47 protein-coding genes and 2 pseudogenes (2 of these 49 cut by a window edge) are annotated in these 57,671 nt (G+C 51.0%); 13 read left to right on the top strand and 36 right to left on the bottom strand.

Annotation, left to right across the window (positions count from 1 at the left end):
• Together metE and ACINK7_RS17350 are read left to right on the top strand one after the other, a co-directional pair.
• A protein-coding gene (metE, locus tag ACINK7_RS17345; protein ID WP_404357176.1) for a 5-methyltetrahydropteroyltriglutamate--homocysteine S-methyltransferase crosses the window boundary here: on the top strand, positions 1-1,576 show its 3' portion. Its footprint begins 716 nt before the window's first position; 1,576 of the gene's 2,292 nt are visible here — the last part of the coding sequence; its start codon lies off the left edge, out of view; its stop codon occupies positions 1,574-1,576.
• A 169-nt stretch (positions 1,577-1,745) separates the two neighbouring features.
• Positions 1,746-2,546 (top strand): methylenetetrahydrofolate reductase, encoded by an 801-nt coding sequence (locus tag ACINK7_RS17350; protein ID WP_404357178.1) that lies wholly within the window; start codon positions 1,746-1,748, stop codon positions 2,544-2,546.
• Between the two features lie 217 nt (positions 2,547-2,763).
• On the opposite strand, the gene hemP is transcribed toward ACINK7_RS17350, so the two are convergent.
• The 3 genes from hemP to ACINK7_RS17365 all read right to left on the bottom strand — a co-directional run bounded on the left by hemP (position 2,764) and on the right by ACINK7_RS17365 (position 7,667).
• On the bottom strand, positions 2,764-2,943 hold the full coding sequence (hemP, locus tag ACINK7_RS17355; RefSeq protein WP_141899416.1) for a hemin uptake protein HemP: 180 nt from the start codon (positions 2,941-2,943) through the stop codon (positions 2,764-2,766).
• A 106-nt stretch (positions 2,944-3,049) separates the two neighbouring features.
• Positions 3,050-5,455 carry a PepSY domain-containing protein gene (locus ACINK7_RS17360; protein WP_404357180.1) on the bottom strand — a complete coding sequence of 802 codons (2,406 nt, stop codon included), beginning with the start codon at positions 5,453-5,455 and terminating at the stop codon, positions 3,050-3,052.
• A gap of 4 nt (positions 5,456-5,459) precedes the next feature.
• A complete protein-coding gene (locus ACINK7_RS17365; RefSeq protein WP_404357182.1) occupies positions 5,460-7,667 on the bottom strand; it encodes a TonB-dependent receptor domain-containing protein in 2,208 nt (735 codons plus the stop codon).
• A 263-nt stretch (positions 7,668-7,930) separates the two neighbouring features.
• Here ACINK7_RS17365 and tnpC point away from each other — a divergent pair, with 263 nt between their 5' ends.
• Entirely contained in the window at positions 7,931-9,379 is a 1,449-nt protein-coding gene (gene tnpC / locus ACINK7_RS17370) for an IS66 family transposase (protein WP_404357184.1), read from the top strand.
• A 304-nt stretch (positions 9,380-9,683) separates the two neighbouring features.
• On the opposite strand, the gene ACINK7_RS17375 is transcribed toward tnpC, so the two are convergent.
• Positions 9,684-10,559, bottom strand: coding sequence for a LysR substrate-binding domain-containing protein (locus ACINK7_RS17375; RefSeq protein WP_404357186.1), 876 nt, complete (start codon positions 10,557-10,559; stop codon positions 9,684-9,686).
• 104 nt (positions 10,560-10,663) lie between these two features.
• On the opposite strand from ACINK7_RS17375, the gene ACINK7_RS17380 reads away from it, so the two are divergent.
• Both ACINK7_RS17380 and katG read left to right on the top strand, forming a co-directional pair.
• Entirely contained in the window at positions 10,664-10,843 is a 180-nt protein-coding gene (locus tag ACINK7_RS17380) for a hypothetical protein (protein ID WP_404357187.1), read from the top strand.
• A 92-nt stretch (positions 10,844-10,935) separates the two neighbouring features.
• A complete protein-coding gene (gene katG, locus ACINK7_RS17385; RefSeq protein ID WP_404357188.1) occupies positions 10,936-13,158 on the top strand; it encodes a catalase/peroxidase HPI in 2,223 nt (740 codons plus the stop codon).
• A 499-nt stretch (positions 13,159-13,657) separates the two neighbouring features.
• On the opposite strand, the gene ACINK7_RS17390 is transcribed toward katG, so the two are convergent.
• The 6 genes from ACINK7_RS17390 to ACINK7_RS17415 form a co-directional block, all read right to left on the bottom strand.
• Positions 13,658-14,869 carry a HEPN-associated N-terminal domain-containing protein gene (locus tag ACINK7_RS17390; protein WP_404357190.1) on the bottom strand — a complete coding sequence of 404 codons (1,212 nt, stop codon included), beginning with the start codon at positions 14,867-14,869 and terminating at the stop codon, positions 13,658-13,660.
• Between the two features lie 257 nt (positions 14,870-15,126).
• A complete protein-coding gene (locus ACINK7_RS17395; protein WP_404357192.1) occupies positions 15,127-15,615 on the bottom strand; it encodes a DUF2199 domain-containing protein in 489 nt (162 codons plus the stop codon).
• Positions 15,616-15,718: 103 nt separating this feature from the next.
• On the bottom strand, positions 15,719-17,005 hold the full coding sequence (locus ACINK7_RS17400; RefSeq protein ID WP_404357193.1) for a hypothetical protein: 1,287 nt from the start codon (positions 17,003-17,005) through the stop codon (positions 15,719-15,721).
• 519 nt (positions 17,006-17,524) lie between these two features.
• Positions 17,525-18,262, bottom strand: a complete 738-nt coding sequence (locus ACINK7_RS17405) for a hypothetical protein (protein WP_404357195.1) — start codon at positions 18,260-18,262, stop codon at positions 17,525-17,527.
• The gene (locus tag ACINK7_RS17410; RefSeq protein WP_404357197.1) at positions 18,263-20,599 is read right to left on the bottom strand and encodes a class I SAM-dependent DNA methyltransferase; all 2,337 of its coding nucleotides are present in this window, start codon (positions 20,597-20,599) and stop codon (positions 18,263-18,265) included.
• Between the two features lie 717 nt (positions 20,600-21,316).
• Complete coding sequence (locus tag ACINK7_RS17415; RefSeq protein WP_404357199.1) at positions 21,317-21,784, bottom strand: hypothetical protein; 468 nt, start codon at positions 21,782-21,784, stop codon at positions 21,317-21,319.
• A 684-nt stretch (positions 21,785-22,468) separates the two neighbouring features.
• Here ACINK7_RS17415 and ACINK7_RS17420 point away from each other — a divergent pair.
• Positions 22,469-22,951, top strand: coding sequence for a cupin domain-containing protein (locus ACINK7_RS17420; RefSeq protein WP_404357201.1), 483 nt, complete (start codon positions 22,469-22,471; stop codon positions 22,949-22,951).
• Positions 22,952-23,525: 574 nt separating this feature from the next.
• Here the strand turns inward: ACINK7_RS17420 and ACINK7_RS17425 are convergent.
• The 6 genes from ACINK7_RS17425 to ACINK7_RS17450 all read right to left on the bottom strand — a co-directional run bounded on the left by ACINK7_RS17425 (position 23,526) and on the right by ACINK7_RS17450 (position 30,580).
• Entirely contained in the window at positions 23,526-24,737 is a 1,212-nt protein-coding gene (locus tag ACINK7_RS17425) for an IS91 family transposase (RefSeq protein ID WP_404357203.1), read from the bottom strand.
• Positions 24,738-24,758: 21 nt separating this feature from the next.
• Positions 24,759-25,622 (bottom strand): tyrosine-type recombinase/integrase, encoded by an 864-nt coding sequence (locus tag ACINK7_RS17430; RefSeq protein ID WP_404357205.1) that lies wholly within the window; start codon positions 25,620-25,622, stop codon positions 24,759-24,761.
• A 977-nt stretch (positions 25,623-26,599) separates the two neighbouring features.
• On the bottom strand, positions 26,600-27,001 hold the full coding sequence (locus ACINK7_RS17435; protein WP_404357207.1) for a DUF6876 family protein: 402 nt from the start codon (positions 26,999-27,001) through the stop codon (positions 26,600-26,602).
• A 425-nt stretch (positions 27,002-27,426) separates the two neighbouring features.
• Positions 27,427-29,046, bottom strand: coding sequence for an ATP-binding protein (locus ACINK7_RS17440; RefSeq protein WP_404357209.1), 1,620 nt, complete (start codon positions 29,044-29,046; stop codon positions 27,427-27,429).
• Positions 29,047-29,153: 107 nt separating this feature from the next.
• Complete coding sequence (locus tag ACINK7_RS17445) at positions 29,154-29,639, bottom strand: hypothetical protein (protein ID WP_404357211.1); 486 nt, start codon at positions 29,637-29,639, stop codon at positions 29,154-29,156.
• Between the two features lie 86 nt (positions 29,640-29,725).
• Entirely contained in the window at positions 29,726-30,580 is an 855-nt protein-coding gene (locus ACINK7_RS17450) for a DUF932 domain-containing protein (protein ID WP_404357213.1), read from the bottom strand.
• Positions 30,581-31,194: 614 nt separating this feature from the next.
• Here ACINK7_RS17450 and ACINK7_RS17455 point away from each other — a divergent pair.
• On the top strand, positions 31,195-32,478 hold the full coding sequence (locus ACINK7_RS17455; protein WP_404357215.1) for an ISKra4 family transposase: 1,284 nt from the start codon (positions 31,195-31,197) through the stop codon (positions 32,476-32,478).
• Positions 32,479-32,514: 36 nt separating this feature from the next.
• Here ACINK7_RS17455 and ACINK7_RS17460 read toward each other — a convergent pair whose 3' ends face one another.
• From ACINK7_RS17460 to ACINK7_RS17470, 3 genes are all read right to left on the bottom strand, one after another.
• Entirely contained in the window at positions 32,515-33,636 is a 1,122-nt protein-coding gene (locus tag ACINK7_RS17460; RefSeq protein WP_404357216.1) for an endonuclease/exonuclease/phosphatase family protein, read from the bottom strand.
• Positions 33,637-33,843: 207 nt separating this feature from the next.
• Positions 33,844-34,500, bottom strand: a complete 657-nt coding sequence (locus ACINK7_RS17465) for a response regulator (RefSeq protein WP_404357218.1) — start codon at positions 34,498-34,500, stop codon at positions 33,844-33,846.
• On the bottom strand, positions 34,497-35,819 hold the full coding sequence (locus ACINK7_RS17470) for a histidine kinase (RefSeq protein ID WP_404357220.1): 1,323 nt from the start codon (positions 35,817-35,819) through the stop codon (positions 34,497-34,499). The genes ACINK7_RS17465 and ACINK7_RS17470 overlap by 4 nt, the downstream gene beginning before the upstream one ends.
• Before the next feature lie 213 nt (positions 35,820-36,032).
• Here ACINK7_RS17470 and istA point away from each other — a divergent pair.
• Positions 36,033-37,578, top strand: a pseudogene (gene istA, locus ACINK7_RS17475) (IS21 family transposase).
• Positions 37,579-37,667: 89 nt separating this feature from the next.
• A complete protein-coding gene (istB, locus tag ACINK7_RS17480) occupies positions 37,668-38,423 on the top strand; it encodes an IS21-like element helper ATPase IstB (protein WP_404357222.1) in 756 nt (251 codons plus the stop codon).
• Positions 38,424-38,622: 199 nt separating this feature from the next.
• Here the strand turns inward: istB and ACINK7_RS17485 are convergent, their stop codons facing one another.
• The gene (locus tag ACINK7_RS17485) at positions 38,623-38,769 is read right to left on the bottom strand and encodes a hypothetical protein (protein WP_404357224.1); all 147 of its coding nucleotides are present in this window, start codon (positions 38,767-38,769) and stop codon (positions 38,623-38,625) included.
• Between ACINK7_RS17485 and ACINK7_RS17490 the strand changes: the two genes are divergently transcribed.
• The 3 genes and pseudogenes from ACINK7_RS17490 to ACINK7_RS17500 all read left to right on the top strand — a co-directional run.
• Complete coding sequence (locus ACINK7_RS17490; protein ID WP_404357226.1) at positions 38,768-39,214, top strand: regulator; 447 nt, start codon at positions 38,768-38,770, stop codon at positions 39,212-39,214. The genes ACINK7_RS17485 and ACINK7_RS17490 overlap by 2 nt on opposite strands.
• On the top strand, positions 39,211-39,510 hold the full coding sequence (locus ACINK7_RS17495; RefSeq protein ID WP_404357228.1) for a hypothetical protein: 300 nt from the start codon (positions 39,211-39,213) through the stop codon (positions 39,508-39,510). Before ACINK7_RS17490 ends, ACINK7_RS17495 begins: the two co-directional genes overlap by 4 nt.
• Positions 39,511-39,525: 15 nt before the next feature.
• A pseudogene (locus ACINK7_RS17500) lies at positions 39,526-39,723 on the top strand (DUF2380 domain-containing protein); the annotation flags it as partial.
• A gap of 545 nt (positions 39,724-40,268) precedes the next feature.
• On the opposite strand, the gene ACINK7_RS17505 reads toward ACINK7_RS17500, so the two are convergent.
• The 13 genes from ACINK7_RS17505 to ACINK7_RS17565 form a co-directional block, all read right to left on the bottom strand.
• A complete protein-coding gene (locus tag ACINK7_RS17505; protein WP_404357230.1) occupies positions 40,269-42,656 on the bottom strand; it encodes an SNF2-related protein in 2,388 nt (795 codons plus the stop codon).
• 132 nt (positions 42,657-42,788) lie between these two features.
• A complete protein-coding gene (gene radC, locus ACINK7_RS17510; protein WP_404357232.1) occupies positions 42,789-43,262 on the bottom strand; it encodes a DNA repair protein RadC in 474 nt (157 codons plus the stop codon).
• A gap of 324 nt (positions 43,263-43,586) precedes the next feature.
• Positions 43,587-44,735, bottom strand: a complete 1,149-nt coding sequence (locus tag ACINK7_RS17515; protein WP_404357234.1) for a DUF6094 domain-containing protein — start codon at positions 44,733-44,735, stop codon at positions 43,587-43,589.
• A 94-nt stretch (positions 44,736-44,829) separates the two neighbouring features.
• Positions 44,830-45,444 (bottom strand): hypothetical protein, encoded by a 615-nt coding sequence (locus tag ACINK7_RS17520; protein WP_404357236.1) that lies wholly within the window; start codon positions 45,442-45,444, stop codon positions 44,830-44,832.
• 95 nt (positions 45,445-45,539) lie between these two features.
• Positions 45,540-46,109, bottom strand: coding sequence for a DUF3275 family protein (locus ACINK7_RS17525; RefSeq protein WP_404357238.1), 570 nt, complete (start codon positions 46,107-46,109; stop codon positions 45,540-45,542).
• A gap of 1,610 nt (positions 46,110-47,719) precedes the next feature.
• Positions 47,720-47,944 carry a hypothetical protein gene (locus ACINK7_RS17530; protein ID WP_404357240.1) on the bottom strand — a complete coding sequence of 75 codons (225 nt, stop codon included), beginning with the start codon at positions 47,942-47,944 and terminating at the stop codon, positions 47,720-47,722.
• A gap of 63 nt (positions 47,945-48,007) precedes the next feature.
• Entirely contained in the window at positions 48,008-48,499 is a 492-nt protein-coding gene (locus ACINK7_RS17535) for an STY4534 family ICE replication protein (RefSeq protein WP_404357241.1), read from the bottom strand.
• Positions 48,500-48,785: 286 nt separating this feature from the next.
• Positions 48,786-48,968 carry a hypothetical protein gene (locus tag ACINK7_RS17540; protein ID WP_404357243.1) on the bottom strand — a complete coding sequence of 61 codons (183 nt, stop codon included), beginning with the start codon at positions 48,966-48,968 and terminating at the stop codon, positions 48,786-48,788.
• 81 nt (positions 48,969-49,049) lie between these two features.
• Positions 49,050-51,176: a DNA topoisomerase 3 gene (locus ACINK7_RS17545; RefSeq protein ID WP_404357244.1), complete on the bottom strand. Its 2,127-nt coding sequence runs from the start codon at positions 51,174-51,176 to the stop codon at positions 49,050-49,052.
• A 54-nt stretch (positions 51,177-51,230) separates the two neighbouring features.
• Entirely contained in the window at positions 51,231-51,950 is a 720-nt protein-coding gene (locus ACINK7_RS17550) for a PH domain-containing protein (protein WP_404357246.1), read from the bottom strand.
• A 115-nt stretch (positions 51,951-52,065) separates the two neighbouring features.
• Entirely contained in the window at positions 52,066-52,455 is a 390-nt protein-coding gene (locus ACINK7_RS17555; RefSeq protein WP_404357247.1) for a single-stranded DNA-binding protein, read from the bottom strand.
• 131 nt (positions 52,456-52,586) lie between these two features.
• Positions 52,587-53,036 (bottom strand): hypothetical protein, encoded by a 450-nt coding sequence (locus ACINK7_RS17560; protein ID WP_404357249.1) that lies wholly within the window; start codon positions 53,034-53,036, stop codon positions 52,587-52,589.
• Between the two features lie 45 nt (positions 53,037-53,081).
• On the bottom strand, positions 53,082-53,948 hold the full coding sequence (locus ACINK7_RS17565) for a PFL_4669 family integrating conjugative element protein (protein ID WP_404357251.1): 867 nt from the start codon (positions 53,946-53,948) through the stop codon (positions 53,082-53,084).
• 117 nt (positions 53,949-54,065) lie between these two features.
• Here ACINK7_RS17565 and ACINK7_RS17570 point away from each other — a divergent pair, with 117 nt between their 5' ends.
• Positions 54,066-54,188 (top strand): hypothetical protein, encoded by a 123-nt coding sequence (locus ACINK7_RS17570; protein ID WP_404357253.1) that lies wholly within the window; start codon positions 54,066-54,068, stop codon positions 54,186-54,188.
• 745 nt (positions 54,189-54,933) lie between these two features.
• Here ACINK7_RS17570 and ACINK7_RS17575 read toward each other — a convergent pair.
• The 3 genes in view from ACINK7_RS17575 to ACINK7_RS17585 are tightly spaced (at most 27 nt apart) and all read right to left on the bottom strand, a layout consistent with a single transcriptional unit that may run on beyond the window.
• Positions 54,934-56,244: an STY4528 family pathogenicity island replication protein gene (locus ACINK7_RS17575; protein ID WP_404357255.1), complete on the bottom strand. Its 1,311-nt coding sequence runs from the start codon at positions 56,242-56,244 to the stop codon at positions 54,934-54,936.
• Positions 56,245-56,271: 27 nt separating this feature from the next.
• Complete coding sequence (locus ACINK7_RS17580) at positions 56,272-56,835, bottom strand: DUF2857 domain-containing protein (RefSeq protein ID WP_404357257.1); 564 nt, start codon at positions 56,833-56,835, stop codon at positions 56,272-56,274.
• Positions 56,836-56,848: 13 nt separating this feature from the next.
• Positions 56,849-57,671 carry the 3' portion of a ParB family protein gene (locus ACINK7_RS17585; RefSeq protein ID WP_404357259.1) on the bottom strand. Its footprint extends 791 nt past the window's final position, so 823 of the gene's 1,614 nt are visible here — the last part of the coding sequence; the start codon falls outside the window, past its right edge; the stop codon is at positions 56,849-56,851.

A 57,671-nucleotide genomic window follows, 5' to 3' on the forward strand; every position in this document is an offset into this window, starting at 1 on the left:
CAAGCTGTTGCTGGTGACCTATTTCGGCCAACTGGTGGAAAACCGCAATCTCACCGTCAACTTGCCGGTGGCCGGTTTGCACGTCGATGCCGTCAACGGCCGCGATGATGTCGAAGCGTTGCTCGAGCAATGGCCCGCGGACAAAGTATTATCGCTCGGCGTCATCAATGGCCGCAACATCTGGAAAACCGACCTCAACGCGGTGCTGGATAGTCTGGAACCGATTGCTCAACAACTGGGCGAACGCCTGTGGCTGGCACCGTCGTGCTCGCTGCTGCATGTGCCGGTCGATCTGGACAACGAGCAGAAACTCGACGCCGAAATCAAATCCTGGCTGGCCTTTGCCAAACAGAAGCTCGGCGAATTGCGCGTGCTGGGTAAGGCGCTGAACCAAGGGCGTGATGCAGTCAAAGCCGAACTGGAGGACAACCGCGCCGCCATCGAAGCCCGCCACAATTCGGCGCGGGTCAACAATCCGTCGGTCAAGGCGGCGCTGGCCGACATCACCTCGCAACTGGCCCGGCGCAAAAGCCCGTATGCGCAACGCGCACTCAAGCAGGCCGCGCTACTAAAACTGCCCAAGTTTCCCACTACGACCATCGGTTCTTTCCCGCAGACGTCGGAAATCCGCCTGGCCCGCAGCCAGTTCAAGTCCGGCAAACTGGACCAAGCCGGCTATCAAGCCGCGATGCGCGGCGAAATTGCGCGTTGCGTGCGTGAACAGGAAGCGCTCGGTTTGGACGTTTTCGTGCATGGCGAAGCCGAACGCAACGACATGGTGGAATACTTCGGCGAACAACTAGCCGGCTACGCCTTCAGCCAATCCGGTTGGGTGCAGTCTTACGGCTCGCGTTGCGTCAAACCGCCCATCCTGTTCGGCGACATCAGCCGCCCGCGCCCGATGACCGTCGAATGGATCGGCTACGCCCAATCCCTGACCGACAAACCGATGAAAGGCATGTTGACCGGTCCTGTGACCATTTTGAACTGGTCATTCGTGCGCGACGACCAGTCGCGTTCGGTCACCTGCAAGCAACTGGCCCTGGCCATCCGCGCGGAAGTGCTGGATTTGGAAAAAGCCGGTATCGGCGTGATTCAAATCGACGAAGCCGCCCTACGCGAAGGTTTGCCGTTACGCCGATCGCAATGGCAGGCGTATCTGGAGTGGGCGGTGGAAGCGTTCCGTATCGCGACGGGCGGCGTGGCCGACGAGACGCAGATACACACTCACATGTGTTACTCCGAGTTCAACGACATCATCGCCGCCATCGCCGACATGGACGCAGACGCCATTACCATCGAGACTTCGCGTTCCGACATGGAGTTACTGGATGCCTTCGAGCATTTCAACTACCCGAACGGCATCGGTCCCGGCGTCTACGACATCCATTCGCCCAATATTCCGAGCGAGCAGCATATCGTGGCGCTGATGCGCAAGGCCGCCGAACGCATTCCGGCCGAACAATTGTGGGTCAACCCGGACTGCGGCCTGAAAACCCGCCAGTGGCATGAGGTGATACCGGCGCTGACCCGGATGGTGGCCGCCGCCAAAACCTTGCGTGCCACGCTAGGCTGATCGGCGCCTTTTGATGTATCGAACGCCCCGGTGCCTTCTTAGGTACTGCCGAAATTTGAAGTGCGAAAGGGAATATTTTGTTGGGTTACGCCGCACTAACCCAACATTTTGTCTTTTACGACAGTTTCCTGATGCCGGGGTCAACTAATAGCAGAGCATGCGATAACCCATGAACATTTCCTTTGAGATCGTCCCCAGAAGCTTGGAGGCCTTTGAAAAACAATATGCGTTTGTGCAGAGCTTGGATAGCGGTATCAATATCATCAACGTGCCGGATATTCAGCGTTTCGATATTCGCAGTTGGGAACTGGCGACGCACATCGACCGGCGCAAATATCGCTTCATTCCGCACTTTCGGGCTATCGATTTTAAAATCGAAAGCGGCGAGTTGTATCGCATCATCGAACAATACCGACTCGACGACATTTTGCTGGTCACCGGCGACCCGCCGGAAGGTTTGAAACGCAGCTATTACAATACCGACGTGATCGATCTGATTCGAGCGGTGCGCCGGCGTTTTCCGGCGTTGAACATCTATGCCGGATTCGATCCGCATCGGCAAGGCTTGCAACACGAATGCCATTATATTCAGCGCAAGGCCGATGCCGGCGCCAACGGCTTTTTTTCGCAACCGTTTTACGACCATCGCCTGGTGGAACTGTTTGCCGAACACATGGACGGACTGGAAACCTACATCGGCATCAGCCCGGTGGTGACGCCGGCCTCGCAAAACTATTGGGAAGTGAAAAATCACGTCAAGTTTCCGAAGCATTTCCGACCCGATTACGACTGGAACGTCGAATTCGCCAACCGGCTGATCGACTCGGCGGCGGAAAACGATTGGCATGTGTATTTCATGCCGATCAAAGTGGATTTGCATAAATATTTCGAGCGCATCGGCTTGGCTAAAGCTTGCCAACGCAGCCATTCTCAATGCCATCGGCAGGAACGGTTTGAACTATTCGCATGACGCGGTCTTCGGGGATGCATGACTCATGGCGGAGCATATTCTGTTTCTTACCGGAAAACTGGCCGAAAAGCAGTTGCGTGATTGCCAAAATAGCGGCGAACGGCCGATCATTCATCGTTTATATGAAAGCAAGTGCTTTCCGCGAGCCCGTATTCTTCAGCCTTCTGGAAGAACTTAATTTTGGGCTAATGAAAAGCCGCCGGTATTGCTCAAGCCATCATTTCGTCAAAATCAATTTATCGTTACTCGTAATGCGCAAACGATATTCGCTACCGCGGTGAACGATAGTGATTTCATTGCATTGACCCAATAGCTCGCGGCTATCGATCTGAGTTCGTTTTGAAACCGACTCAATTGCCGACACAGGTTTGTTTGGATGTTGTCCTTTGTCGTTCATACGTTAGATATTTGTCCGTTTGAGGTTGCATTCATTCTTGAACAGGCAAGTTGCTTCGAATACCGCGCGCGCTCCATTTTCCCGATCATATCTCGAGCAGCTTCGGTCAATAAACATCGCAGCGAAAACGCCTCGTTTCCAGCAGGTTTGCAAAGCCTTTTTGCCCTATGATGTCGATCAAGGCGTTTTCGACTCCGCCCGCCATGCCGCCGGCACTGCCGCACACGAACACAGCCGCACCGTCTTCGAGCCAGGCGCGCAGAGTTTCCGCATTGTCGATCAAGCGCTGCTGCACATATATGCGAGCCTCTTGATCTCGCGAGAATGCCGTATCGAGGCGCGCCAAATGGCCTTCATGCAGCCAAGCCAGGATTTCATCTCGATAGTAGAAGTCATGGTCGGCATTGCGTTCGCCGAAAATCAGCCAGTTGCGGTGCCTGCCTTGCCGCAGGCGTTCTTGTAAAAGCCCGCGCAAACCGGCCAACCCCGTGCCGTTGCCGACAAAAATCGACGGAGCATCCTCATCGCCTCCATGAAAAGATGGATTGCCGCGAATACGTAGCGCTATGTCGTCACCGATTTGGATTTCCGATGTCAGCCAACCTGAAGCTTTGCCGAAGCCGCCATCGGCATGGCGCACTTGTCTGACCAATAGATGCAGGCCGCCGCTTTCGGGAATCGAGGCAATCGAATACTGACGTCTGCAGGCCGCGTTGGTCGTGTCGTTTGCAGAAACACCTACGGCGATTTCGGCCAGATCGCCGGCCTGCCAGCGGCAATTTTCAGCCACCGCGAATTCCAGATGAAAAGTCGGCAAACCGCAACTGCCGGGGTTGAGTAGCGTGCGTTTCAGCAGGCGTGCACTTTGGAACCCCGCATCCCGTGCATTGATTTCGAATGCGGCGCCGCACAAATCGTACAGACCTTTTTGCCACGCCATCAATGCGCCCGTATCGTTATTATCCATCTCGACCGAGGCGAATAACGGCCGCGCGCCGCAAGCGGACAACCAATGCTCCAATTCGCGGCCGAAGCCGCAAAAATAGGGGTATTGCCGGTCGCCCAACGCCAGTAAGGCATAGCTCAGTGCCGATAAATCTACGGTCTTGGTCATCATGTTGGTGACAAAGGTTCGCGCGTTGACCGGCGCTTCGCCGTCGCCGAATGTGGCGGCGACAAATAATACCCGCTCGCGGCCTGTTAAATCGACCGCCGAGATAGCGCCCAACGGCCTGACCGAAACGGCAATGTCGCTTTTTTGCATGGCCGCGGCACTCTGCCAAGCCAGCTGTTCGGCAGTGCCGCTTTGACTCGCATAGGCAATCAGCCATGAGCCATCGTTTGCATCGCCACAAACGACTTCTTTTGCCAAACCAACGCGCCGTTTGTTGCGTCGCCGATCCAAATACAACATCCATCCGGTCACCGCAAATAACGGCATCGCGAGACTCGCGGTCATCATCGCGACTTGCCCGGCCAGTCCGAAATAACTGCCCGAATGCAAGGTAAAGATACTCGCGATCAGTTGCGCGCCGAAAGGCCGCTCGGCGTAACGGTCATGCAAGAGAATCGAAGCGTTAACCGGATCGATTTCGAGCCGGTTGAATGCGCGCTCATGTGGCGGCGACGGGTCGAGATACAGGATCGAGTAAACTTTCGACTTAGGATGCCGCGGCAAACGCAAGGTCGCCCGACTGTAGTCGCCAACGCGGTTTTGAAACAACGCCCAAACCGATTCGATCTCGGCCTCGGGCGGCAAGACAGGGCTTACTTGCCGGTTGGCGGAATTCTGCCGAGGTGAGCCGCCTCGTTGCATCAACGGCGCGCCGGTGATTTCGTGCAGAACATTTCGGTACCAATCATACGACCAATACAGGCCGGTCAGCGCGGCGAGCAAATAAAACGCCAACACCCACGTTCCGATTGCCGCATGCATTTCCCACAGAAATCCTCGTCCCTTGCGTTTGAAACTAAACGCAAGCCAAGACCGCCAATTGAATACTCGGCGCGGCCAGCGCAGATAGAGCCCGCTCAGCGCCAACAGAATCAGCGCCAGGACCGATACACCGGTAATCTGCTTGCCGAGGTCGCGGTTATCGAATAAGTCGTCGAACATCAGCCAACGATGCAAACGCATCGCTGCGTGGAAAAACGCTTCGCCGCGCACCTTACCCAGCAGTTCTCCACTGTAGGGGTCGACATGTCGGTTTTCGCCGCGGCGGTCGTTTGGATTCGATCCGGCGATATTGATTGTCGCGGCCTCTTCCGCATCCGAAGACAAGGTGACGGCATCGATACGGCGATCGGGCAGAGCCGCTTGAACCTTCCGCAACAAAGCGGCAGGATCTAAACGCTGACCGTCCGGTGTTACGCTCATGACGCCGGGATTCATCCAGCGCAGTATGTCATGCTCGAACGACAACAGACCTCCGGTTAGGCCGATCAACGCCAGGACGATGCCGGCGCTGATCCCGAAAAACCAATGCAATTGAAACAAAATAGTACGGAACATCGCGTCAGAACTCGTAATTCATAGACAGCCACAGGCTGCGGTCGGGTAGATAGACGCCGTTTGTCGCAGCGTTGGTTTGCGTGTAGTGAAACGCTCGATAGGTTTCGCCGTTCCATTCGTAAGGCGTCGATGTGGTAAAGTCCTTGCCGAGCAGGTTATAGATGCGGCCGTTGATCTTCAGGCTGTCGTTGACGCGCCAAGTCGCGGCGAGATGCAACAGTTCGTAGCCTTTGAGTTCATTGCCGACCGCCCGCAAGATCGCAAAGTTTTGCCCCGCAGTCGGCAGCGTGCCGGTGAAGCGGTCGCGAGACGAATAATATTCGCCTTCGAGGCGCACGTTGATGACTGGCGTGACATCCCAACGTAATGTCGCGCTAGCCATATGGTCGGGGGCGTTGGTCAAGAGCTGCCCCGCGCCTTCGCCGGACGTGACTTGGGTGTCGGTATAGGTGTAATTGCCGCTGATCTCCCACTCCGGCAGGAAGCGGTAACTCAACGTGGCCTCGACGCCGCGGGTTTCGGCCTTGTCGATATTGACGAGCTGCGAAAAGTCGGTTTGACGGCTGAAATTACCGACCGTCATACAGCCCGGTACGTTACCGACGGTGGGATTCAAACAGTTCGGAATCGCATCGCCGGTCGCGATGCGGTCCTCGAATTTGTTCAAGAACAGCGTGACGCCGGCGGACAAATCGCCGCCATCGTCGTACTGAGCACTCAGCTCGAAGCTGGTGCTGGTCTCCGGTTTCAAATCGGGCGAGCCAATCGTCACCGTTTCGCCTTGCGCAGTGAAGCCGGTTACCCCGTCATGCAACTGATTGAGCGTCGGCGTTTTGTAGCCCTGACTGACACCGCCCTTGAATACCCATTGCTCCAAAGGCTTCCAAACCAAATAGCCGCGAGGGCTAACATGGCCGCCGAACGCTTTGTGATGATCGTAGCGCACGCCGCCCGTCAAAGCCCAGTCGTCGAGGAACTGCCATTCGTCTTCGCCGAATACTGACCAACTGTATTGCTCGAACTTGACATTGCCGGCCGCACCGTCTTCCATTTGCGCGTAGATGTACTGACCGCCGACCGTCAGCATGTGTGCGCCGAACGGCATGTTGAGACGGCTGTCGATGATCAAATCGGTATTTTCGAGAATACGCGGCTCGCCGCCCGAAGCTTCGTAGCCGTATTCGGGCGCACTGCCGCGCGGCAACGTGCGCCCCAAGGTCTCGGTGGTGATGTGGCTGGCCGTCGTTTCCCAATTACCGAAACCATAATTACCGCGATGACCCAACTGGAATTGATCGCGATTGAAGCGCAATTCGTCGACATAACCGTTGAATCTGGGAGGCGCGTCGATTGTACCTAGGCGCGAATCGGAGTTGTCGTAGCGTTGGCGCACCAATTCGGTATCGAACCAGAACCGATTTTGTTCGTTCGCCGACAAGGTTAGGCGCCCGCCGGCATTGCCGATGCGTCCTTCGGCCGGTCGAGGGTCGCGTCCGGTGCCGTTCGGGTCCATACGTTCTGACGCACCGCGTTCAAAGAGTTTTGCACGGATTTGCAAACCCAGGACGTCTTCCCAGATTGGCCCCGCGCCGTAGACTTCGACGGTGCCATCGTGTGCGTCGTCCGAGTTTTGGCGCAGTGTCGTTTGTAACGTCAACGAACCGTTCCATTCGCGCCCGACCGCACGCGTGATAATGTTGACGATCCCACCCATCGCATCGGAACCGTACAAGGTCGACATCGGCCCACGAATCACTTCGATGCGCTCGATTTGCGAAAGCGGCGGAAGGAAGCTGGTCGACGTTTCGCCGAAGCCGTTCGGTGTCGCGTTACCGGAAGTATTCTGACGACGGCCGTCGATCAAAATGAGGGTGTAATCGCTGGGCATGCCGCGAATGTTGATATTGAATCCGCCGGTCTTGCCCGTTCCGGTACGCACGTCCACGCCAGGAATATCGGCGAGTGCTTCAGCAAGACTGCTGAAATTCTTATCTTGCAATTCGTCTCGGGTCAGTACCGAAATACTGGCCGGCGCATCGGCCAAGTCCTGTTCGAAACCCGCCGCGCTGACGACGAGTTTGGAAAGTTCGAGTTTCTTGTCTTGTTTTTGTTCGTCCGCTTGAGCCATGGTAATAACGGGAGACAGCGCCGATGCGCATGTCAATGCCAATACCGGCCAACCGGAACGACAACTTCTGAGCGAATATGTCATGTCTTTTTAGTTTCAAGGTAACTACTCGCCCCATAAAATAAATAAAAAAAAGCTTGACAGGTTTTTAGCGTCTAAAAAGCGAAATTGTGCAGACCTGATTTAATTGTGTTCTTTTGGGCAGTCCAGTGCGCGCAGCGTGGATTTTGCGCATTGCAAGGAGGTTAGCCTCAAAAATTCGGTTTACAGCGCTCATACGCGGCCAGCGGAGGCCGAAAAAACCCATGATATGATGAGTTTGTCGCAAACTTACCCTATCAACGTGGATGGCCAACCTCGATAAAGCCTCGGTTCGAACTGAAGTCAGTCGCTTAAAAGCGGACTTCGAGAAGCTGTGTGCCGAAGGCAAAATCACTTGTGAAAGCCAGGCTATTATGACTAGCTTGTTCCTGGTGGTTGAGTTGATACTGGCCATTTTTCTGGAACGCACCACGAAGAAGGATACGACTAATTCCAGCATGCCTTCGTCGCAAACCGGCAAAGATGAATCGGCTTTAGGGCGGGCTGGCAGTAACGGTAAAGGCAAAGCCGATAACAAGGCTGCCGCGCAAAATAGGCGTACCGTGGAAACTGTGACGTTGTCCAAGGCTCTGACCTGTGATGTCTGCGGCGAAGATTTGACTGACGTCCCATGTTCGCACGTTGAAAGGCGCACCAAGATCGATATCGTGTTCGAGAAAGTGGTTGAACACGTCGATGCCGAAATTAAGCAATGCCCAACCTGCGAGGCCACGGTTAAAGGCCGGTTTCCTGCCGACCTGCACGGGCCTTTGCAATATGGCGATGGCTTAAAAGCCTTTGTGATCAATCTACTGGTGTGCCAAATGGTGGCACTGAATCGGGTGCAGCAGCTGCTGGCATCGATAATGGATGTAGTGATTAGCGAGGCCACCTTGCTGAAATTCGTACTGCGCGTGCATCAGGCTTTGGAAGCCTGGGAAGCGCAGGCCGTCGAACAAATTCTGAAAGCGCCCGTGATGCATGTGGATGAAACCTCGCTGCGGGTGGACCGGAAAAATCACTGGATACACGTCTATTCAGCTGGCGACATCACGCTCAAATTTTTGCATCGAAAGCGAGGCAAGGAAGCCATCGAGTCGATTAATCTCATTCCGCGCTATGGTGGGGCTATCATCCATGACTGTTGGTCATCGTATTTCGCCTATCAACACTGCGGGCATGGCTTGTGTGGTTCACACTTGCTGCGCGAGCTCACTTTTATTGTGGACGCGCATGGCTATCGCTGGGCAAAAAACATGAAACGCCTGTTGCAGGAAACCTGCGTCACCGTCTCAAAAAGCGCCGACAAGAAACTGACAGTCATAGAACTGACCAACCTGCAAAAGCGCTACCGGGCCATCCTGACCCGCGGCGAAAAAGAGTTGCCCGTTATTCCACCCAAACCCAGTGGCAAACGCGGCAAGCTGGCCAAATCCGATGCGCACAACTTATGGGAGCGGTTCAAGACTCATGAAGCCGCCATACTCCTATTTGCTAAAGACCCGCATGTGGCGTTTACCAATAATCGTGCTGAGCAGGATTTACGCATGGCAAAGGTCAAACAAAAGGTCTCCGGCTGCTTTCGTGCCGAAGAATATGCCCATGCTTATTGCCGAATATCCAGCTATCTGCAAACCATGGCTAATCGAGGCTATAATCCGCTCATCGCGATTCAAATGGCTCTTGCTGGGAACGCGGCTACAGGGCGCGAGTAGTTACGTTTCAAGATTGATTCCATGGCTGGCTACCTCATCATTTGAAAAGACGGTTGGTTGGCTGGCTGTTTGATGGTTTTAAAGGCTCTATCTATATAAATACTTCGATTGCACGCCTTAGGTATGCAGCATGATAAAAGGTAATGACAATTATTGTCAATTAAGAATCATTATCATTTGCGCAGTGGGAATGGCTTTCGTTAGGCTTGCATGACGCTTCACCGGTGATATCTACTCCTTTCCTCAGCTTCCGTTGCGAGCCAGCATCTTGTATGTCCGCTTATCCGAATGTCGAAAAAGAAACTTAGGTCAGCGGTTTATACGCCAACAATTTGGCCAATATTTCAAGAATCGGGCTGCGGGGATGATCACGGCGCCAAACCAGCGCGATGGTACAACTTGGTCGCTGACGAATGTTGATATAGCGGATGTCGTTGTCCTCGGGCTGAACGGCAACAGACGGCATCAGCGTGACGCCGACGCCATTTTTAACCATGAATCGCAAGGTTTCCAGACTAGACGCCCGGAAGTCGTGTTCTACGAAGCGCAAAGGGTCGCACAACTGCAAAGCCTGATCCCGCAAACAATGGCCCTCATCCAATAGCAACAGATTCTGTTTGGCTACCGTGTTCAGGTCGACTTCTTCTAGATCGGCAAGGGGATGGTCGGCGCTCACGGCCAGCATAAACGGATCTTCAAACAGTGTTCGGCATTCCAGTAACTCTTGCTCTACGGGCAAAGCCAACAAGGCCGCGTCTAATTTTTTGTCGAGCAACAATGCAATCAGTGCATCAGTTTTCTCCTCGACCAACTGTAATTTTAGATCGGGATAGTGCTGCTTGATGCGAAACACGTATTCCGGCAGTGTGTAACTTGCCAACGACGGAAAGCCGCCTAGCGACAACAGGTTGCGATGCCGATCCCCGGCGTGGGCAGCGATTTGCCGAATAGACTGAACGTCGTCGAGTATCCGGCAGGCGATGGGTAAAATTTCACGGCAAACGTCGGTAAGGTCCACATTGTTTTTCTCGCGCACGAACAAATCCACGCCCAGATTATCCTCGAGCTTCTTGATTTGTGTGCTCAAGGTCGGCTGACCGATGGAGCATTGGTCAGCCGCCTGACTGAAGTTTCTTAATTCCGCTACCGCGACCAGGTAGCTTAAATCCCGCAAGTTCATCGATGTGGACACCTCATTGAAAAAAACACCCGGAGCAAATGGACCGGACTCGAATCTTATCACCTTAGCACTACGCTCTATCGATTTGATAGATGGGGCTATCGATGACATCAATTTCATATTGCCCGCGTTATCTGATTGAATACCTGTGCCGAAATGATTTGGCGACGGACTCCGAATCCGTTGCCGTCGAACGAAAATGTACCATTAACGAAGTTCGGCAATCCCGTTGTAACCGTTTATCGCGCATGACTCTACGGACTTGGAACAATGAAACCAAGTGATTTATAACCTGACGCTATTGAAAAGCGTCATCTAAACTGAACGCTTAGTGCATATATTTCATATAACTGACAACAAGGAACAGAGGTGTACCATGAAAACCAAACACATTTTTCTGGCTTCCGCATTGACGGTCGCCATATCCGCAACATGGGTAACCAACCCGGTTTACGCCGAGCCGCAACCGACGATGAATCACTTTTGGTGGCCGGAGCAATTGGACCTGAAGCCGCTGCGCCAAAATGCGGCAGAGTCCAATCCGCTCGGCAAAACGTTCAACTATGCCGAACAATTTAAAACCCTCGACCTGAAAGCGGTAAAAAAAGACATTGCAGCAGTTTTGACAACCTCCCAACCTTGGTGGCCGGCAGATTACGGCAATTACGGGCCATTTTTTATCCGCATGGCTTGGCACAGCGCCGGTGTATATCGAATCTTCGATGGGCGCGGCGGTGCGTCCGGGGGTCAGCAACGCTTAGAACCTCTGAACAGCTGGCCGGATAACGTCAATTTGGACAAGGCCCGGCGTTTGTTATGGCCGGTCAAACAAAAATACGGTTCCAAGCTTTCCTGGGCCGATTTAATGGTGCTGGCCGGTAACGTGGCGTTGGAAGAGATGGGCTTTAAAACGATAGGCTTTGCGGGCGGCCGGGCGGACGACTGGGAAGCCGAGATCGTCAACTGGGGTCCGGAAAAGCAATTTCTCGCTGACGAACGCCACGATGAAAAGGGTGAACTGGCGAAACCTCTGGCGGCTGTGCAGATGGGACTGATCTACGTTAACCCGGAAGGGCCTGGCGGCAACCCCGATCCGTTGGCGGCAGCCAAGCATATCCGCGAAGCCTTCGCCCGCATGGCCATGAACGACGAAGAAACGGTGGCTCTCATCGCCGGCGGGCATACCTTCGGCAAGGCACACGGCGCGCACAATCCAGAAGAGTGCTTGGGCAAGGAACCGGCTGCCGCCGGCATTGAAGAACAAGGTTTGGGTTGGACGAACAAATGCGGCAGCGGCCATGGCGCTGATACCGTCACCAGCGGTCTTGAGGGAGCGTGGTCGACCAATCCGACGCGCTGGACGCATGACTATTTAACTTGGTTGTACACCTTCGAATGGGAAACAACCAAAAGCCCGGCAGGCGCGACGCAATGGATTCCCAAGGACGGCAAAGGCGACAACTTCGTGCCGGACGCGCACGACCCGGCTAAACGCCATGCACCGATCATGTTTACTACGGATATTGCGTTGAAAATGGACCCGGAGTACCAAAAAATCTCCAAGCGTTTTCTGGATAACCCCAAAGAGTTCGAAACCGCATTCGCCAAGGCGTGGTTCAAGCTAACCCACCGCGACATGGGACCCAAGGCTCGCTATGTCGGAGCCGAAGTGCCTTCCGAAGATTTTGTTTGGCAAGACCCTATCCCCAAAGTCGATCACAAACTGATTGACGCCAAGGACATTGCTAAATTGAAGTCGAACATTCTTGCCTCGGATTTGACGATTCCGGAACTGATTAAAACCGCCTGGGCCTCAGCGGCGTCCTTCCGCGGTACCGATATGCGCGGCGGCGCCAACGGTGCACGGATTCGATTGGCGCCACAAAAGGATTGGGAAGTCAACGATCCGGCCGAACTGGCCAAAGTGTTGGCTCGCCTGGAAACTATCCAAAGCGACTTTAACCGCTCGCTGAAAGGCGGCAAAAAGGTGTCGCTCGCCGATATAATCGTGCTCGGCGGTTCGGCGGCGGTGGAAGAAGCCGCGAAGAAAGTCGGTGTCAAGGTGCAAGTGCCATTCAAACCGGGCCGTATGGATGCCTCGCAAGAACAAACCGATGCAAAGTCTTTCGAGGTTTTGGAACCCAAAGCCGACGGCTTCCGCAACTTCTTCGGCAAGGATAATACCGACTCACCGGCGGAAATGCTGGTCGAGCGTGCGAATTTCCTAACCTTAAGCGTGCCCGAAATGACGGTGCTGGTCGGCGGCATGCGGGCGTTGGATGCGAACGCAGGCCATTCCCAACACGGTGTATTTACCCCTCGGCCAGGCACCTTAACCAACGACTTCTTCGTGAATCTGCTCGATATGTCAATCCAATGGAGCAAATCGGCAACCGAAGGCATTTACGAAGGCAGGGATCGGACGACCAACCAGGTCAAATGGACCTCGTCGCCGGTGGATTTGATCTTCGGTTCCAATTCCGAATTGCGCGCAGTGGCGGAGGTCTATGCCTCGGACGATGCAAAAGACAAGTTCGTAGAGGATTTTGTCAATGCTTGGGCTAAAGTGATGGGTTTGGATCGATTTGACATGCGCTGACCCAGCTTGTCAGGAACCCAACTTGACTGGAATCAAGTCAAGTTGGGGAATTTGTCTAAATCCAATGACTGGATCATTACCAGATTCGGACAATCGTCAACATTTAATCCCAATGTCTCTTTAGGGTCGGCTGGCGACCGTCCGCTCTTCAGATTTATTGCCGGAAAGCTGCCATTGAATTCCGATTCCTGAAAGCGGCCTTTCGTCACTGAGTTCAACCGACCCATTTTTGCCACTCGCACTTCTCCAAAGCCGCCAGTCGGCCGAAGCCAGATTTGGAAACTGGGGGTCTACAAAGCAGCCGTTGTCGACCTCAACCAATCGGGCAAAAGCCGACCACCAGTCTTTTTATATCAATGGAAGGTGATGGTCTCAAAGCAGTCGCTCAACGTTAAGCTAAGGGGCGTGCTGCTCACGGACGCTGAACGAAGCCCCAAAGATGGATAAATTACAAAACTTTAAAATCGCCCTGAGGCGGCACGTCCCTTTGAGCGCCATGTTAGGCAGGACAATCCCACCAGCCTTCTTGAAATTCAATCTGATCGAACATTAATTCATAACCTCTTTCGGTAGGAAATAAAACCAAATTATGACAACCTTTACGAACTGCACTTGGATATTTAATTCCATCTAACCGTTTACCATTTTGTAAACAAAATACTAAAGCAAAATATTCTGAAACAACTTGTGATGGCACATATTCAATGTGTTCGCTACCATCTTTTTCCACGGGCTTGATAATTTCCTTAACGAATTCATCAATAAAAAACAATCCAACTAACTCATCATGACGCTGAACATCAAAAATCGATGGTTTTTCAGGGGGATTTGTTAAATCCAAAACTTGTATTTCACGTTGAGTTTCAAACCTGCCAATAGCAGCCCGTAGTAACTGATTGCTTTGACGAACCTCTGTTAATGCTGTGTCCTGTTCAAATGCTAAATACATATAACTAATACCAGCCGGATTCATTCTTCCAGCACTTACCTTTTTGAGAGGAGCGGCCCCTAATTCTTTAACATTCAAATCAAAAAATTCTTCCTCTTTTTTTGGCCTTGCACGAAATAAAGTTTCACTTATCGGCAATGTAGTAAGCAGTCTTAGCTTTATCGCTAATTTACCTAAGGTAGGTAGGAAATTCGCAGGGTTATAGTTTTCTTGCCGTGCAAATTGGTCTTCATACTCTTCATTCTCAATGCTGGATGATGTTTGTTGAAAAAAATAACGTGATTCGTGCTTGACGATTTCTGCAAACCGCTCCCATGCATAAGATATTAATTCGTGTGGATGGGAACCGTATATACTCCCACTAGCCGTTTCTACCCATTGGTCATTTACGAATGCCTCTGCAATATCCTCGAATAGTTTTTCATTGCATTCAAGCGGAATAGACTCCAACATTTCGTTGGTATCTATCGCATCGATACCATAATAATTATTATCCTCTCTATCCCAAAAACCTCCGGCTTCTTCAGGATTATCAAACCATGTAAAAACAGTATTACCGATTGGTTCCATTATTTCCGCAACAGGTGCAGCAGAATGCTTGCGAGTTCTGCGACCACAATAATCACATTCACGGCGACAGGCATTGTCACGAATAATATCCTTAAGATATTCGTCTTCTACACAGTCAGGACAAACATAGCCTTCTGGTATTCTCCAGCCACGATCATCTGCTTCGATCATTGCGTTTTTTTCTATTCCCATAAGTCTTCATGGAAAAGATGCGGAAACCAGATGCGGGTCATTTTGAGCCTTTTGTTTCAGTTTGATATGCCTAACGGGTCAGATAAGGAGCGCCTAAGCGCCTGCTTGATCTGATTGATGGCGTTACGTTTGATACTGTATGTCGTTTTGACATGCTCAAGCTCCTTATCTGACCCGATGGCTCCGCGAAGCGGAGCCATCGTTAGAAAGCAGCCGCGCCGCTTTTTGGCGTCGGCTGGCTTGATTTGTTATATGGCTTATCGCCCAAGGTACTCATGCACGATTTTCCATGCTTCATCTAAACTAATCCCATTTCTCTGGGCAACCGATAGGGGATGATCCGATTCATCCAGCTCGATTAGTGGTCTTTGTCCATATCCTTGGAAGTGAGCCATAGTTTTCAAGCTCAGAGTCGGCTCACCTTTAAATTTAAATTCATTTGATAGCCAACCAAAAAAAGGGCCTATATCAGGCGTATCATAATTCTCGAGATTTGTTTCAAAATTTTCTTTTTTCTGAGACACCCACACCCCAAAACCTAAATCTTGTTCATTCTCATGAATTGGGATCTTTAATACGCCTCGAATAAAATAGAATTCATCATCAACAACACATAAATCTTCATTTAGCTTAACTCTTGCCTCAAATTCATCATCTGGCACATCAGCCGCATAACTAGGACGATCAAAAGAGAGATCAGGCAAATCATCATGGACTTCGTCGCAACAAGCGCATGTGTATGTCACTACTTATTTCCTATTGCAATATAACGCCTAGTTAACCCGCGAATTATGGAGGGCGTAGCCCGGAATAATTTGTCGGGTTCAAATACTCGTTAGAGCGACCTGTTCACTGCCCATACGGATCCCCATACTTCAGGGCGTATAGGCCATCCATGCAATCTGTGTACAAAGAGAATTCTGCGCGTCTATACGCCTCATAGAGGCCAATCTTCTCTACGTCGCGAAGTCCGTACCTTCCAGCAACGATGTAGAGCGATATGCTTTCTGCATCTATTGAGACCACTTTTGCATACTCATTTTTAGGAACCTCAACGTGGCCAAACTCATTTAAATCGGCTTTTATGTTAAAATAGTCACTAACACTCTCCATCCTTAGCTTTATGTCTCGCACATGAAACGAGGGGAGCGAATAGCAGATATCGATTACGCAAACCTCATTCTTGTCAATCGGCAGCTTGTCCGCGATGAATTCGAGGAACTTACATTTTAGAGTATTTTTGAATTCAATGAATTGATCAAGCAATCCATCTGAACGAAGTGTATCGACCATTTGTCGGTGGATACGGCATGCATTAAAAAAGTCCTCATCATAAAGATCCCGCGGTAGTGACACACTCCAGTTTCCGAGACCATCACGGCACTCAAACGCAATGTCATCAACAATACGCTCAGCTTGCAAAGGATCTTTTTCTTCCGCCAGTTGAATGAGCTTCTCGTGAATTTCTTCTACTGCAATAGCAGCTTCGTAAGCCCGCTTCTTCAAATCCCTAAAGCCTACAGGGATATCTCCCCACCAATTATTTATTGGCTCCTTGTACAGAGGGAGAATCGAATCAAACGCACCTCTTGCCGAGGGCAGGGCCCACGATAAAAAACTCCTGTTTTGATCAAAATCTGCCTGCTCAAGGGCCGCTTCCATCCTATCAAGGACCCGCTTGTTACTGGAAATCTTGTGCTTTAATGTTGAAGCGATTGCTGAATGCGGAATTCTGTACTTATAGTTTCCATCTGATTCGACTAAATGAAACGACTCTGAAACATCCTGAGCTGTCAAAATATAGGCCATCGGATTTTCTTCATTACCGGAAAAGCAAAGAAGGAAAAACTCCGCCCTTGGCTTTCCATCCCCTCCTACGACGTAGTCTTTATGGACATAATGCGTCGTTTTTGGGGTTCCATAAAATTTAACCTGAACCACGCCAAGGCGCGGTGCGCGCTTATCAAGAATATTACGCCCGGTCAAGCGACGTTGAATAATGAAGTCTGCCCCATCAATATCTACAGATCGTTCCAAAACCCAAAAGCGATCCAAGAGGAAAGCCTTGGCCCTCGCTTCACCTATTGCGCCATTTTCCATTGCCTTTAGCCATGGAGGTGGGGTGGTCGTACTCATCAAGCCCCTTCACATTTGGATTACTTGGCCAGAGAAAAGAACATTTCTTGGCTCTAACAAGTTATTAAGCTGTTAACAGTATATCCACTCATTAGTATACTTCTACACAATAATTGTTTGATTGGCATGGGATTTTCCTTTCTGTATATCATCGGTGACTGTGTTATGTCGGCTAATGACCTAATCGCTGCCATTGAATCAGATTAGGTGATAGACCGCAACGGGTCGCCTGGCGACTGTCCGCTCTTCAAATTCATCGCTGGAAAGCTGTCATTGAATTCCGATTCCTGAAAGCGGCCATTCGTCAACGAGTTCAACCGACCCAAACCCGTCATACGATTTTCTCCAAAGCGGTCGCATGCCCAAACATGGTTTTTCGAATTTCGCTTCTACGAAGCAGCCTTTCGTGGTCTCCGGCAGTCGGCCAAAAGCGGTCAGTCAAAGGCATCGAATTACTCGTACACTTGAACGCAAAATGATTGCATTCGAGATAGGCACCAACAACAAAGACAAATATTTTTAAGGTGTTCTTTCAAACTCAAGCCATAAATGCCTTATTCGAATTAGGCCAGATTTTTCTCTGTTGTGTTGGTATTCCCAATCTCGCATATGGTGAGTTTCACATCTATCAGAAATAGCTGTATCGCCTATGCAAGGTGACGGCGAATCGCTCATTTTTAGGGATTCTTGCGCCGATAATTTCGACAGAGCAGGTATTAGTTTGCCGTTTAGATTTGTGGTGTCATCCGTGTAACCTAGCATCATGGCGTCCTGCATTGCCCACGCATAGGTTCCGTCGACAAAACGTGACAAGCCTTTGTCGAGATAATGTCCTTGGATTGGGTGCTTAGAATCAATAGGTTTGCATTCAACGAACAATCCATCATAGTAAGCGCTGTCGATTTCTACACCCGGTCGTTTTCCATAAAATTTGAAAACCATATCAGGTTGCTTATCTATGCTGGAGTTTTGAAAATCTCGCCAATTACTTTCTCTTTGCACCGATTCGAATTGATCAGGACAAAATCCAGATGAATTTTGCAAGCGAATACCTTCGAGACATTTGCATAACACCTCGGTAAGTTGATCTTCGTAGGCATCTTCTGCCTTCATGCCGTTTAAATCGATAGTTTCATTAATTTGCGTCCATGCTTCCCTTATCGCGTTTTCAATGATTCTTAATGCCCCTTCCATGATGAGTGGGTGAGGTAATTGGGCATTGCCAAGCCACACACTGCCTGAAAACAATCCTCGCATTTAACTTCCTTGTTCGAGTTGATGGCCGTAATTACGCAATAAATCGGCGGCTAACAGTCTGGCCTGGGTTGCAGTCCAATAGCGTGCCTGATCGAGAATACCGACACGCAGGCAACCTGGGTGGTTTTCCCAAGTTTGGATAATGCGGCTAACCATTAGGTCATCGGCTTTGGCTAATATATTTGGCGATAAATTTTTCGAAACTCGCTGCAATTGGCCGGACGCGTCTATATCAATAAAGACCCACGGCTTGGTTTTGCCGTTGTTGAAAAGCGAAATACTCAGCTCACGTCCTGTAACGCTGAAAAACGGTTCCATGGATGCATGCAAAGTATATTTAAATATATCTTTTTGCTGGAGAGTACAGGAGCTTGCAGCCTGCTTCGATTCTTCGGCACCATCCGGTAAATCCATAGTTAACGAGTCGTCTATAACTTGGCAATCCCACGGGTTTAAACCATAAATTTCTGCAATCAATTCGTCGATTTCCTCCCAAGGAGGTGACGAAGGATTGGTTATCATCAGGTCGGCTAGATTTTCCATTCTTACCAGTTGATCTGGCCGTAGGCGATCAACTGGTAAGAATGGAATTCTCTTATAGTCCTCAGTAAGCGATGCATCTCGCTCAATACCAAATATACTGCTTGTGGCCAACTGATAGAATGAAAACAGCTTGCTGTGAAATAGAATCAGAATATATTTGGCAAGTAACTCGGCATTTGGGCTTCCAAAACAACTAAAGCCAAAATAAGACTCAGTATATGCAATCTCTTCCAAGTCTTTAACGAGAAGTGATCGGCCGCGATTACGGTCATATCTAAACCCATGACGAATCAAGATCACTGGCTGTCGGTAGATTCCGATATCTGTACGACGATGTACTTTATCGATTTCAAATAGATTTAGCGTATCAGGCATAACAAAAAAAGGATGTTCATTATATTCTGCCGTAACAACAACTCGACCATTCAAGAATGTGGCGTCTAGTTTTCCCGATGTTGTTGATCGATATCCCACCCCCATTGCCAGCCCATTTTCTTTCCAATAATCTTTAATAGATGGCAGTTTTTGATTCACAATTTTTTCAATAATGCCACTGCTCAACCGATTTCCACGAAACAACGATTTAAGTAACCACGGTTTATCAATGACGCCTCGATTTGACACTGGTTCAGCAGCTTGGGCATCGATGCGCAATCGACCTTCTTTGTTCAATGTAGGATCGAGCTGCGGCGATACGAAGAAAAATCCTGCATTTGAATTTGGTAAACAATTTTCAGCGAACACTAGACAAAACGGAGCCGTTACCCGAGGCCAAACCTCCGTATTTCTGAGGGCTGCGCCATTGAGTATGCCGGTTATGTGTAGTGCTTCTAATATAGAGTTTCGCGATTGTATTCCCTGTTTCGATTGCTTGAACAACCACCTGCCATGTAGAGCAAGGGCAATACGACCTCCAGGTTTTGCCCATTCCATTGCCCGCCACAGAAACGGCAAGTCGGGTACATCACCAGGATTAGTGTATTTTTCAGCATTCGGTATTTGTCGAGCGATGGCGACCCTGCGCGATACCTCGGTATAAACCTTTTTTAAATCCTTGTGGCCTTTGTCGTGAGCGCTCCACGGCGGATTGCCGATCACGATGTCATAAGCCCCGTTATGCTCAGAGCCAACTTGATCGCCCAAACTTCCTGCTACCGGATTCAGCAAATCTTGTTCCGAATGATCTACATTAGACCAGTTGAATAGCACCTTGCCTTGTAAAGATTCAAAACTTAGCGCCTCCATGGGTGACGGTTCTGGATCGAGTTCCAGGCGAGTCAAATAAAGCGACAGCGCGGCTAGTTTTAGTGCATGACAATTGACATCGAAACCGCGTATTTGCCGATTAAGAATTTCCCGTAATCCAGCGCGATCAGGGCGTTTGCCATCGTGACGCCAGCGAGCTTCGACTAGTTTATGAAAAGCCGCGACTAAAAAAACGCCAGCGCCCGCTGCCGGGTCAAGTACTTTGGCCTGATGCGGTTGGTCTATACCGCAAAATGCCTCATCGACCATGATTTCCGCGATATGCCTCGGGGTGTAATACGCGCTCGTGGCTTTGCGTTCTTTGGGGTAGAACATTTCCATATAGCGCTCGTAGACTTGACTCAGTAAGCCAACCGGCACATGGGCAAGATGCAAATCGCCCCAATCAAACCGGCCTTGATAGACGCCATCACCCAGAGGATCATCAAAATGCAGAATGGCTTGCAGGGCCTTAAAAATATGCTTGCCGTTCTTGCCTTGCAGCAGGCTATCAAAATAAGCGTTTAAGTCCTTATCAGGTAACGGCAACAAATCGCCGTTAAAGGTTTGATCCAACCAAAGACACGTTGCCGCTGCGTTTTGTGGATTTTCAAAGGCATTATCCGGCGAACAATTACCCGAAGCAAGAAACGGAACCGGTTGGTTGCGGGGCAAGATTTCTCGATCCAATAAAAACCGCAGAAACACTGCACGCCCGGTTAAAGAGACTATTTCCGCCACAGGTAAACCGGCTTCCCGTAAAACTTTAGCCGACTCTTCAAGCAACCTGAATAATTCAGTTTCAATGAGTTTTTCGCCGAAAGGTACAGGAGAGTTCCCTTGGGCAAGCCGAGGAATTAACCAAGCGCCATCAGCATCTTTTTTTACATCGACTGACTGGTTATCCTTTTTTGAAGTCAATCCCGTTGAATGTAACTCCAAAATACCATGTCGTAGGATACCGATTAACGCGGTATCCCCCCGCATTGCCATCAGCCGCTTTATTTGCGACAGGCGATTATTGAGTTGCTGCTCAACGCTGAAATGCGCTTCGGAATATAGGTACAACAGAGGCTGATGCTGGACTTCCACCACGGCTTCGGGCATCAATAACGGTCGTTTTGAGCCCCCTTCCACTAGGTCGAGATAGGGTAATATCGAAGGACTTTCGTTGCCTTCCAACACGACAACGTCTTCGCTTCTTGCGCCGAAATTCCTTAGCTCATCAATCCAATCCATCTTCATTACTTTCGGAACTCCATGGCGTCAGCCTCGCACGCTTTGCAAGGTAAACGGTATTTCCAGTTGCTGTTGGCCGGATAGTTCAGGTAACAGGCATTGCCGCATGGATTCCGTTAATTGGGCCAAGGGAATCACAATCACGGGAGCGGAAAAATCAAGCTTGCCTATCTCATCGACATGGCAAATGCCGGCGTTTGCCCCTCTCAGGATAATCGCTTGATTTTGCAGCATGGCCGGACGCGACTCGGCCAGCTTTCGGAAAAGGGCGTCAATTACCGGGCCGATGTTGCTGATTGAGGCTCCAAAGTCTTCGATAGCTTGGGCGGTCGATGCGAGGCAAATCAAATCAGAAAAGCTAAATCGGGCAGCCTTTCCAGATTTTTCCGCCAGATATGGAATGTTTTTACGCCAATGCCGCAAGGTTTCCGAAGAAATACCTGTGATGGTTCTTGCTTGATCTTGCGTAAATTGTATAGCTTGAACCTCAGTCATTTGCGTTGTCTACAACGAGAAATAAATGAATTTTAGACCAATTTCCGAGCCTTTCAAATGAAAAACTGAGTTATCAAGAACAGGAGCTCAATTATTGTATTGGCGGACAGACCAATTAGCTTTTCCTATTGCTTTCTGCGAGTGTCCGCTCAGGGTCGCTCGGCGACCGTCTGCTCTTCAGATTCATCGCCGGAAAGCTGTCATTGAATTTCGAGACCTGAAAGCGGCCGTTCGTCACTGAGTTCAACCGACTCAAACCGGTCTCTTAATTTAGATGTTTGACTGTCGCTTGAGTTGGTAATTGCGGTCATTCAGAGCGAGGCTTTAGAATTATCCTGACCGGTTTATCATGAATGAAATATAGGTTATACCGCTTAGAACATCTAGCGTTGAAGCAGCATTCTTGACAATAAAGCAGGAAAATCGTTATGTTAGCCCGGTCGGGACAATAGCTTGAGCATGTCAAAACGACATACGGTATCAAACGTAACGCCATCAATCAGATCAAGCAGGCGCTTGGGCGCTCCTTATCTGACCCGTTAGGCGTTCAGTGTGAAAATAGCCGGTTCGATTTGCTTGCATGAGTGTGATAGTTATGGTTTAGTTTGTGAATAGTGCAACACGCAAAATGGTGAATCCGCTAAAGTTATGCACACCATACTGTAATAATTAAAGAGAGAGCAGATGAGAATTTTTTTGGTAGCCGTAATTATTATTTCTTTCGTAGGTTCCGCATTAGCCCAGGATAAAATTGATCGGATGCGTGCTGTTACGATGGAATCGTTTACGCCGGATACGGTTAAGTGGAAGGATGAACCGATACTCCCTAAAGGTGCCCAAAGTGTAGTTCTAGTTGGTGACCCAAATAAAGCAGGCGTTTTTATCGCTTGGCTGAAATTTCCGTCCAATTATCCGATTCCACCACACATACACCCCTTTACAGAAGTAATCACGGTCCTGCGCGGCAAACTAGGCAATGGTCTAGGTGAAACATTCGACACGAAGAAGGGCGAGATGCTTAAAACAGGTTCTAGTTTTGTGTTACCCGCAGGCCACACCCATTATGTCTGGACAACCGATGAAGAAACCATCGTCGAACTAATCGCCACGGGGCCGTGGGACATTACTTATACGAATCCTACCGATGATCCACGTAAGAAGAAATAGCGCGTAGATTAAAGTGTATTTGCAAACCCCAAAATTTACAATCAAGCCTAACTCAACGCTCCAGTTGACAGGCGCTATCGCGCGCGGCAACTGAGCTTTGCGTTGAACCTTCCTTTATTGTCGGTTTAGGTTCGTGGCTAGGGGGGTCTCTGAATGACAGCTTTACAAAGACTATCAGCCACCTGTACGAAACCTATGACTGTCTCTATATGGATGTTATGCAAAGCTTTGCATAACGAATAGCGTTTATCTGTCGCGCCATCCAAATCAGATCAAAGCGATGAGCTAAATCGCGACAGATAAACCTTGTTGGACTAAACCGCCTTCGCTGAGCTCCGGGTTTGGGGATTAATAGTTTGGCTCCTGCGCAATGTCAAGAGCTGGAGCGAGTTTACCCTCAGTGTAGGCCTGACTTTATAGGCAAACTGAAGCGGATGAACGTTCGAAAGCGGACCAAACATTAAGCCGATCTGTCGAATGCGAGTCCTTGGAACTGAATTGGCAGCGTTCAGGCTGAACGAATCCCTGGCAAGTAAACGCCATTTTTTTGAAAATACGAAAGCTCTCGTAGTCATTACGGTGGCCCCCGGGAAGTAGGACGCGGCAGCAACGCAGGATGCGGACGCACGACGACAGATCGATCCGGCGGAAGCTCCGCTACGAGCCGCAAGGTACCCTGCTCACAGCAAGGACACCGCGAGATATCCTGTTGCGCCACTCGCTGCATGAACGCTTCCGCAGCTTCAAGCGCCAACGGCGCAGGCGCAGGGACTTGGAGCGCTTGCCGGGCTTGGGCCAGTCGTTCGCGTTTGTGAGCGGGAGACAACAAGCCATAGTGGCGAATCCGCTTGAAACCCGGCGGCAATACATGCTGTAAGAAACGGCCGATGAATACCGCTCCGGGAATCCGGATCACCCGTTTTCCTCCGGAGTCGTCGGCGCGCACGCGCAGGAGCACATCGCCCTTCCGGATCGCGACGATGCGCTCGTTGGAAACAGCGGTGCGATGGGTATAGCGGGACAGGTAGTCGAGCACTTGGGCGGCACCGCCAAACGGCGCCTTGGCGTAGACCACCCAATCGTAGCGAAGCAAGCGGCGGCGCCGTTCGGCCCAAGCCTCGGCAGTGGCCGCCGGATCGAGCGTTAGCTTGCCATCATGACGAGCGGCATCCAGGAACTTGGCCCGGAAGACCCGTGACAACCCACGAATCGGAAACAGAAAACGCGGGTTGCGTTTCGGCTCAACCCAGTTGCCCTGCGCATCGAGTCCGCCGCAGGCGATGAGCACATGGACATGGAGATGGCGGCGCAAATCCTGAGTCCAGGTATGTAAGACCAGGGTAAATGCCGGTTCTGCGCCTAGCCAGCGCGGATTGCGGGCAAACTCGGACAGGGTTGCCGACACGCACGCCATCAGGGTGTCGTACACCCAACGGTCGTGGACCGCCGCCAGCGAATTGAGGTCATGCGGCAGGGTGAAAACCAGATGGGCATAAGGAACCGGCAGCAGTTCGGTCATGCGCTGCCGGGACCACTCCTCCTTAGCACGCGTCTGGCAGTTGGGACAGTGACGATTGCGACAGGAGTGATAGACATAGTCGCGATGCCCGCACGTATCGCACTCCAGACAATGGCCGCCCAGGGCCGCGGTACGGCAGTCAAGCACTGCTCTAATCACCTTGGCTTGCGGCGCAGTCAAGCCGTGGGCATCGAGATACTCGGCCCCGAACGTTTGGAATACCTCCGCCAAGCCTGTCCTGAGCTTAGTCGAAAGGGTGGCGGACATAGTGCGTGCCCTGTACCTGGCTTAATGCGGCTTGGGCAAGGCCGCGAGCAGATCAAGGGGATTTGTCGTGGCGGGAGGCTGCCATTGTGTGGAGACCAGATGCAGATAGCGACTGGTGGTGGACAGGTGATTATGACCGAGCAATTTCTGGAGCGTGACCAGATCGACACCGGCTTCCAGCAAATGAGTGCCGAAACAGTGCCTAAGCGTATGGATTCCGCCGGACTTGGTAATCAGCGCCGCGCTTCGCGCCTGGTGATAATGGTATTGAACGCCGGCAACGGTTATCGGACCGGAACCGTAACGGCTTGGAAACAACCATTCCTTGGGATGCGAGTCGCACCAATACCGACGTAAGGCGTTCAGCAAGGTGGGCGGCAACAGCGTATAGCGATCTTTCCCGCCCTTGCCCTGACGAACCCGCAAGCACATCCGATCCGGATGGCTATCGATGTCAGCGATTCGCAAGGCGCAGACTTCCGAGACTCGCAAACCTGTCGCATAAGCGGTCTGTAGCATGACTCTGGACTGGAGAGAAGCGGCACCGGCGAACAGGGCCGCCAGTTCGGCGCGTGCCAATAGTTCAGGCTGCCGCTGTGGCGTTTGAGCCATAGGCACCGGAAATACCGCGTGTTCCCGCTTCAAGACGGTGCCATAGAAAAAGCGGCAGGCTGCGGCAGCCTGATTAAGGGTGCTGTAGGACAGCTTGCGGTCGCGGACCAGATGCAGTAGCCAGGCCTCTACCTGTTCCGGAGTCAGGTCTGCGGGGTTTTGGTGGTAGAAAATTGCCAATCTGGCAACGTTTTCGATGTAGGTTTGCCGGGTACGTTCGGCCAAACCGCGCACGAGCATGGCGTCGTGCATTTGTTGGCGTAGCGGGTTCATGACGATCTCCTCGGAAAAACAGGGAACATTCCCTGATTTTCAAGGTAACCGTTGTTTTAAGTTAGTCCAACAGAGTCTTAACCGCAACGCTGAGGTGGACTGCCACCGCGATAGCGGTTTAGTTCAACATCCATTATGTGAAGTTTCCGTTTATGTATAGCGCTGTTGTCGCGAGCGAGATGCAATCAGGCTTGGAAGCCTATATCACGCCACGAGCTTTACATAATTTCCATGATTTCAAGATTGGCAGCAAAGTATCTGAAGCTCATTTCCGACATGTATTAATATCGAAAATCATCTAATCGCCATTTTTATAGCGTCAATTCGGCTTATTCAAGGAGTAATGGTGCCCGCTGGACCAGTACTTGGTAGCAAAAAAGGTGATTAAACGAGTTCATAACAGTCTCCAGAAATAGGCTAAGGAATTTCCATTCCAGATGACTGCGGAATTTATGTCCAGCCTTACGGACGAGGTGCCTTGCTAAATCCACTGATTGCAAGCTATAAAACAATCGGAGCCAAATTACTATGCATAAAAGGAAACTTCACATAATGGCCGGGTAGAGCCAAAGAGGTCAAAAGGTTGCTTGCCGATAAGCTGCCATTCGCCAAACTTAGAGATGGAAAATTTCGCCAGTATCCTCAATGGCCGGTTTTGACCGTTGCCAGTCAATTCCACCCTAAACCCCATTACCCCGAAACATTTGGAGGTAGAAAATTAGAGAAACACCGCATCGAAAAGAGTCAGTGTTTCTCTCTAATTAGAACAAACCTACGACTTCGATCTGTTTGGCTCAGCGAAGACCCTCTCGCAAATAGTCAGATAAAATACCAAATTGATTCCGGTATTTTCGTTTTCTCTGTCCAGACTTTCTGCCTTATTCTTGATCTCATCCTTGGATCCAAGATAACGAATGCTTTATAGTATTATTCGTAATCGATTTGATGAGCGGCCAAATTTATCATCTGCCTAACCCCTAATATTCGCTGGGTAACAGCATCACGCGATGATCGCCATCCTCGATCAAGTAAAACCGCCAGTCTCCAACCTGCGTATCGGTGAAATCGATAGTATAGGTCGCAATCAGACCGTCGTTGCCGTCCGTGACCGTGATAACGGCTGTTTGGTCATCGGCTACTTTCATCACCACCGATCCAAAATACGCCTTGCATTTGTCCAGTTCCGGACAGGCTTCCAGCGCCATTTTGTCCAGAAACCAGTAAGCGCCGTTTTCAGCGAAAAACTGGACGCCGTCCGTGTAGATCATCCGCTTGTTCAACGGATGGCGATACCATTGCTCGGTGCCGGTAAAATTAGCCAGCGCTGAGGCAAATTCACTGGTATCAAGACGTGTGTTATTTGCGGTCTGTGTGTTCATGGTTTTCATATTTTTCTCCAGTTGGATTAAAGAAACCGGAGAATTCAGACCGCCGCAACGCGGGGAATAAATTCCCCGATTGGGTTGATATAAACGTCCGCACGATTCCCGCAGGAACCGGTCGCCGGCATGGCAGACTCGCGGCGGCTAAAGGCTGTCACTGAAACGCAGTGACCACGGTAAAGGTCGTCAGCCTCGCCAAGTCAGATGCTTTTTCCAATACCGGCCAGACCGGCACTCGAAAAAGCCCCCTGAGTAGGGGCAAATATCAGAAGCGATTACTTGTTGTCGTTATCAAGTTTCGCCTGTCTTAACTTGTACAGGTCGTCATTGTCGACACGATCGTTACTGTTATGAAAAAGCGGCGGGAAAACAAGCCCCAACCGGGATGATGTTTCCCGACTGGGTGGGTGAAATACTATCGGTTAAGCGGCTTCCACTTTAACGACTTTACCTGTCGGGTCGAGACGGATCCGAAACGACTTTCCGTACAACAGCGGACAGCCGGAAAAATCCGGCAATAACGAGGCCACCGCATCCGACGGTTCGGTCGTCGTGTTAGCGATACAAAACCGCGATAACGCTTCGACATCGGCTTCGTGTAAAGCCTTTTGAAAGTCATCATATTCGTTTTCGTATCGTCCGACCTGTTTCAACACGAACCCGGAAACATCCTGCTTCGGTATGATCGCTTCGCAGTCGTTATCGCTCCCCAGGTAAACGGCGTCATCGTGAATTTCAATCACGTCGTCGCCCAGGTGAATTCGGTAGCAATCGCAAAACCGTATATTGATCGAAGTCAGGTCACCCTCGAAAACGTATCGATCGGTCACGTTGACCGGCTCGATCCGCAGTTCCTGGGTTTGAAGATCATCAATCAAATCGTGTAGCCAATGGCCGCTATCGAGGTATCTCCTGTCATAGACAAGATACCCTTTTTTCCATGCAAACAGATAACGCCCTGCACCATCCTGCTCGATCACGTCATCGATCATCACAATCCCTCGCGCCTCGATCTCATCACGCGTTACCGGTTTGCGCGGATATTCCGAAAAATCACCATACTGGCAGCTACACACCGGATAACTCACGATTTCTTGCAACACTTGCCAAGGCACGACCGGAACGTCGTTGAGTAGATGGAGTAACTGCCAGTCCCGCATTATTTGATAAAACATGGCGAATTCTTCGGCTGCCAGCGTCATCTTCATCGAGCGCAAGCGCATTTCAATTGCTTGTCTCAACACCTCCGTGATCCGCCCTATTGCGCCCTCCTCGTCGATCAACTTGTCACGATCCGGCAATCTGGCGTCGAAACACGATGAATTCAGATGAATGACATGATGTCGATCCGAATAAAAACTGGGTGTGCGGTATATCGGCAAGCCCTGAAGATAAACTTCATAGCTGGAATTTCTGACGATCGGATTAACCAATCCGTGTAAATACACCTTGCCGATTTCCGTATCGATAAAAACCAAATAATCGGAATCTTCGGCCGCCGGCCGCTCCAGACATTCTCCGTTGAAATAGACCGGAATCGGAAAGCCTCTGGCCAAGTTCCTCAAGGTGTTGAGAATAGTTTCTTCATCCAGTTCCATACCGGTCAGCACGATATCGGTGGTGCCTTTCCATTCGCAGGAAGTCACCGGTATCGTCTTGAATGCCAGAATATCCTGCGTATTCGCTGAGATTTCTTTGCCATTGCTTGTCACTAAGATATGGCGACAGGCGAACAAAGCGGATAAGAATCCGATCCCGAACGGATGCTCCTGGTTAACAAGATCCGTCTTCCATCCTGACTCCGCAACAGAGAGCAGTGTTTGCATAGACTCGATGCCGCAGCCGTCGTCCGATACCACCAGCGTGTTGGACTCCGTGGCGGAATCTGTCGTGTAATTGAATCTCACAGCCGAGGCGCCGGCCCGCCTGGCGTTCTGCATCAATTCACTCAGGACGGTCGTTTTGTTGGTGAAACTGTACTTCAAGCTTTCGACCCATTTTTGTGGATTCACTTTCATCGCGACTTCTTGTTCGTGTGTCATGGTATTGCTCCAGTAGATGAATATAAAAAACAGGAGAAACACGCATCCCACCAGGGAATCAGTTTCCCCAGTGGGTTAATAACGGTTGGGTTTTTCAAAAGGCGTCGTTACGCTACTTCGTCAAAATCAGCTTCGAATTCGTCGTCAAGCGCTTTGGCCGGTTGAACGGTGTACCATTCGTTGCCGGTCGGCGAATCGTGATGAAAATTCTGAATCTTGATGAGGCCCTGCTCCAGAAAGACTTTAAACGTGCAATCGGTTTTCGGCAGAATGTTCGCCAAAAACGTTTTACCGTCTTCGGCCTCGAAGTCCGCGTAACCGTTCAGATTTCGCCAGCCGAAGTTTTCGATGTCGGCATGCCAATGGCCGTCCGGATTGATTGCTTGCAAGGTTTCGGTCAGGCAGTCGGTCAACGACTCCCACTCGAAGCCCAGTAAATCCTGATCTTCGCAGGCCATACGAAAAGCGTCGTCCTCATCATCGGCCTCGCCGTTTTCAACCAGGAATTTTGCTTGTTGTATGGCGATATCGCAGGTATCCCACACCAAAAATGGAAGGGATTCGTTCGACTCAGTTTGAATTTGATGGGTCATCGTGTTTCTCCGCTAAAAAGATCGGGGAAACACGCATCCCGCCGGGGAATTGGTTCCCCCGTCGGGTTGAAAGATAACAGACTCAATCAGGCGGCCGCCCGATGCGTTTTAATGGCCTTCATTGCTTCGGCCAATGTCCATAACGCTTGGTTGAGTTGAACATTGCCGTCGATCCCGTTAATGCGGCGAGTGTTGACCACTTTCCGTTGCCCCTTGGCATTCGTTCGTCTGACCGGAATTCCGCCTCTGATCAGATGTTCCTGAATCACGTTAAACGTCGTCCAGAGATCGTCATTGAAATCGGCATTACGCCGGCGTTGCAATACCTGACCCGGCTCCGGTTTATCCGCTCCTTCCTGGAAGCGTAATGGCAACGAGGCCTTGGCGAAGGCGCGTTGCTCGTCGGACGTCAAGTCGATCGCAGCCATCTCTTCTCGGGATTCGGAAATCCGCTCGAAGTTGTTCAGCACCTCGTAAGCGCCTTCGATGACGTTACCGACGACATCGCCGCGATGTTGAACGCGAACGTCCTGAAAGGTGTCACCACAGACCATGCCGTTTTGGCAAACGAACCGGTAACAGCCGGCGAGCATTTGATAACTGGACGATCCGTCATGCGAATTGAGCAGGATGATTTCATTGGTCTCGCCCTGCCCTTCGATTTGACTGGCATGACGCAAGCGCAGCATGTGCTTGGCGAAGCCTTCGCGGGAATCGTCGCGCACCCGTGCCTGGCAGGCCATGAACGGTTGAAAGCCTTCCTTTCTCAAGGCTGCCAAGACTTGGATCGTCGGGATATACGCATACCGATCCGAACGCGAATCATGCGCGGTATCGGCAAAGATCGAAGGCACGGACGACCGTAATGCGTCGTCCGTTAACGGATAATCGGCTCGGATCACAGATGAGCGGGAATTGAAACGTGAACTTAAGGTTGACATGGTGTTTCTCCTGATTAATGAGTAAAAAACCAGGGAAACACGTATTCCACCGGGGAATTGGTTTCCCCGGTTGGGTTGATGACTAATGACTAAGGCGTCTGCACGATTCCCGCAGGAACCGGCCGCCGGCAAAGCAGACTCGCGGCGGTCAAAGGTTATCACTGAAACGCAGTGATCACGTCATAAAACACAGCGACACCTATGAACAACGGATACCTGAACAAAGCCTTCGGGAAAAAGAGGGATTAGCGAGATATTTATAAAATCTCTCTCAAGCCCTCATTTTCTTCAAGTAAGAAGCCAAGTCGAAATTTGTTTTGGAGGCAGGGGTAAAAATGACAACCCGGTTAACGTGACATTGAGACTGCCGTTTAACTTTTGTGCGATTCTGACACGGGAAGACAAAGGCGCAAGAAAAAACCCTAAATGAAACGGCTATGGTTTTTGGTTTCGCTTCGTTCCTTGGCTATCTTTCCGGACCTTAGGCTCAACCGACTGCCGACTTAACCCGGACTGTGTGCCGAACAGTCAATTGCCCCTGTCGGGGTGTTGATTTTGAATAATGTTACATTCTAAGGTAAGGTTGTGATTTTTAAATAGAGCAAGGAAAACCAATGGCTGAAATTATAGCGCGTAACGGTAACGATCTGACGGTTCAAGTCACTATAAAACTGACCGGCAGTTTAATGGAGATGGAAAATACGATATTGGATGGCTGTAATGAAATAGGCTGTTTGGCAACCACAGAAGCGTTGAAAATATTTGATACGGATGGGGGGCCAATAAAATTGGGTGATACTAAAATGACAGCTCGAGACAAGGACAACAAAACCTATCAAACGCCATACGGCAGTGTGCAGCTGGGGCGCTATGTTTATCAAACCTCAAAAGGCGGCAGAATTTATTGCCCTCTGGAGCACAAAGCACGGATTATCCGGGGTGCAACGCCAAAATTTGCCCAACAACTGTCGCATAAATATGCCAACATGAATGCACCGGCGGTCTGTTTGGATTTAGAAGACAATCATCATCGAAAAATAGCGCATTCTTATTTGCAGGATGTGAGCGATTGGGTGGGTGGCATTGCGGAGGCCAAAGAAGAGCTTTGGGAATATGACATTCCGCCCTTGGATGAAGCGATAACGACCATTGTCGTCAGTCTTGATGGCGCTTATGTATTGATACGTGAGGACGGTTACCGGGAAGCGATGGTGGGCAATATTTCGCTTTATGATGTGACCGGCAAACGTCAGCATACCATCTATATCGGTGAAGCCCCCGAATATGGGAAAGGCACATTTTTTCAGCGTTTGGAAAAAGAAATTGTTACCGTCAAAAAACACTATCCCGATGCCCTCTATTTAGGTATTGCCGATGGTGCAAAAAATAATTGGTCGTTTTTAGAGCAACATACCAGTCGTCAATTACTGGACTTTTTCCACGTCACTGAGTATCTGGCAAACGTCGCTTATGCTGCCTATCCAGGAAAAACGGACAAACCCAAGCGCATAATTTGGCTAGATGAACGCTGTAAACAGCTAAAACGTGAACCCGGTGCAGTCGAAACACTGATCAGTGAAATGGAAAAATTGGCCCAAAAAACCAGCCTGACAAAAACAGTCAAAGAGAATTTGGAGGCCGCGCTAACCTATTTTAAAAACCATAACCAGATGATGGATTATGCAATGCATACAGAAAAAAACTTACCTATTGACTCAGGCGTCACCGAAGCTGCTTGCAAGACGCTGGTGAAGCAACGGCTTTGTGGTTCAGGTATGCGCTGGAAAAACCAAGGGGCTAAAGTGATTTTATCTTTACGTGCATTGGTTCAGTCTAAAGGAAGATGGCAACAGTTTTGGGATAAGATTGATCAATATGGTTCCCATGTGTGCGTATAATTCACATTATTCAAAATCAACACCCCCCTGTAGGGCCTATGGCCGGCTTCGTCTGTCATTAGCAGTTGAAACGACTGAGGTTTCATCCAGGCTTCGACTGTTTGCGGCCTGGGTTATCAGGCAGGTCACCGGTTTGTGATCGCTCAAGCGCAGGCCGGAAGGAAGTTGCGCTGTGATTCGATCGAAGCACTCGTGTTCGATTTTACCGGCGTGGGCTTCGACGCAGAGCGGCAGGCGGTTTTTGACGAAGGCTTGCGTAAACAGAATGTGGTCCAATAGGATGTGCGGATCGCGATTCGGTTCGATCCGGTCGTTGAACCGTACCGACCATCTAAGCTCGGACGGATAATCGAACAGCGCATGATTCAGGTATTTCTCGGCTGCGAAGACGTCGCCTTGAAGATTGTCGAGCAGATCGAAAAACAAAAATTGCCGTTCGAACAGTTCTTTGCCGGGGCCGTCGTTGAAATCACCCATGAGCATAATCGCCGGATTGACTTCCTGTCGAAACCGGTGATCGAGGTAATACCGCACGTTCTGCGCTTCGGTCGCCAGTTTGATCCGGTTTTCCAAGGTTGCCTCGATGTATTTTCGGCGCGTTTCGGCGTCTTCGCTGTGGTAGTTACCGACCGTGGTCAATTTGCTCTTGAAATGGCCGCCGATCATTTCGACTTTCGCGTCGCCCAGGGTTACGGTCAATACCTGCGGGTGCCGGAAATGATTATGGGTCGTGGTATCGATGCTGCCCCAACGATGTACCGGCCAATTGGCCTGGTGTTCGGCTTCCGGCGAAGCTTGTTCCGTGTAATCACGCCAGACCGTGATCGGCAGCAGCGAAGCCGATGCCGCCAAAGAGTCTTTGACCAAAAACCAAATCCATTGCTGGCCGCGCTGATGATAAGGCTCACCGACCGGACGTTTGACTGCTCTATAACCCGGCAAGCCGTCGACGAATCGGTCGATGGCCGTATCGCCGGCCGGTCCTTCGGTGATACACAGCACATCGGGCGCAATCTCGGCAATAGCGTCGTAAATCGCCAATAACCGTTGCTGCAGCCGCGCGCGTTGATTGTCCGACTTTCGGTCGTCATCGACATCGCGCAACAAGTTACCCAGCCATTCGATATTCCAGGTGGTGACTTTGTAGCGGTTTTGCATTTTTGGATCCTCTGCTTTTTTATTGCCTAATCATCCGTTACATGTGAGATGGCATCGCCATAAAAGCCTCATGTTGTTCAACGGTTAGCTTTTGAATTTTTCAGCATTGAAAGCCTGCGGTGATACAAAGCTGTTTACTTGCCGTGACCGCTATACGACCCATAAGCGACGGTCGATTTTTTAGAGGCTGTGTCTGCTGTAATTCGCTTAACCGACATTTCGAGATAACTCCAATGGATCAAGTACGTTGAATTTAATGGCCAGTTTTGTCAATTCAATATCGCTGGCAACGCCGAGCTTACTTTTGATCAAATAATGGCAATTGCCGACAGTTTTGGCGCTGATGTTCAGTACACGAGCAATGTCATCGTGGCTTTGCCCTTCCATTAGTAAACGCAAAATTTCAAACTCGCGTACTGTCAAGGTTTGTAGAGCAATGCGTTCGCTGCCCAGTTTTTCCAGTGCCAGTATTTGAGCGATGTCAGGACTTAATACATGGTGTCCTGAATATACATCATAAATGGCACGCAATAACACCTCAGGTTCGCTGCTTTTGCTTACATAGCCCAAGGCTCCAGCATGCACGACTTGCTCGGCAAAGGCAGGGTTTCGGTGCATGCTGAAGACCAGTATTCTGGCGTCAGCTCGACGCTGTTTGATCTTGGCAATCAACTCCAATCCGCTGCTACTCGGCAGCGAAATATCGGTAATCACCAGATCAGGTTCGTATTCCTTAAACAATTGGTACCCTTGTGTACCGTCGCCAGCTTCGGCAACCACACGCATACAGGGCTGTTTGCTCAACAATGCTCGGTAGCCTTCACGGACAATGGCGTGATCGTCAACCAATAAAATGCTGATCATGCCGTCTGCTCGATATTGGCCGCTATCGGTAAGCAAACCTCAACAACCAAACCGTGTGGGTTGGCAATGGCCAATTGCAATCGTCCCTGTAAGGCAGTGACGCGTTCACGGATACCTAATAAGCCGATACCGGTGGTATCGGCAAACGGCAACCGCTTGGCTATGCCATTATCCGCGACCGTCAAAATTGCAGACTCTAAACCGATGATCAGACTAATATTGACATGGGATGCAGTAGCATGTTTAGCGATATTGGTCAGACATTCCTGGATTATCCGAAATAAGGTCATGGCTGGAACTTCCATCAACGATGAGCAATCGCCGCTTATGTCTAATTGAAATCGAGTCTTGTCGCCACTACGCGCATTCCAGCCGGCAACCAGACTATTAAGGCTGACAGCTAATCCTAATTCCTCAAATTCGGCCGGACGCAAACGCCCCAGCAAGCCGTGTACGTTCACCAACATGTGGGCAGTAATTCGACTAATGTGATCGGTTTCGGCGACAAGCGCCGGGCATTGTTGTAACGCAGTTTGTTTGATTGAAGCAGCGACAGCATTGATGGCCGCCAGACATTGGCCGAATTCATCATGTAGCTCCCTTGCCAAATAGCGACGCTCATCTTCCTGTATGTTGATTAACTTCAACACTAGCTTTTGGCGCTCGTCCAGCAATTGTTGCTGACTGTTCGCCAGTTGGTTGATAGCCGCAGCAATACGCTGCCATTCATTTAACTCAAACGCAGGCAAGCGGCAATCAAGATGCCCGGATTCCATCTCTTTGATGCCTGCGACGATGGTTTTTGCCGGTTTTAAGACGCGGCTGATATTCCAATACACCAGCAGGCAGACGGCAAGGACCGTAACGCTGGATAAGGCCATCAAGCTCAGCATCTTATTCCAAGCCTCGGCAATTTCGAGTTCTGCGCTAGGCGTGATTGATAGGGTACCGTAGAGCCTGCCGTTTAGCGCAATCGGCCTTATCGCCGGCAAGCCGGGATTAAAAATCCGCCGATAGCCTGTTTCAAAGAGAGTTGGCCATTCCGCCCGGCTTAGCTTGCTTCCGTTACAAAGACTACGAGGCAATGAGCCATCGGCAGGGGTATAACTCAGGCAGATACCAGGCTGGTTTCCGGAATGTTTCCAGGGCCCAAAATCCGGAAAAGGATTGGTTCGACCCAGCCCGGCATCGATCAACAACAATTGTGACTCCAATTGCTTGCCTAGCGACTCGGCCATTTGCCCGGTGGTTTGTTCGGCAACGCGATGGCTTTGATAGAGCACGAAAGCTGCGATTACCAGCAAGCATGCTAAATGCATATTCTGGCCCAACCTGAACACCCATTCTGGAGCAATCTGAACACCCATTCTGATTCAAGTTGAACACTGATTCTGGTTTCAAGCTGAACACTTTTCTGGATTTTCCAGAATCGGTGTTCAAGTTGCCAGAATGACTGTTCAAGTTGCCAGAATCCCATCTAACGCATTGTTTATCTAATCAGATTATCCTTCCCACCTTTTGTGGAGAAGATAATGTCAGCGAAGAGAACAGCAATGCGAAAATTACGAGAAGTACTCAGGCTTAGCTACAGCGCCGGATTAAGCATCCGAAAAATCAGTGCCAGCACCAAAATCAGTGTCGGCAGCATTCAAAACATCTTAAAACTGGCCGAGCAGCTGAAAATATCCTGGCCGCTACCGGAAGATTGGGATGATCAAACTTTAGTCCTGAAATTTTATCCCCGCTCGGATGCTCAGCCTTCAACCAAATTCCAGGAGCCGGTATGGACTGACGTTCATCTGGAGTTGAAGAAAAAAGGCGTGACCAAACAATTGCTCTGGGAAGAGTATGCCCAGCAGTATCCCAATCGTTGCTATAGCTACTCGCAGTTCTGCGCGCGTTATGCCGATTGGCGGAAGAAACAAAAACGTTCCATGCGCCAAACCCATCGTGCCGGTGACAAGTTATTTATCGATTATGCCGGCCCCACCCTGTCTGTGGTCTGTGCCTCAACCGGCGAAATACGTACCGCGCAGATCTTTGTGGCGGTGTTGGGGGCCTCCAATTACACCTTTGCCGAGGCGACCTGGAGCCAAAGTCTGCCCGACTGGTTAGGCAGTCATGTGCGGGCCTTTGAATTTTTTGGTGGTACAACCGTGATGCTGGTCCCCGATAATTTAAAAAAGCGGGGTGACTAAAGCCTGTCGTTACGACCCTGAACTCAATCCCAGTTATCAACAGTTAGCGTCCCATTATTCTGTCGCGGTGATGCCTGCTCGGCCCTATAAGCCAAAAGACAAAGCTAAGGCCGAGGCCGGTGTTCTACTGGTCGAACGCTGGATCATGGCTAAACTGCGCCATCACACCTTCTTCTCGTTGGCGGAGTTAAATCACTGTATTAGCGCCTTATTGACCGAGCTCAATCAAAAACCCTTCAAGCAAATGCCTGGAAGCCGCCAGCAGTGGTTTGAATCGTTGGATAAACCGGCGCTGTCGCCGCTACCCCAGTACGCCTATCAGTACACGGACATCAAAACCGCCCGGGTCAATATCGATTACCACCTGATTTACGACCAACATCTCTATTCGGTGCCGCATCACTGCGTAGGCGAACCGGTTGAGTTGCATGCCGGTGACAAACTGATCGAAGTCTATTTTCATAACAAACGCATCGCCACCCATGTCCGGAAATATTATCCCGGCATGACCACCGAGCCAGGGCACATGCCGGAACAGCATGCCCAGCATCAGCAATGGACGCCAGAACGGTTAATGAACTGGGCGCAATCGATAGGACCTGAGGTGCGGGTGTGGGTGCAGGGCCAATTACAGCGTAGAGAGCATCCAGAGCAGGCTTACCGCGTGTGTCTGGGTTTATTGAGCCTTAATCGTAGCTATGCCTCCGAGCGCCTCAATAAAGCCTGTGCGATCGCCAATAAAGAATCCCTGTTCAAATTGAAAAACGTCAAAGCCATTTTGCAAAGCAACCGGGATAAGTTGCCTGATACATCACCGGTACAGCTTTCGTTATTACCTCAAGACCATCTAAACATTCGTGGCGCAAAGAGTTTCCACTAATCCCTAACGCCTAAAGCGTTGAGCAAGCAGGGTTTACAGGAGACCCTGCTTGCTCATTATTTTTTAACATCTCAATACAGGACATTATCATGATTGAAACCACCCTCAGCCAACTACGCCAATTGAAACTAAACGGCATGGTCTCTGCGCTGCAAACCCAACTGGATCAACCTGGCACCTATGAAGGCTTAGCCTTTGCCGAACGACTGCAATTATTAGTCGATCACGAAGACCAAGAGCGTAATCAGCGCAAACAGAACCGCTTGACACGCGCCGCCCAATTCAAACTCAAGGCCCAAGCCAAAGATATTGATTATCGGTCCGCCCGCGGCTTGCAGCAGTCACAAATGGCATCACTACTGATGTGTGACTGGCTCAAAAAAGCCCAGAACCTGTTGCTAACTGGCCCCTGCGGCACGGGAAAAACTTATATTGCTTGCGCTCTCGGCCATCAAGCTTGCCTGAAAGGTTACAGTGTTCGCTATTACCGGCTGTCACGCCTGATCCTCGCTTTGACACAAGCCAAGGCCGACGGCAGTTACCGTAAGTTGCTAAAAGTCATTGCCAGTCAAGATGTGCTAATTATTGATGATTGGGGGCTTGAACCGTTAAATAACGCCACTCGAAATGACTTGATGGAAATAATGGATGATCGCTATGAGCAGTCGGCAACTGTCATTATCAGCCAATTACCGACTGACCAATGGTATCAAGCGATTGGTGATAATACCTTGGCCGACGCCATTTTGGATCGGCTAATGCACAACGCCCACCGGATCAATTTACAAGGAGAATCGATGCGAAAAAAAATGAATTCCTTGACTCAAGTTGAACACTTGGCGTAAAAATTCACGTCCACCGATGCGTTAGGTTTTAGGTGTTCAAGTTCGTCCAGAATCAGTGTTCAAATTAATCAGAATACGCACTAAAGCCACCAATGCGATTCGGGTTAGCAAATGTCGTTGTAAATTCATGGCATGACTTGCGTGGGAGAGTCTGGTGTTCCTGCATTCTACGAGCCTATAAGATTACTGCAAAGCTATCTCAGGATACACGGGCATATTGCCCGACCTTGGCGGGCAAATATCGGCTTACGGTCAATACAGCATTGCTTAAGCTATAGTCACCTGAACGGCAATCGATCAGTGCAGTAATGTTTTTGTTATTCCCTTCAAGATGAGGATGATCCATGAGCGATTTTCTTTTCAACGATAGCCATATCCACTGGCAAACCCTGGCCAATATCGAAAATCTACAGTATTCGATTCTGGATATTGACGAGCAGCACCACATCGCAGATGTGTTGTTTAAATTTGCTGCTAACCGGCAAATTGTCTTACATAGGCACAAAGCCTTAAATAAAACCTTCGTCATCCAGGGCGAACATCGTTTGTATCATGCGGATGGCAGCATCAAGGAAATCAGGTCCGTTGGCCAATACACGTCCAGTCCAGCCAGCGATGAACCTCACCGGGAAGGCGGCGGTGAAGTGGATGTTATTGTGCTATTCAGCATACGCGGTGGCGATGGAGTTTTGTATGAGATTCTCGACAATGCGCAGAATATCATCGGCGAACTGAGGTGGCAGGATTTGATCGATCTGTATGCCGCCCAAACACAAATTCAACAGATATGACAATGAAACAACAGATCATTTCATGCATCGCTCTGACTCTCCTGTTAATAAGTCCCCCAAGTGTCGCCAATCCTCGCATTGCAATATTAAATTTCGAACTTAATGACATTACTTCGCTGCCCAACACAATACAGGAACAACAACGAACGGCAAGTATTCGGCCCTTGTTAGAGCAAGCATTTTTGCTGAACGATAACTTTGAAATCATCGAGATCAGTACCAATACCGAAACGACCGCCAACGCCGGTTTCGGCTACTTATTCAGTCATCATGATTTAGCCGCAAAACTAGGTTAGCGATTCGGCGCTGACTGGGTAATCGTAGGTCAACATAGCAAACCCAGCTTTCTGTATTCCTATTTGATAGCAAATTTGGTAGAAGTTAAATCTCAAAAACTGGTCTCGAGATTTGAAATCGAGTTAAAAGGTAATCATGCAAGAGTCACTCAGCATGGTGTTGATGCTCTTGCTGATAAGATTGCTAATAGACTCATTGGTAACAAGTTGTAAAGAAAAAGATAAAAATATAAATCCATCGCTGTCCGCCCCTAATTCAAACCTGCCGTTCACAAATGATATTTTCAGTTACTTGAATGTCTCAAATATGGCCGTTTCTTTCATTCACAAGGTGTAAACATTGGTCTGCATTCTATTCATTTGAAACATACCTGACTGTTACTCATTTACGAAGGAACCCTTAAGTTCTACCTGGTTGAATTGATGAAAGGGGGTAGTCAGTTAGCGCCTCCACCCACTATATGTTCACGGGTAATCTCGCTCAGCTTTTAGGATCGGCGTTGTTTTGGCTTGACGATCTAATTCGCCCAACACTACATTTTGTATCAGGAGGCGCTAACTGACTACCCCCTTGATGAAAACGTCTGCGCGATCCCCGCAGGAACCGACCACCGGTTAGGCAGACTCGCGGCGGCTAAGGGTTGTCACTGAAACGCAGTGACCACGGTAAAAATGTTCCGCTTTTTCCAAGTTCGATGCCTTCGTTGTTAGACATCAATCTTGGAAAAAGCCCCCGAAACGGGGGCAAGTTAATAATCTCAGCCCGCAATCAATTGCTTGGCCAAGGCCACTTCGACGCTATCGCCATCGGAGTTGAGCACATCCAGACCGGTATCCGGCATATCGCCCGATGTCGATTGGCTGACCGCGATTTTCTTCGCCATCAGGGTCAAACAGGCGATTTGTGCGGTATTTTCGTAGCCGAGGTAATGCACTTTTACCGGCTGTTTCTGACCGATCCTCCAGGAACGTCGGGCAGCTTGCTGGACGGTATAGACGTTATACCCCGACTGCATGAAACAGATCGTCGGAAAATCCAGCAAATCCAAGCCGGTCTTGACCAGTTCCGGATTGCAGACCAGTACATCGATGCCCCGGTCCACTTGATCCATGATCCAGTCTTCGCGCCGGTCGGTGCTGACGCTCGACCGCAACACGGCGGTTTTGAAGCCGGCGCTTTCCAGCGTCTTCTTCAAACGGGTTGCGGTATCGCGTTTACCCGTATAAACGGTATATACCAACACCCGCCGGTTTTGAGCTTTCTCCTGTTGGCACAGCTCGATCAACGCTGCTTCCTTCGGGCTGGGTTCGTCTCCCAACACCGGCGGCATCGTCAACAATAACTGCTGGGTCCTCGGATGACGGACTTCCTCCAACCGAAAACAGGTATCCGGCCATGACAACAACACAGTCAACACCAAGCCCAGCAGCGTTTTATCGCCCCTGGCCAACGCCTTGCGCATTTCGGTTGTCAAGAAACCGCTCAAGCGGTTGTAAGCCTCTCTCTGCTCCGGACCCATCGCGATCTCGTCAAACGATTCGTGATAAGGCGGCAGCACGTTCCCGCCGATGTCTTTGAGTTTCAAAAACGCAGTATAAGGCAGCACATAACGCAACACGCCCTTCGGCCCGAATCCCGGCGCTTTCGAGGTATGCACCGTCATTTTCTTGCCTTTGGCGGTGCGGTGGTTGCCGTCGTTGGTTTCCTTAAATACGTCTTTGAGTACCCCGTGCTGACGCATGAAGCTCATGGCGGCCGGCCCCAGGTTGTTCCGGCCGTTATAGCGAAACCCGTCCTCGATCATTCGCGCTGGCATGATTCGCCACAACAAATAAAACAGGTCGTCGGCATAACCGCCCATCAAGGTGCCGGTCAACAATACGGTTTTCCGCGCTTTTTCGGCCAACACGCCCATCGCCTGCCCTTGTGCCGACCCCGAGTTTTTGTACTCATGGCCTTCGTCGACCAGCAACAGGTCGAAGAATCCATCGGGCAGATAGCGCTTGATGAACTCAGACGGTTGATAGCCGCCTTGGCCGAAGCCGATCTCTTGCTTGGCCAGCGATCGCTCCATCCGTCTTGCCTGACGATCGGAAAACACCAGGTCGCCGTGTTCGTCCATCAGATTGATGAACTCGAACACGTTATCCGACAACATGGCCGACAAGGTGTCGGTGCCGAACTTTTGCAGCAGCTTATGGGCTGTTTTCGGACCGATCGTTGGAATTTGGCACAGCGCATCATGAACGATTTCATGAAAATCCTTGGGCGGATTGTTGCGCTTCAAGGTCCACAATGGCGAACCGCAGTGCAAACACGCATGGCGACTATCGTCTCCGCGTTTAAATCGCGCCGCGCTCAGCCATTCGCCTTCGTCATCGACCACAAAGCTCCCGCATGCCGGACAAGCGGCGAATTCAAAGCTGGCCATATAGGTCCGCCTGGGTTGCGTCTCCGTTTCCGGTACGACGACCCGTTCATGAACTCGCCTGACCAGCGCCGCCGGGCGCCAATCGAAGCCCATCCGCATGCGAACGCGGCCGATCACGTAAAACTCAGGCGCCGACGGCGCAACGCTGCGATTCGCCCGGATAGTCAACAGTTGCCGAACGGTATCCGGTCCATTGAGCACCCAAACCTTAGCATCCGGAACGGTCTCCAGGATTTCCCGACGCCATTTGTAGACCAAATGCGGCGGGGAAATCACCAAGGTTCGCCGATAGCCTTCCGCGTGTAATACGGCGGCCGCCGCAATCCCCATCATGGTCTTGCCGCAGCCCATTTCACCGTTCAAAACGGCGGCCGGTTCGCCTTGTTCAACCAACAGTTGACAGACCGCATGTACCCGTTCCCGCTGAGCGTCAAACGGACGGCGTTGCAAGCTATCCATGATTTCGTCCCAATGCGGATTGTGACGGTCTGAATCGTACACAGGCGGCAATTGTCTGGATACCGATGCCATCAGACCGTCTCCGAATTCGGTCAGGAAATCGTTTAACGGAATCGTGTTGGGTTCCTGTTCCCTATTGGACTCCTGTTCTATGTGGGACTCCTGTTCTATGTTGGATTCCTGTGCGTTAACGTCCACAGCGTCAACCACTGCTGTTTCAAGCGTTACTGCGCTTTCAGGGTTTGTGTCAATCATCGTTGTTTCACCTCAAAATAACGCCTGGGGAAACAACATCCCCCAGGGAAATTGATTCCCTGGCGGGTTAAATGTTAAAAAAATACCACTCGATAAATATTGACCACTCTACAACTCTTGAATTGTCGTCGGTCAAATCAGCCCCTGTTCGGCAAACGAATACACCGTTTCCCCGGCAATAAAATGGTCGAGCACGCGAACGTCAATCAAGCTCAAGGCTTGCTTTAGCTTTTCGGTAATCGACTTATCCGCACTGCTCGGTTCCGCAACGCCGGAGGGATGATTGTGCGCGAATATCACTGCTGCCGCGTTATGCTGCAATGCGTCCTTGACGACTTCGCGCGGATAAACACTGGCACTATCGATCGTGCCTCTGAACAGCTCCTCACAGGCAATCACTTTGTTCTGATTGTCCAGAAACAGGCACAGGAAAACCTCGTGTTCATAAGGTGCCAATTTCAACTTGATCAAATCCCGCGCCTTATCGGGTGAATCTAATTTTTCGCCTCTGGCAAAATAACGGTTATAGATGGTGATGGCTTCGTAAATGACATCGTCCTCATCCGCTACGGCGTATTCGCCATTGGCTTTTTGGATATACAGCATGGTGTTTCTCCTGATTAGTGAATAAAAAACCGGAGAAACACGCATCCCGCCGGGGAATTGGTTTCCCCGACTGGGTTGAAAAGAGTCAAACTGTCGTCTAAACATATCGTCTGCACGATTCCCGCAGGAACCGGCCGCCGGATGATGCAGACTCGCGGCGGCTAAGGGTTATCACTGAAACGCAGTGATCACGTCAAGCTCATGAAAGCTCTTTTACCTTATTCATGGCCGGCAACAGCGCAGGCCTTCGAGTTCTTTCCAGCCGCCTTGCATTCAAGCGGCTCGAAAGAACTCCCGATCGTTCGGAAGTTCCAGGCTTTCGCCTTATTGAATCGTCAACACTTCGCCGAAGGTCGGGCTGTTCGGCGTAAAGTCGATTGCTTTGATTTGCGGTACGAATACATCCAATGCGATTCGGATTTCCCGAAACTCGCCGCCGCCCTGCTCTTCGACCTGGACCGTATGTTTTTTGTCCTTGAAGGTGTCGCCTTTCACGACGTAGGTTTTACGACCGTCGTTGGACTGCACGATACCGGACACATGCCCCGCGGCCAACGCCAGCGCTAAGTGCCAATCGGATAATGACATCAGCGGACGCCTTTGCGCGTTTCCCAACTGTCGAGTCATGGCCACGCTAAACTGCGGCCACAGGCAGGGATACTTCTCAATTTCCTCGCGCAGCTGCGTCTCGTCGATTCGGGCGGCATTGAAGCGAATTTCCCCCGTCGACGGCGGCACCCGGTAACAGTCGTCTTCGGCCCATTCCCGGCTCGGCAATACCGGCTTATCCGCGACGTCAAGCTGAGCGAATGCCTCCAATTGGGCGAGGGATTCTCGGTAAACCGGATCGGATGACGTTGTGCGCTTCCTAATCCCCAGCACAACGGCCTGTTTGAACCGTTGCTCCGGAGCCAGATACACCTGCACCCGGTCGAATCCGGCCGCGATCCATTTTCGGAACTCATGGTCAAGCGCATAATGCGGCACGATCAACACCATCACGCCACCATACTGCAAAAGCCTGGCCGCCTGCTGAAAAAATAGCTTTTCCAGACGCTTTTTACCGCTGCGCTGGCTATCCCCCGTCTGACCTTTGTCGGAGACCAAATCGCCGTAAGGCGGATTCAGCCACACTAAACCGAAACTTCGCGGCGTGATCAGGGTGTCCTGAAAATCGCCGTGCAGACAACGCGCCAACAATTGCTTGGCCTGATGAGCGCGATCGACGTGGTATTCCACGCCGAAGGATTCGACGGTGATGGATTCGACGTTTCTATCCGCTTTCGGATCGTTTAAATGCCGCCCGCATTCGGCGAGCGCAGCCCCTTCGCCGGCGCAGGGATCAATGATCCGCATACGGCCGCTTTTACAGGGCTTGAGTAACGACAGCACCCGTTCGATGGTATCGCTATCGGTCGGAAAATACCCGTCTTTGACGTAGTTCCGGGCAATGCGTTGAAACATGAGAGCCATGTGTTTCTCCTGATTGATTAATGAATAAAAAACCGGAGAAACACGCCCCATCAGGGAAATATTTCCCCGGTTGGGTTGATAAAAACGCTGACGATTAAAAATCGGGATGGCGATACGCTTGAGCCATCGTCCAATTGTCATTGCTATCCAGTTCCAACAATCCTTGTCGGATCAACTCGCCGAGTTGTGCTCCGAATTCCTCATCGGGTAGATCAATGCTAACCGCATTGATCCGATAGCCTTTGATTCCCTTTAACCATCCGTTTCGGCGGCAGACATTGACGACAGCGTCCTGCCAATAATCCAGCAACGGCAGTGGGCAAACCGATTTAATCAAGGCCCAGGTTGCCGCGTAGTCATCCTGGTCCGGCAACAACAGCAAATAAGCCCGCCGATTGACGAAATCGGGCGTTACCGCCTTCTTGTCGAACAACCACAAATGGACGATATCGCCGAACAAATTCACTTTCGGCATTCTGCCGGTCATCTTGTCCAGCCGGTCCGGATTGCCGATCCCTACCGTACGATTCATCGCATCGTCCAGAAAGGTCAGTTTGCTTAACCCGCCTTCGCTGTCCGGCAAGGTCAGCCGAGCCAATAACTCCTGGATGGCGGTATCGCGCCCCCAACAGGACGCGAACACCAACCATCCATCATCATCGACCAGGGCGTCGCAGAACACATCGTGTAGTTCATCTATGACTAACATAAACATTCTCCTCGACCCGCAGGACGCGTCCCCGAACGGGAGAGCGCTCCCTGTTCGGGTCTGTAGTAGATTAAAATACCCTCCAGTAACGGCAACTATCCTTTCAGCCAAACCTGGCCGACCGGTTTGAACTGATAACCCAGTTCTTTCAGCCGGTCGCGTTGACGCCGAAACTGGCCGCGATCTACGGTCGGATCGAGTTTAACCGAATCCTGAAGCGGCCAGAGCAAACCGAACAACTGGACGTCCGGATCGGTATTCGCCTCGTCGCCTGGCCCTGCCTCGGCTTCCTGGCCTTCCGGCAAGGACGACTCGGTAGTCGGAGCCGGTTCTGCCGGATGGGTCTCTTTCCGTGCTGTATCCTCATCGATCGGGTCTTGCTCGATCGGTTCGGATTCCTCCGCTGACAATTGATTGACGTTGGCCAGCGCGATGCTTTCCAGCACCGCTCGGGTTTCGATCACGATTCGGCTGGTGGCGGTATAGGAGGATGAAAATACCCGGCTGATGCCGAACACCCCCTCATAACAGCCTTCATCGTATTGATCCAATACCAGATCTTTGACCGCGAAGTCGCCGATCTCGGTATGCAGCGACCCGACACGGAATTCGCCGTTGCGGCCGTTGATGATCCGGACGGTCAGAGTGCCTGATAAACTGATCATGACGCCACCTCTACTTCGGTCAATGACGCTTGTGGATCGGCAGTCGGCGCCATGCGAACTGCGAGTGTTGAATGTTTCATTGCGGTTTCTCCGATTGATGTTAAAAAAACCGGATAAACCAAGTCCCAACCGGGAGATCGTTTCCCGGTTGGGTTTAAAAAAATGTCTGCGCGGCTCCCACGGGAACCGGTCGCCGGTTGGGCAGACTCGCGGCGGCTAAAGGATGCCACTGAAACGCAGTGACCACGGTAAACTGATTTTTTTCCAATGCCTCTCGGTCTCGATAACAAGACGTTCGAAAAAAATCAGGTGCGCAAAGATGACTCTCTCTGCGCACGCTATTTGTGTAATCTAAAGCCCATCATGAGATTCCAAGACAGGCCACTGTCAAAACGCGTTAATGACGACCGCCCATCCGATCAATGTTCGATCGAGATTATTCAGCACACTCGTTACAAAACTAAAGCCTGTTTCCCCATTAAAAAACCGACTATTAGGCTTGCCTGACTCGCCTTCGAGTGTTCAAAGCCATACGATTGCGCACGGTCTACCGCACAAAGGGTTCCATCATTTCCCGACGATGGCGGCCGGTGTCGTCACGCAAAAACGCCTATCGCGTTTTCGCAGAATGCCCTATTTTCAAGACATTCTGCGAAAACCAAACCATGAGAGCAGAAAAAAATTAGCCTATAAAGGAGCGAAGATCCTCCTTGATCCTCAGCAGGTTACCTGATTAGCAAGTTTCTTCAGCTAAAGCCCAAAGATCAGCATATCCTTAGCAGGACGGGGTTCGCAAGCCATGCGCGTCAAGCTAAAAACGGCCAACCCACATCACGCTCTTTCCCAATACCCAGCTTGGGAAAGACACCCCGGAAGTTCCAGCTTTCTGTGACCGATACAACCTCCGCACACTCTCAGTCAACCCCAACTTGCTCGTTCAATCTTTCTTGATTGTCGGGAAGCTAGAGCTTCCTGAACAGGTTACCCAAGCTGGAGCTTGGGTAACAGCATATTTTAGTTTTTGCGACTACGACTGGCCCCTGCTCGGACACTTGGCTTCGGCAAGCTGAAGCATCTTGCTAATCAGGACAGGTTAATCACCGACCGATAGCTTCGATCGAGGGTAGATGAGCAACGCCCATTCACAGTTGGCGTTTGATCGGACAACAGCCGGAATTCGGGGTAAAACAACCACCGCCCCAGTGTCTGGTTCCGTCGTCCGTGTTAAGGACGGCCGTTGTTTTAATCCCGACTGTTTCCGTGAAACCTGCTACAGCCTGACGAATCAGACTATCGACCGGGAATCGCAGGCACACCGGTCAAAGAGCGCGAACCGCAGTCCGCTAAGGGCGCGGCTTTACCGAAGCCGCCACGGGTGAAAAAAGTCTTCGATCCATTATCCTAAAAATAGAGCTGAGAGTCTCAAACTACCGTTCGCCCTGAGCCCTTCGGCTGCGCTCAGGAGAGCCCTGTCGAAGGGTGAACGGTAGTTTGAGGCTTCACCAAGCCGGTGAAAGTGTAGTAGACCCTTCATGCTTCGACTTGGCTCAGCACGAACGGTCTACTACACATGTCAACTGCTCTTTTTAGGATTAGTAAGTCGCACGATTTCAGAATGGTAGCTCCAGCTCCCAAGGGACATAACAAAAAGGCCCTAGAAAAATATCGTCTTTTTTTGTTGTCCGGGCTATCCAATCGGGATCGCTTTTCGTCAGCGACACAATATCATCCTGGAAGTATCGATCGGAATCTGCGATATCCCGCCCCCACATTCTTATCACCACTTCGGCTTTCTGCGTCACACACATCGTTAAGTCCTCTTTTTTCACGATCAAAAAATGAACCACAGGCCAAAGTAGGTCTGTGGTTCGTGTGAAAGATGAGTTAATGATGCGAGATTAGGCGCTTGTAGAAGCTTCCGTTTCTATGGAATCTTCATGGATATCGGCTTGACAATCTTCGCGGGTATCCTCTTGGGAACCGTCTTGTTTCGGCGGAGCGGTATAGACGCTCTCGCCATCCACTTTGATCCAAGAGATGTACAGCAACCGGGCTTTCAGGCTGACGCCGGTCTGTCCGGCTTTATCGCCTTTCTCGTAGACGAAAGTCTCGGCGTAAAGATCGCCCAGTTTGAATCCGATCAGGATTTTTTTCTTATCTCGGCACGCTTTGTCGAGGCGTTTGATCAATTTGGCCGCTTCCGAACCGCTCACGCGGCAATCGAAACGGGTGTATTCGATCGCGTCCTCGGCACCGTGAAGTGCCGCGATATCGCAGGCCCAAAAATATTCACCCCGTTTCACAGGCACTTCGCGGATACGATTGACGTAGCCGACGCCTTGGACATGAAGATCGAAGTAGTTGGTTTGGTTTTGAGTTGATTCAGACATGATGTTTCTCCGATTAAAGGATAAAAAAAACCGGAAATCACAGTTCGACCCCACGGGGAACTGGTTCCCCGGCGGGTAAAAATTGAAAGGTCCGGACTGGTTAAAGCACCTCTGTCCGGATAGTATCTTGATAGTCTGCACGATCCCCGCAGGAACCGGCCGCCGGATACGCAGACTCGCGGCGGCAAAAGGACTCACCGACAGGCGGTGAGGTCGAGAAAGACTTTCAGGTAGAAATCAATCTTAGGTTTTGATCCTAGTGAAAAGTTCGCTTACCGTCAACACACTAATTTTGCGTATTACCATCACCTGAAATCTTTTGATAGAGATCCTCCGGATCAACTTCGTATTGTTTCGCGTAATCCGAAAAATCCGCCCAATTCGCCGCGATATAATCGCTCACAATACTCAAGCAAAAGCGATCCGGCGAGCTATTCGGGCGACCCTTATTCGTTTCGATAGATGACATATCATTCACTCCTGTTCTTGCATTGCAAAAAAATGGCCGCTGATCGTTAGCGCAACGGTCGCGTGAACGAGGCCGCACCCGCTAACCTTCGGTATAACTGCATTCAGGATACCGGCTACAGCCTATAAAACTTTTCCCTTTCGCTTTCCCGTTACGAACGGTTCGCTGCACCAATTCCCCTTGCCCGCATTCAGGACAGTTCTGCCCGGTCGGCTTTGCCTTTTCCTTGGGTTTGCCCGGTTTGCCGTTGTCGTCCGGTAGTACCACCTGACATTCCGGATACTGGCGACAGCCCCAAAAGAATCCTTTTTTCCCGTTCCGCTTGACCAAGGGATGACCGCACTCCGGACATTGATAACTATGCGTGTTCGCACCTAACGCTTTCAACTCCGCCGGCACGCCTTGTCTCACCTGCTCGACCAACCGGGTCACCATCCTGGCCTGGTCGTCGACAAAACGCTCGGGATTCCCGTTTCCTTGGGCTATATCTTCTAACGCCTGTTCCCACACCGCCGTCGTCGCCGGATCTTTCACCGGTTCCGGCAAGGCGTCGATCAGGCTGCGGGCTTTGGCCGCGCTAATCAGATAGTTCTTTTTTTGCTTGTCGATGAATCCGCGTTTTAATAGCAGCTCGATGATCGACGCGCGGGTGGCCTCGGTGCCGATGCCGGAGGTTTCTTTCAAGCGTTTTTTCAGGGCCGGATTATCGACGAACTTGCCGACATTCTTCATCGCTTGGATCAAGGTGCCTTCGGTATACCGCGCCGGCGGCTTGGTTTGTTTATCGTCAACCCGACAATCGACAACACTCACCCTGTCATCCTTGCTCAGTTTCGGCAGAACCGTTTCTTGGTCATTCGTGTCTTGTTGACCGTTCTTTTGCAGCGCGAGTTTCCAGCCGGTTTCAATGACCCGTTTGCCGGTCGACTTGAATCGATCATCACCCACGGCGAGCTCGATCGTAGTCTGATCATATTCATGATCGGGATAAAATTGGGCCAGATAACGCCGGACTATCAAACCATACAGCCGGCTTTCGTTCGCATCGAGCGCCCTGTTGCGTTTCACGCCGGTCGGTATGATCGCGTGGTGCGCGGTAATCTTGTTATCGTTCCATGCTTTCGAACGAATCGAGGAGTCGGCGCATTCCGCGATCGTCCGAAATTCGTCGTCGTCTTTCAATACCTTGATAAGGTCCGCCGCCGACTCGTATTGCGCTTGCGGCAGATAATCGCAGTCCGTCCGTGGATAGGTCGTCAGTTTATGGGTTTCGTACAATGCCTGAGCGGTATCGAGCACTTGCTGAGCGCCCATGCCCAATCGGTGAGAAGCCTCTTGCTGCAAGGCCGACAGCGAATACGGCAAAGGCGCGGACTCTTTCACCCGCTTTGTGACTATGTGGCTTATCACTGCCATCTTACCCCGGCACCGATCTGCCACAGCTTGGGCCGCCGCACGCTTGAGACAGCGGCCCTCGTCGCCCAGGTCATCGGGAACTTGCCAATGACCGGTAAAACTGTTCCGGTCACGGGTTTGAAACGTCGCCATCACGCCGTAATACGGTAACGGCTTGAAGCTTTCGATCGCGCGATCGCGATCCACCACCAGTTTCAAGGTCGGCGTCTGCACCCGGCCGACCGACATCACGCCGCCGTCGTATCCGGATTGCCGGGCCGATAGCGTATAGAGCCGGGACAACGACATGCCCACCAGCCAATCGGCCTTGGAACGCGACACCGCCGCCGCGTACAGGGCGGCCGTTCGTTCACCGGGAAGCCGATTGGCCAAGGCCTTCCGTATGCTTTGATCGTCCAGAGCGGACAGCCACAAGCGCGAGATCGGACCTTTCCACCCGCCCCTATCCATGATCTCCCGCGCGATCGATTCGCCCTCGCGGTCGGCGTCGGTCGAAATGACGATTTCATCGGCTTGCTTGAATAAGCCGACGATGATGTTGTACTGTTTTTTTGCGTCCTTGCGCACCTTCCAGACCCATTGACCGGGGATGATCGGCAGGGTCTCGAACCGCCAGGTTTTCAGTTCCGGATCGTAATCCTCGGGAGCCGCCATTTCCAACAAATGCCCGAAACACCAGGTCACGATCGTTTGCGGCCCCTCGAAATAGCCGTCCCGCCGATGGTTCGCGCCCAAGACCCGTGAGATATCCTTGGCCTGACTGGGTTTTTCGCAGAGATACAAGGCGGTCATCGCTTTATTTCTCCTGAGTCATCACGCTAATTGCAATCGTGTCCATAAAACTTCTTATGCTTTCACTTCAATCTTGTCCTCGATCGCTGCCCTGACCCGTGCAGGGTTGGCGATGCCGATAAAGCGGATATCGACATCATCGGTTCCCGAGGACGCAAATTCCAAAATGCCGGTATTCAACAAGCGGTCCAGCAATCCCTGGCGTAAACCGACCCGGCGAATTTCATGGAAACGAACGTGAGTCACGTCTCTTACCAAAATCCCTCGGCGATACGTGATTCCCCGTTCGTCGACGGTCAGGGTAGTGCCGTGGTAGGACAACAACACGCCAATCACCAGCCATGCCAGCCAAAGTAGACCGATCCAAGCGGTTGCATCGATCAACAACGACGCATCGATCCACGCAGGTAATCGCGTCACGCCCATTGCCGTCAAAACGAATACCCACAACTGTTTCGCGAATAGATACATCGCCGTACTCGCCAAGAACCAGGGCAACGAAAAGAGATAGACGCGCAAGGCCGGATGGTAAACCGTGCTTGCTCCTAGCTTATTATCGACGTCATCCGAGGTTAATAAGGGCTGTTGAGCGTTATCCGCTCTAACCACGACATATCGAGCAACGTTGTTTTCATCTACCGTTTCATCGACCTGATAACGGTTCCCTGTTTGAAAACGAGCCGACTCCCGGTTCAACAGATCCCGCATGAATTCAGCGGTCTCCATTCTGTCGAACGGCTTGCCGTCGAGATTGAGAATCGTCTGTCTATTCATGTGTTAACCTTCGACCGCCGGTCATACCCATTCCCAACGTCCTGTTCTCGGGTTGATACACGCTTCGCCTTTCAACAAGAGTTCTGCTTGTAAACGACTGGCGTGTTGTTGTCCGTCATGCCGCCACACCGCTCTCCACCTGCTGTTTTTTTTCGCGATAGATGACGTTTTCGACACACATCGAATCAATAAAAAAATAATCCGCCGATAGGCGCATTTCCGAACGAATTTCGCCGCTGTCTTCATCGGTCCATTCCTCCATCCGCATTGTTCCGGAAAAATACGCCCTGGCGCCCTTTTTCAACACACGAATGGCTTCCTCCGCGCGAAAGCCCCAGATATCGACGCTCAACCAAAACCCGCCTTTGTCCTTGAAATCTCCGCCGACCGGCCGATCGAAATAAACCCGCATATTGGCGACTTTCCTGGATTCACCGTCGATGACGACAGGCGTCAACGTGGGATTTTTACCGAGATTGCCGATACCGCTAAACTCATTGATCATGTCGATCTCCTGAATACGTTGAAGACAAGCGAAGGCGCTAACGGTGAAGCACTGCCGCCTATGCTACCGGCGACCTTAGCGATTTTTTTCAGCAAAGACCAGTCGAAACCGTGTTTACCATTTCAAGGGTTTTATTCCGTTATCTGATGACGCCGGGCGGTATGTTGAAGATAGGTTTTCAGCCGCTTGATCTCGTTCAGCCGTAAGGAGTGGGCCAGATTCAAATCCAAGGCCCATCGATCGAAGCGGCGGTAACAGTGCCGAACGGCCTCCGATTGGCGCAGTAAAAACGCTTTGCCGGCTTCGCTATCGAGTAACAAATAACCCTGCCGCCCCCGCACGCCTTTTCGCCGCCAGCGGATATACACCGTCAACGAACGCACTTGTTGCACTGTCAGGTAGATTTCGCGCGGTTCGGCAATCACTTGTCTGAATGCCTGTGCGCAGTCGAGCATCAGATGCCGGATTTGCTCGTTTTCAGTCTCAAGTTGCTGAATTCTGCGCCAGGCTCCAGCTTCCGTTGTAAACGGCAAAAAGGAAGAGATTATTTGCTTGAATGGAAGATCCATTGTGGAACACATGGCTCGCCCCTTACCCTTAAAAGGTAAAACCTTTTGTAAGCGCTGTTATCTACCCGGAATCGAATCGGATTCCGGTTCTTCGAACTTAGGGTCGATACCGATAGCCTCGACCGCCCGATCATCGATCGACTCTGTTACCGGGATCGCTACGGCAGGATCGCTCTGTTTAACCTGAACGGTCACCGGTTTGCTCGGCGTTCTCACTCTGATTTCCGGAGCCAATGCCGCGCGAAGTCTTGTCGATACGATCGGTTCGGGGCATTCGCCGAAGATTTCGACCGCGCGCACGGCATTGGGATTTTGCGCTCGCATGTCCTCGCGCGTAACGCCGGTGAATTTCCATTGACCGGCCAGATTGAAAGTACGGCGTATCGCTTTACCTGTTACCTGCAGCAATTGCTCGGATAAAGCCCGGTCTATCAAAGCGATATGCCTTGCCGTAAAGACGCTGCGGGCCAAATCGTCGTAATCGGCAACCAAGTATGCGCCCATGTAGCCATAGGGATTCTGGAAAAATATCGGCACATGGAGCGGTTCCAGCGAGTTGGCGACCTGGATGTCGAAACCTTGGAGTTCGGTCATGCGCTTGTTCAACCAAGCGGTCTTTTCCTGGATCAGCTTTTTGCTTTCCTCCAGAGATTGCTCGATTCGCACTAAAAACCAATCGGCAAAAGGATCGTCGGTTTCCGCCGACAGCCAGATCAATTTCATGCGGCGGCCGAAATCCAAAAGACCGATGATCGGCTCGACCTGCGGACTGCGCTTTCGCCCGACGACTAACTTTTGGGCTTGCCGGGTTTGTATCGTCATACGGGTCTGACTCCGAAGGCCGCCCGGTTGCTCGAAAATCGAACGCGGCGATCGGGCCGTTTCGGCTTGTGTCGGTTCAGTTTCAAAGAAAGCATTCATCATTCACTCCTCATTCTGTTGTGAAAGACCTGTGCGCCCCGCACAGGTCCAAAAAGCGATTCAGGGTGTGCGGGTCGCACAGGGGTAAAATCTCATTCTTCAAACACGCCAAGCCCAAACATGACCGATTGCATACGATTCGACATATTGCAATCATGGCCGGATCGTCCGGTCTTGGTGCTGGGTGTGCGACCCGCACAGGGTAAAAAGTCAATCCTTATCTCGTTGGCCGGCATCCGTTAGTTTCATTTTCGGCTTGTGTCGGTTCAGTTTTAAAGAAAGCATTCATCATTCCGTCCTCATGCTGTTGTGATAGACCTGTGCGACCCGCACAGGTCCAAAAAACGATTCAGGGTGTGCGGGTCGCACAGGGTAAAAAGTCAATCCTCATCTTGTTGGCCGGCATCCGTTAGTTTCATTTTCGGCTTGTGTCGGTCCAGTTTTAAAGAAAGCATTCATCATTCCGTCCTCATGCTGTTGTGATAGACCTGTGCGGGTCGCACAGGGTAAAAAGTCAATCCTCATCTCGTTGGCCGGCATCCATTCGTTCCTTTTCGGTTTGTGTCGATTCAGTTTCAAAGAAAGCATTCATCATTCCGTCCTCATGCTGTTGTGATAGACCTGTGCGCCCCGCACAGGTCCAAAAAACGATTCAGGGTGTGCGGGTCGCACAGGGGTAAAAATTCATTCTTCGAACAGGCCAAGCCCAAACATGACGGATTGAATCCGATTCGACGTATTACAATCGTGGCCGGATCGTTCGGTCTTGATGCTGGGGTGTGCGACCCGCACAGGGTAAAAAGTCAATTCTCGTCTCGTTGGCCGGCATCCGTTCGTTTCATTGTCGGCGTTACGGATGCGTGATCGCAGATAACATTCGGATTTTTCTCCCCCTGTACGGCATACCCGGATCTTTCCGTTTGACTCTGGGTGTGCGGGTCGCACAGGTCTTTTTCGTTTGGTTTAAGGGTGTGCGGGTCGCACACCCTCATTTCGGTTTTCCCCGTCGGTTTAATGCGTCGCGCAATCGTTGCGTGGGATTAGTGTTTCTGGTTTGTCCGGATGTCGTCTTACCGTCTGCGACCGCTTCTTTTTCGGGCTGGCTCATCTGGGCGAGCGCCTGTTGTTTTTGCCTGACTTGCGCTTCTGCGTTACGTTTTCGTTCGCGGTTTTCCCGATAACGAATGCTCAGACTGGTCAGCAAGGTGTTGCCCTTTGCCTGTTCGTTACAGAGCCAGGCCAGATAAGCCACGGGATTACGGATCGGTTTGCTGCTTTGGCGTTTGGCTTCGATCTGTGCGGCGGTTTCATCGAGGAAGCTCTGCCGATGTTCCGGATCTATGGCTTTCAGGTACAGGCAAGCCAGTTCCCGTTCGCTGGCATTGAAGTCGGGCGGAAAAATCAGCGCGCTCGTTTGCACATCGTCTGTTCGATTTTTCGATTCCGGCAAATTTGTAGTAGTAGTTTTTTTAATAATAAAACTACTACAACTACTACTTGTAGTAGTTGTAGTAGTATATGGGCGAGCTCGGTCAATTTGCTTAACCGAGCTCTTATCCAATTGATTTTCCAGTATTTCTTCTTTTTCTCGATCCAGGTTAATATTATTGACCTGGGGCGTTTGAGCCAGGTCAATTAAATTGACCCGGTGTCCCGAGTTAAGCAAATTAACCCGGTCTTGGCCGTTGACTCGACGAAAAAAATCATCGATGGCCGATGTTGAACCCGGTTCGTCGTCGAGAAAACTGTGTTGATTGGCGATCGAATCATGGATCGCTTGCCAGAGCGTGCGGGCAATACGGTTGATTTGCTTGTGTTGATGCTCACGTTGTTGTTTCACGAAGGTTATGTAATCGGTATCCAGATACATCGCATCGGTGATGGAAATGGGGCTATCGTGGATCGCATAGATATGTCCCTTGAACCGCCCTGTCTCGTGACGCAGTTCCGAACACATCGAAATCCAGCGGGTCAAACGCAGCACGAACAGCACTTTCGATACGGTCGGCTTGGAATAGCCCAATTGCGCTTGTAATAACCGGTGCAATGACAAGATGACGGCCGAACCGGCCATCGCTTGGGTTCGGATGATGCCCCAACACCGGACATCGATCGCATCCAAGTCGGGATCTACCCAGATGGACCTTGGTATCGCGTCTTGCCAATGACCGAGATAGAGCAGCGAATCGGTCGGCGACTGCTCCGAAGTCGCCGGCTTCATCGATTCGAGTTCACCGGCAATCCGCTGCGCAAGCCGCCTGACCGATTCGGAAATGGAAGCCGTGGGGGCGAATATCATGCCGGATGCCATCGAGCGTCAATTCGGTCAGCCGTTATAGGCGCCTTCGATGCGGCCGGCGAACCATTCCTGGATCAAAGGCCAGATCGCGCTGATTTTGACTTGGGTTTGCTGGTGAACATACAGCAGACGCTCGGCGATAGAGAGCGATGCCTGTTCGGTATCCCGCCAATGCTCCCAGATTCGGGCTTGTTCGTCTTCCGAGGGAATACTCGGTCGGCCGTCGGCCTTGGGCAGGTTCAGGTATTTCCGGTAACCGGCGGTATCGGTGCTGGTCAAGCCGAACAAGGCGCGCATCACCGGCAAGGAAGCGCCCGCCGTCAACATTTGCAGGATCAATTCGCGCTGCCGGATACGCCGTCCGCATAGCATCATTGCAGTATCCAAGGCGTCGGAATCGAAGCGGATCTGCATGTAGGCGGCCTTGGTGGTCGCCGCCATTTCGTGGATTTCCTGCGCACTGAGCGCCAGGATCTTTTCGATTTGATCGTTGCGCAGTCCCAAGCGGTGGGGCGTTTCATAATCTCCTTCCGCCGCCATACGGGATACGCACATCAATGTATGCAAAGCTAATTCGGCTTGTAAGTTCATAGTGACCTCGATGCTATGCTGAACGCCTGATAGGCCATAGCCGTGTGGATGAGAAACGATGACGGATCAAACGACAGGTTTCCATCAATCTGAATATATCGTTGAAAACCGGGTCTCCGATCACCTCCGGATTCTGGAGCACTTCATGCGGATACATGGCCAGACTCGGCGCCGGTCCAACCAATTGTTGCAACTGTTCCGCTTTATCGACGGCAGAGAGCCGGTACAAAGCGGTATGATCCCAAAACGGCATGCGCTCTTCACTGACGCTCTGTTCGGCAATTCCCAGCAATAACCACCAGAGCCCCCAACTGTCATGGGACGTAAACGCCTGGTCGGGTTTTTCGATGACGAACCCCATGCCCTGTTCGATCGGCAAGACCAGGTGTTCTCTATCGATGGATTTGGCGATGCGCTTGGCCAATGCATAGGAACGGTCCTGCAGCGATTCTAATCCGGCATCGTCGAGTATCGAGTCGGACTCGTTCAGATCAGGATCAAGGAAGTCATCGGGTCGTTCGACCGCTGCCGCACGCCTTTCCTCATCAGAGGCGGCTGCCTCGCCATCCCCATCGCGATTCGGTGGCGTTTCGGGTTTGTGTGTCGGTTTTTGCTTTTGATTGTCGACGGAATTCGTTGGCGACTTGCCGTCGGACTCCAAATTTACATTGGCGATTGCTGCATCCGGTGGCCTGCCGTCATCTGTATCGACTGGCTGTTGCATTGAATTAGGCTGGTATTCATCATCAGCGGCTGTTTGCTTGAACAACAGCGCGTCGACCTCCAACCGCAAGCGTTGGGCGGTGGTGTCAATGTAAACTGCCAGCTTTTTATCC

The sequence above is a fragment of the Methylotuvimicrobium sp. KM1 genome (assembly GCF_044788715.1).
In the GTDB taxonomy this organism is placed as follows: domain Bacteria; phylum Pseudomonadota; class Gammaproteobacteria; order Methylococcales; family Methylomonadaceae; genus Methylotuvimicrobium.

What these genes read in the sequence shown, in the direction of transcription:
- ACINK7_RS17350 (WP_404357178.1), top strand. Translation starts at nt 1,746, where the DNA reads ATGAACATTTCCTTTGAGATCGTCCCCAGAAGCTTGGAGGCCTTTGAA.
- hemP (WP_141899416.1), bottom strand. Translation starts at nt 2,943, where the DNA reads ATGAACGACAAAGGACAACATCCAAACAAACCTGTGTCGGCAATTGAG.
- ACINK7_RS17360 (WP_404357180.1), bottom strand. Translation starts at nt 5,455, where the DNA reads ATGTTCCGTACTATTTTGTTTCAATTGCATTGGTTTTTCGGGATCAGC.
- ACINK7_RS17365 (WP_404357182.1), bottom strand. Translation starts at nt 7,667, where the DNA reads ATGACATATTCGCTCAGAAGTTGTCGTTCCGGTTGGCCGGTATTGGCA.
- tnpC (WP_404357184.1), top strand. Translation starts at nt 7,931, where the DNA reads ATGGCCAACCTCGATAAAGCCTCGGTTCGAACTGAAGTCAGTCGCTTA.
- ACINK7_RS17375 (WP_404357186.1), bottom strand. Translation starts at nt 10,559, where the DNA reads ATGAACTTGCGGGATTTAAGCTACCTGGTCGCGGTAGCGGAATTAAGA.
- ACINK7_RS17380 (WP_404357187.1), top strand. Translation starts at nt 10,664, where the DNA reads ATGACATCAATTTCATATTGCCCGCGTTATCTGATTGAATACCTGTGC.
- katG (WP_404357188.1), top strand. Translation starts at nt 10,936, where the DNA reads ATGAAAACCAAACACATTTTTCTGGCTTCCGCATTGACGGTCGCCATA.
- ACINK7_RS17390 (WP_404357190.1), bottom strand. Translation starts at nt 14,869, where the DNA reads ATGGGAATAGAAAAAAACGCAATGATCGAAGCAGATGATCGTGGCTGG.
- ACINK7_RS17400 (WP_404357193.1), bottom strand. Translation starts at nt 17,005, where the DNA reads ATGAGTACGACCACCCCACCTCCATGGCTAAAGGCAATGGAAAATGGC.
- ACINK7_RS17405 (WP_404357195.1), bottom strand. Translation starts at nt 18,262, where the DNA reads ATGCGAGGATTGTTTTCAGGCAGTGTGTGGCTTGGCAATGCCCAATTA.
- ACINK7_RS17415 (WP_404357199.1), bottom strand. Translation starts at nt 21,784, where the DNA reads ATGACTGAGGTTCAAGCTATACAATTTACGCAAGATCAAGCAAGAACC.
- ACINK7_RS17420 (WP_404357201.1), top strand. Translation starts at nt 22,469, where the DNA reads ATGAGAATTTTTTTGGTAGCCGTAATTATTATTTCTTTCGTAGGTTCC.
- ACINK7_RS17425 (WP_404357203.1), bottom strand. Translation starts at nt 24,737, where the DNA reads ATGTCCGCCACCCTTTCGACTAAGCTCAGGACAGGCTTGGCGGAGGTA.
- ACINK7_RS17430 (WP_404357205.1), bottom strand. Translation starts at nt 25,622, where the DNA reads ATGAACCCGCTACGCCAACAAATGCACGACGCCATGCTCGTGCGCGGT.
- ACINK7_RS17435 (WP_404357207.1), bottom strand. Translation starts at nt 27,001, where the DNA reads ATGAACACACAGACCGCAAATAACACACGTCTTGATACCAGTGAATTT.
- ACINK7_RS17440 (WP_404357209.1), bottom strand. Translation starts at nt 29,046, where the DNA reads ATGACACACGAACAAGAAGTCGCGATGAAAGTGAATCCACAAAAATGG.
- ACINK7_RS17445 (WP_404357211.1), bottom strand. Translation starts at nt 29,639, where the DNA reads ATGACCCATCAAATTCAAACTGAGTCGAACGAATCCCTTCCATTTTTG.
- ACINK7_RS17450 (WP_404357213.1), bottom strand. Translation starts at nt 30,580, where the DNA reads ATGTCAACCTTAAGTTCACGTTTCAATTCCCGCTCATCTGTGATCCGA.
- ACINK7_RS17455 (WP_404357215.1), top strand. Translation starts at nt 31,195, where the DNA reads ATGGCTGAAATTATAGCGCGTAACGGTAACGATCTGACGGTTCAAGTC.
- ACINK7_RS17460 (WP_404357216.1), bottom strand. Translation starts at nt 33,636, where the DNA reads ATGCAAAACCGCTACAAAGTCACCACCTGGAATATCGAATGGCTGGGT.
- ACINK7_RS17465 (WP_404357218.1), bottom strand. Translation starts at nt 34,500, where the DNA reads ATGATCAGCATTTTATTGGTTGACGATCACGCCATTGTCCGTGAAGGC.
- ACINK7_RS17470 (WP_404357220.1), bottom strand. Translation starts at nt 35,819, where the DNA reads ATGCATTTAGCATGCTTGCTGGTAATCGCAGCTTTCGTGCTCTATCAA.
- istB (WP_404357222.1), top strand. Translation starts at nt 37,668, where the DNA reads ATGATTGAAACCACCCTCAGCCAACTACGCCAATTGAAACTAAACGGC.
- ACINK7_RS17490 (WP_404357226.1), top strand. Translation starts at nt 38,768, where the DNA reads ATGAGCGATTTTCTTTTCAACGATAGCCATATCCACTGGCAAACCCTG.
- ACINK7_RS17485 (WP_404357224.1), bottom strand. Translation starts at nt 38,769, where the DNA reads ATGGATCATCCTCATCTTGAAGGGAATAACAAAAACATTACTGCACTG.
- ACINK7_RS17495 (WP_404357228.1), top strand. Translation starts at nt 39,211, where the DNA reads ATGACAATGAAACAACAGATCATTTCATGCATCGCTCTGACTCTCCTG.
- ACINK7_RS17505 (WP_404357230.1), bottom strand. Translation starts at nt 42,656, where the DNA reads ATGATTGACACAAACCCTGAAAGCGCAGTAACGCTTGAAACAGCAGTG.
- radC (WP_404357232.1), bottom strand. Translation starts at nt 43,262, where the DNA reads ATGCTGTATATCCAAAAAGCCAATGGCGAATACGCCGTAGCGGATGAG.
- ACINK7_RS17515 (WP_404357234.1), bottom strand. Translation starts at nt 44,735, where the DNA reads ATGGCTCTCATGTTTCAACGCATTGCCCGGAACTACGTCAAAGACGGG.
- ACINK7_RS17520 (WP_404357236.1), bottom strand. Translation starts at nt 45,444, where the DNA reads ATGTTAGTCATAGATGAACTACACGATGTGTTCTGCGACGCCCTGGTC.
- ACINK7_RS17525 (WP_404357238.1), bottom strand. Translation starts at nt 46,109, where the DNA reads ATGATCAGTTTATCAGGCACTCTGACCGTCCGGATCATCAACGGCCGC.
- ACINK7_RS17535 (WP_404357241.1), bottom strand. Translation starts at nt 48,499, where the DNA reads ATGTCTGAATCAACTCAAAACCAAACCAACTACTTCGATCTTCATGTC.
- ACINK7_RS17540 (WP_404357243.1), bottom strand. Translation starts at nt 48,968, where the DNA reads ATGTCATCTATCGAAACGAATAAGGGTCGCCCGAATAGCTCGCCGGAT.
- ACINK7_RS17545 (WP_404357244.1), bottom strand. Translation starts at nt 51,176, where the DNA reads ATGACCGCCTTGTATCTCTGCGAAAAACCCAGTCAGGCCAAGGATATC.
- ACINK7_RS17550 (WP_404357246.1), bottom strand. Translation starts at nt 51,950, where the DNA reads ATGAATAGACAGACGATTCTCAATCTCGACGGCAAGCCGTTCGACAGA.
- ACINK7_RS17555 (WP_404357247.1), bottom strand. Translation starts at nt 52,455, where the DNA reads ATGATCAATGAGTTTAGCGGTATCGGCAATCTCGGTAAAAATCCCACG.
- ACINK7_RS17560 (WP_404357249.1), bottom strand. Translation starts at nt 53,036, where the DNA reads ATGTGTTCCACAATGGATCTTCCATTCAAGCAAATAATCTCTTCCTTT.
- ACINK7_RS17565 (WP_404357251.1), bottom strand. Translation starts at nt 53,948, where the DNA reads ATGATGAATGCTTTCTTTGAAACTGAACCGACACAAGCCGAAACGGCC.
- ACINK7_RS17570 (WP_404357253.1), top strand. Translation starts at nt 54,066, where the DNA reads ATGACCGATTGCATACGATTCGACATATTGCAATCATGGCCGGATCGT.
- ACINK7_RS17575 (WP_404357255.1), bottom strand. Translation starts at nt 56,244, where the DNA reads ATGATATTCGCCCCCACGGCTTCCATTTCCGAATCGGTCAGGCGGCTT.
- ACINK7_RS17580 (WP_404357257.1), bottom strand. Translation starts at nt 56,835, where the DNA reads ATGAACTTACAAGCCGAATTAGCTTTGCATACATTGATGTGCGTATCC.